At 50.3% G+C, this 57,671-nt stretch carries 49 protein-coding genes (1 of these 49 running past the window's edge); 39 read left to right on the top strand and 10 right to left on the bottom strand.

Going from position 1 to position 57,671, the window contains the following annotated elements; translation table 11 throughout:
• The first annotated feature begins 85 nt into the window (after positions 1-85).
• Genes ACETK5_RS17675 through ACETK5_RS17655 form a run of 5 tightly spaced genes read left to right on the top strand, consistent with a single transcriptional unit; the run spans position 86 to position 7,686 of the window.
• Positions 86-1,573, top strand: coding sequence for a polysaccharide deacetylase family protein (locus ACETK5_RS17675; RefSeq protein ID WP_100536183.1), 1,488 nt, complete (start codon positions 86-88; stop codon positions 1,571-1,573).
• The gene (locus ACETK5_RS17670) at positions 1,574-2,887 is read left to right on the top strand and encodes a nucleotide sugar dehydrogenase (protein ID WP_100536184.1); all 1,314 of its coding nucleotides are present in this window, start codon (positions 1,574-1,576) and stop codon (positions 2,885-2,887) included.
• Positions 2,888-2,906: 19 nt separating this feature from the next.
• The gene (locus ACETK5_RS17665; protein ID WP_100536185.1) at positions 2,907-4,778 is read left to right on the top strand and encodes a glycosyltransferase family 2 protein; all 1,872 of its coding nucleotides are present in this window, start codon (positions 2,907-2,909) and stop codon (positions 4,776-4,778) included.
• A 32-nt stretch (positions 4,779-4,810) separates the two neighbouring features.
• On the top strand, positions 4,811-6,568 hold the full coding sequence (locus ACETK5_RS17660; RefSeq protein ID WP_326112257.1) for a polysaccharide deacetylase family protein: 1,758 nt from the start codon (positions 4,811-4,813) through the stop codon (positions 6,566-6,568).
• A gap of 29 nt (positions 6,569-6,597) precedes the next feature.
• A complete protein-coding gene (locus ACETK5_RS17655; RefSeq protein ID WP_394056962.1) occupies positions 6,598-7,686 on the top strand; it encodes a glycosyl hydrolase family 18 protein in 1,089 nt (362 codons plus the stop codon).
• A gap of 130 nt (positions 7,687-7,816) precedes the next feature.
• Here the strand turns inward: ACETK5_RS17655 and ACETK5_RS17650 are convergent, their stop codons facing one another.
• Positions 7,817-9,964 (bottom strand): YhgE/Pip domain-containing protein, encoded by a 2,148-nt coding sequence (locus tag ACETK5_RS17650; protein ID WP_100536188.1) that lies wholly within the window; start codon positions 9,962-9,964, stop codon positions 7,817-7,819.
• Between the two features lie 29 nt (positions 9,965-9,993).
• Entirely contained in the window at positions 9,994-10,380 is a 387-nt protein-coding gene (locus tag ACETK5_RS17645; RefSeq protein WP_100536189.1) for a hypothetical protein, read from the bottom strand.
• A 179-nt stretch (positions 10,381-10,559) separates the two neighbouring features.
• On the opposite strand from ACETK5_RS17645, the gene ACETK5_RS17640 reads away from it, so the two are divergent.
• The gene (locus tag ACETK5_RS17640) at positions 10,560-11,069 is read left to right on the top strand and encodes a Crp/Fnr family transcriptional regulator (protein ID WP_100536190.1); all 510 of its coding nucleotides are present in this window, start codon (positions 10,560-10,562) and stop codon (positions 11,067-11,069) included.
• 178 nt (positions 11,070-11,247) lie between these two features.
• Here ACETK5_RS17640 and hmpA read toward each other — a convergent pair whose 3' ends face one another.
• The gene (gene hmpA, locus ACETK5_RS17635; RefSeq protein ID WP_100536191.1) at positions 11,248-12,453 is read right to left on the bottom strand and encodes an NO-inducible flavohemoprotein; all 1,206 of its coding nucleotides are present in this window, start codon (positions 12,451-12,453) and stop codon (positions 11,248-11,250) included.
• Between the two features lie 494 nt (positions 12,454-12,947).
• Here hmpA and ACETK5_RS17630 point away from each other — a divergent pair, with 494 nt between their 5' ends.
• Positions 12,948-13,640, top strand: coding sequence for a YitT family protein (locus ACETK5_RS17630; protein WP_100536192.1), 693 nt, complete (start codon positions 12,948-12,950; stop codon positions 13,638-13,640).
• Positions 13,641-13,706: 66 nt separating this feature from the next.
• On the opposite strand, the gene ACETK5_RS17625 is transcribed toward ACETK5_RS17630, so the two are convergent.
• From ACETK5_RS17625 to ACETK5_RS17615, 3 genes are all read right to left on the bottom strand, one after another.
• Entirely contained in the window at positions 13,707-13,889 is a 183-nt protein-coding gene (locus ACETK5_RS17625) for a DUF2188 domain-containing protein (RefSeq protein WP_071223800.1), read from the bottom strand.
• 135 nt (positions 13,890-14,024) lie between these two features.
• Positions 14,025-14,990 (bottom strand): peptide-methionine (S)-S-oxide reductase MsrA, encoded by a 966-nt coding sequence (gene msrA, locus ACETK5_RS17620; protein WP_100536193.1) that lies wholly within the window; start codon positions 14,988-14,990, stop codon positions 14,025-14,027.
• Between the two features lie 90 nt (positions 14,991-15,080).
• Positions 15,081-15,692 (bottom strand): TVP38/TMEM64 family protein, encoded by a 612-nt coding sequence (locus ACETK5_RS17615; protein WP_100536194.1) that lies wholly within the window; start codon positions 15,690-15,692, stop codon positions 15,081-15,083.
• A gap of 518 nt (positions 15,693-16,210) precedes the next feature.
• Between ACETK5_RS17615 and ACETK5_RS17610 the strand changes: the two genes are divergently transcribed.
• Together ACETK5_RS17610 and ACETK5_RS17605 are read left to right on the top strand one after the other, a co-directional pair.
• A complete protein-coding gene (locus tag ACETK5_RS17610) occupies positions 16,211-16,912 on the top strand; it encodes a TerC family protein (RefSeq protein ID WP_100536195.1) in 702 nt (233 codons plus the stop codon).
• Between the two features lie 91 nt (positions 16,913-17,003).
• A complete protein-coding gene (locus tag ACETK5_RS17605; protein WP_100536196.1) occupies positions 17,004-17,318 on the top strand; it encodes a hypothetical protein in 315 nt (104 codons plus the stop codon).
• Positions 17,319-17,418: 100 nt separating this feature from the next.
• On the opposite strand, the gene ACETK5_RS17600 is transcribed toward ACETK5_RS17605, so the two are convergent.
• The gene (locus ACETK5_RS17600; protein WP_100536197.1) at positions 17,419-18,237 is read right to left on the bottom strand and encodes an AraC family transcriptional regulator; all 819 of its coding nucleotides are present in this window, start codon (positions 18,235-18,237) and stop codon (positions 17,419-17,421) included.
• A 140-nt stretch (positions 18,238-18,377) separates the two neighbouring features.
• Here ACETK5_RS17600 and ACETK5_RS17595 point away from each other — a divergent pair, with 140 nt between their 5' ends.
• The 10 genes from ACETK5_RS17595 (at position 18,378) to ACETK5_RS17550 (ending at position 28,561) form a co-directional block, all read left to right on the top strand.
• A complete protein-coding gene (locus tag ACETK5_RS17595; protein WP_100536198.1) occupies positions 18,378-19,478 on the top strand; it encodes a Gfo/Idh/MocA family protein in 1,101 nt (366 codons plus the stop codon).
• A gap of 172 nt (positions 19,479-19,650) precedes the next feature.
• Positions 19,651-20,736, top strand: coding sequence for a Gfo/Idh/MocA family protein (locus tag ACETK5_RS17590; protein ID WP_100536199.1), 1,086 nt, complete (start codon positions 19,651-19,653; stop codon positions 20,734-20,736).
• Between the two features lie 45 nt (positions 20,737-20,781).
• On the top strand, positions 20,782-21,750 hold the full coding sequence (locus ACETK5_RS17585) for a sugar phosphate isomerase/epimerase family protein (RefSeq protein WP_100536200.1): 969 nt from the start codon (positions 20,782-20,784) through the stop codon (positions 21,748-21,750).
• A 46-nt stretch (positions 21,751-21,796) separates the two neighbouring features.
• Positions 21,797-22,519 carry a ThuA domain-containing protein gene (locus ACETK5_RS17580; protein WP_100536201.1) on the top strand — a complete coding sequence of 241 codons (723 nt, stop codon included), beginning with the start codon at positions 21,797-21,799 and terminating at the stop codon, positions 22,517-22,519.
• Positions 22,520-22,695: 176 nt separating this feature from the next.
• Positions 22,696-23,364 (top strand): uracil-DNA glycosylase, encoded by a 669-nt coding sequence (locus ACETK5_RS17575; protein WP_100536202.1) that lies wholly within the window; start codon positions 22,696-22,698, stop codon positions 23,362-23,364.
• 146 nt (positions 23,365-23,510) lie between these two features.
• On the top strand, positions 23,511-23,831 hold the full coding sequence (locus tag ACETK5_RS17570) for a winged helix-turn-helix transcriptional regulator (protein WP_071223811.1): 321 nt from the start codon (positions 23,511-23,513) through the stop codon (positions 23,829-23,831).
• Between the two features lie 182 nt (positions 23,832-24,013).
• Entirely contained in the window at positions 24,014-24,691 is a 678-nt protein-coding gene (locus tag ACETK5_RS17565; RefSeq protein WP_100536203.1) for a hypothetical protein, read from the top strand.
• A 181-nt stretch (positions 24,692-24,872) separates the two neighbouring features.
• Entirely contained in the window at positions 24,873-27,311 is a 2,439-nt protein-coding gene (gene nirB / locus ACETK5_RS17560) for a nitrite reductase large subunit NirB (protein ID WP_394056955.1), read from the top strand.
• Between the two features lie 96 nt (positions 27,312-27,407).
• Complete coding sequence (gene nirD, locus ACETK5_RS17555) at positions 27,408-27,725, top strand: nitrite reductase small subunit NirD (RefSeq protein WP_394056953.1); 318 nt, start codon at positions 27,408-27,410, stop codon at positions 27,723-27,725.
• 47 nt (positions 27,726-27,772) lie between these two features.
• Complete coding sequence (locus tag ACETK5_RS17550; protein ID WP_394056951.1) at positions 27,773-28,561, top strand: formate/nitrite transporter family protein; 789 nt, start codon at positions 27,773-27,775, stop codon at positions 28,559-28,561.
• A 401-nt stretch (positions 28,562-28,962) separates the two neighbouring features.
• On the opposite strand, the gene ACETK5_RS17545 is transcribed toward ACETK5_RS17550, so the two are convergent.
• Both ACETK5_RS17545 and ACETK5_RS17540 read right to left on the bottom strand, forming a co-directional pair.
• On the bottom strand, positions 28,963-29,121 hold the full coding sequence (locus ACETK5_RS17545; RefSeq protein ID WP_100536207.1) for an asparagine synthase: 159 nt from the start codon (positions 29,119-29,121) through the stop codon (positions 28,963-28,965).
• 87 nt (positions 29,122-29,208) lie between these two features.
• Positions 29,209-29,934, bottom strand: coding sequence for a Crp/Fnr family transcriptional regulator (locus ACETK5_RS17540; protein WP_100536208.1), 726 nt, complete (start codon positions 29,932-29,934; stop codon positions 29,209-29,211).
• A 276-nt stretch (positions 29,935-30,210) separates the two neighbouring features.
• Here ACETK5_RS17540 and adhE point away from each other — a divergent pair, with 276 nt between their 5' ends.
• From adhE to ACETK5_RS17440, 20 genes are all read left to right on the top strand, one after another.
• Positions 30,211-32,820: a bifunctional acetaldehyde-CoA/alcohol dehydrogenase gene (adhE, locus tag ACETK5_RS17535; protein WP_100536209.1), complete on the top strand. Its 2,610-nt coding sequence runs from the start codon at positions 30,211-30,213 to the stop codon at positions 32,818-32,820.
• Positions 32,821-33,140: 320 nt separating this feature from the next.
• A complete protein-coding gene (gene pflB, locus ACETK5_RS17530) occupies positions 33,141-35,387 on the top strand; it encodes a formate C-acetyltransferase (RefSeq protein ID WP_100536210.1) in 2,247 nt (748 codons plus the stop codon).
• Positions 35,388-35,430: 43 nt separating this feature from the next.
• On the top strand, positions 35,431-36,174 hold the full coding sequence (pflA, locus tag ACETK5_RS17525; RefSeq protein WP_100536211.1) for a pyruvate formate-lyase-activating protein: 744 nt from the start codon (positions 35,431-35,433) through the stop codon (positions 36,172-36,174).
• Positions 36,175-36,380: 206 nt separating this feature from the next.
• Positions 36,381-37,739: an ABC transporter substrate-binding protein gene (locus tag ACETK5_RS17520; RefSeq protein WP_100536212.1), complete on the top strand. Its 1,359-nt coding sequence runs from the start codon at positions 36,381-36,383 to the stop codon at positions 37,737-37,739.
• A 91-nt stretch (positions 37,740-37,830) separates the two neighbouring features.
• The gene (locus ACETK5_RS17515) at positions 37,831-38,715 is read left to right on the top strand and encodes a carbohydrate ABC transporter permease (protein ID WP_100536213.1); all 885 of its coding nucleotides are present in this window, start codon (positions 37,831-37,833) and stop codon (positions 38,713-38,715) included.
• Positions 38,715-39,542, top strand: a complete 828-nt coding sequence (locus ACETK5_RS17510; RefSeq protein WP_100536214.1) for a carbohydrate ABC transporter permease — start codon at positions 38,715-38,717, stop codon at positions 39,540-39,542. The genes ACETK5_RS17515 and ACETK5_RS17510 overlap by 1 nt, the downstream gene beginning before the upstream one ends.
• Before the next feature lie 22 nt (positions 39,543-39,564).
• A complete protein-coding gene (locus ACETK5_RS17505; protein WP_394057459.1) occupies positions 39,565-41,421 on the top strand; it encodes a cache domain-containing sensor histidine kinase in 1,857 nt (618 codons plus the stop codon).
• Positions 41,399-42,184: a response regulator transcription factor gene (locus ACETK5_RS17500; RefSeq protein WP_100536215.1), complete on the top strand. Its 786-nt coding sequence runs from the start codon at positions 41,399-41,401 to the stop codon at positions 42,182-42,184. Before ACETK5_RS17505 ends, ACETK5_RS17500 begins: the two co-directional genes overlap by 23 nt.
• 99 nt (positions 42,185-42,283) lie before the next feature.
• Positions 42,284-43,924 (top strand): beta-N-acetylhexosaminidase, encoded by a 1,641-nt coding sequence (gene nagZ, locus ACETK5_RS17495; RefSeq protein WP_394057457.1) that lies wholly within the window; start codon positions 42,284-42,286, stop codon positions 43,922-43,924.
• Positions 43,925-44,079: 155 nt separating this feature from the next.
• Positions 44,080-46,812, top strand: coding sequence for a copper amine oxidase N-terminal domain-containing protein (locus ACETK5_RS17490; RefSeq protein ID WP_394056946.1), 2,733 nt, complete (start codon positions 44,080-44,082; stop codon positions 46,810-46,812).
• A gap of 229 nt (positions 46,813-47,041) precedes the next feature.
• On the top strand, positions 47,042-47,512 hold the full coding sequence (locus ACETK5_RS17485) for a Fur family transcriptional regulator (RefSeq protein WP_100536217.1): 471 nt from the start codon (positions 47,042-47,044) through the stop codon (positions 47,510-47,512).
• Positions 47,509-47,766, top strand: coding sequence for a membrane protein insertion efficiency factor YidD (gene yidD / locus ACETK5_RS17480; protein WP_076320856.1), 258 nt, complete (start codon positions 47,509-47,511; stop codon positions 47,764-47,766). The genes ACETK5_RS17485 and yidD overlap by 4 nt, the downstream gene beginning before the upstream one ends.
• A 474-nt stretch (positions 47,767-48,240) precedes the next feature.
• Positions 48,241-50,229, top strand: coding sequence for a methionine--tRNA ligase (gene metG / locus ACETK5_RS17475; protein WP_394056944.1), 1,989 nt, complete (start codon positions 48,241-48,243; stop codon positions 50,227-50,229).
• A gap of 545 nt (positions 50,230-50,774) precedes the next feature.
• Entirely contained in the window at positions 50,775-51,905 is a 1,131-nt protein-coding gene (locus ACETK5_RS17470) for a metal ABC transporter solute-binding protein, Zn/Mn family (RefSeq protein ID WP_394056942.1), read from the top strand.
• 101 nt (positions 51,906-52,006) lie between these two features.
• Positions 52,007-52,756 carry a metal ABC transporter ATP-binding protein gene (locus ACETK5_RS17465; RefSeq protein ID WP_100536221.1) on the top strand — a complete coding sequence of 250 codons (750 nt, stop codon included), beginning with the start codon at positions 52,007-52,009 and terminating at the stop codon, positions 52,754-52,756.
• Between the two features lie 45 nt (positions 52,757-52,801).
• Positions 52,802-53,608, top strand: a complete 807-nt coding sequence (locus tag ACETK5_RS17460; protein ID WP_100536222.1) for a metal ABC transporter permease — start codon at positions 52,802-52,804, stop codon at positions 53,606-53,608.
• Between the two features lie 17 nt (positions 53,609-53,625).
• Positions 53,626-54,339 carry a cytochrome c biogenesis CcdA family protein gene (locus ACETK5_RS17455; protein WP_100536223.1) on the top strand — a complete coding sequence of 238 codons (714 nt, stop codon included), beginning with the start codon at positions 53,626-53,628 and terminating at the stop codon, positions 54,337-54,339.
• 151 nt (positions 54,340-54,490) lie between these two features.
• The gene (gene mntR, locus ACETK5_RS17450; protein WP_009591262.1) at positions 54,491-54,916 is read left to right on the top strand and encodes a transcriptional regulator MntR; all 426 of its coding nucleotides are present in this window, start codon (positions 54,491-54,493) and stop codon (positions 54,914-54,916) included.
• A 116-nt stretch (positions 54,917-55,032) separates the two neighbouring features.
• Complete coding sequence (locus ACETK5_RS17445; RefSeq protein WP_326112229.1) at positions 55,033-56,589, top strand: family 10 glycosylhydrolase; 1,557 nt, start codon at positions 55,033-55,035, stop codon at positions 56,587-56,589.
• A 78-nt stretch (positions 56,590-56,667) separates the two neighbouring features.
• Positions 56,668-57,591 carry a patatin-like phospholipase family protein gene (locus ACETK5_RS17440; RefSeq protein ID WP_100536225.1) on the top strand — a complete coding sequence of 308 codons (924 nt, stop codon included), beginning with the start codon at positions 56,668-56,670 and terminating at the stop codon, positions 57,589-57,591.
• Positions 57,592-57,638: 47 nt separating this feature from the next.
• Here the strand turns inward: ACETK5_RS17440 and ACETK5_RS17435 are convergent, their stop codons facing one another.
• Positions 57,639-57,671, bottom strand: the 3' end of a protein-coding gene (locus ACETK5_RS17435) for a hypothetical protein (protein WP_100536226.1). Its footprint extends 300 nt past the window's final position; the window shows 33 of its 333 coding nt (coding positions 301-333); the start codon falls outside the window, past its right edge; it ends in the stop codon at positions 57,639-57,641.

The following is a 57,671-nucleotide window of genomic DNA, read 5'->3' as shown; positions in this document are numbered from 1 at the left end:
AGGATAGGTTGGTGTTATATTCTATTGGTTTGTTCAGTAAGGGCTTTAATAAATACCCTGTTTGAAATTTAAAAGGAGTATCCAGATGAATAAAGATTCTAGTAAAACCCGAATGTTACACCTGCTTACGAGGATGACCGGACTGTTGTTAACCCTGGCGTTATTGGGCGGTTGCGGTCTTTTTGGAGGTAAGCAAGCTCCCGGCGATGAAGCGGGAGGCTCGACGGCTGCTGTTCCAAAAGTTGAACGGTATACGGGAGAGAAGAGCAGGGAAATCCCGTTTGTTTATACGGCCAGGAAGGAATTGGCGCTTACCTTTAACGGCATGGGCGATAAAGCGACCATGATGGCACTGATCGATGAGCTGGATGCGCACGGAATCAAGGCGACGTTCTTTCTTCCGGGCATCAGAGTGGCGGAGGAACCGGACATTGCGGAAGCCATTTTGTCCAGAGGTCATGAAATTGAGAACAACACGCTCAATCAGCTCGATATGAATCAGCTTGATTACGATCAGATCTATAAGGAAATCAAACTCGCGAACGATGTCATCAAACGGGAAACGGGCGCCCAGCCCCGCTATGTTCGGACACGCTCGGGCGATTATCCGGACGAAGTGCCACTGGCAGCTGCACATCTTGGAATGAAGGCCGTTGTAAGTTATAACATTAATCCCAAGGACCGCAATATGCAGAGTGCTGAAGAGATTGGAGAGTATGTGACCAGGTTCATCTCCAGAGGCGGGATTATTTCCATGAATACCGACGTTAATCCGGAAGTCATTTCTTCTATTAAATACATAGCCCAGGCCGTGGACGATATCGGATATCAATTGGTTACGCTGGATGAGCTGGTGCAGCATGGCGGCGTGCGAAAACCGCTCGAGTTAATTCCGGGATACGACGCTGCAAGAATGAACCCGGATTATCAACAGGCGAAATATGAACTGGTTTATAAAGTCAATACGAACAAAAAAGAAGTTGCCCTGACGTTTGATGATTTCGGAAGCGACAAAACGGTAACCCGCATCCTTGATATTTTGGAGGAGCATGATGTGAAAGCTACCTTCTTCCTCCGGGCCAAAGGAGTGGAAAGCAACCCGAATTTGGCGCGGGCGATGGTGGAAGGCGGACATGATGTGGCTAACCATTCCTACAGTCATCCCGTCGTTACTTCGCTAACGCCGGAAGAGCTGCAGAAGGATGTCGTCAAGGCCCACCAGGTCATTACGGAGGCCATACAGCAGCAGCCTGTCATGCTGTTTCGTCCGCCGACCGGCGTGGTAGATGACGAACGGGCCAAAGCGCTGGCGGCTACCGGTTACCCGGCCATTGCGATGTACGATGTGACTACGCTGGATTGGGATGTTTCCAATAGTGCCGACGATATTGTAAACGGGGTTATGACCAAGACCCAAAGGGGAAGCGTCATTTTGCTGCATATGCTGGATGACATTCATACCATTGAGGCTCTGCCCAGAGTGCTGGAAGGGCTGAAGAATAAAGGATATACGTTTGTAAAAATGGCGGACATGATGCAGCTGCAGGACAAAGCCGCAATGGAGATGGAATAGATGGAATTATTTGAAAATATGCTGGACCGCGTGGACAAATTGGCGATCGTCGGTCTTGGATATGTGGGCCTGCCGCTGGCGGTCGCATTCTCAAGAAGATTGGATGTCATCGGCTTTGATTTGAGCGAGGCCAAGGTGCAGCAGTATCGAAGCGGTTTCGATGCTACCGGTGAGATCGGGGATACCTCGCTTACGAACTGTACGGCCGCCTTCACCTCGGATCCGGACAAGCTCAAGGAAGCTCGCTGCTTTATTGTGGCCGTTCCGACACCCGTAAAAAGCGGGAATGTGCCGGACCTGAAATTCGTGCGCAATGCCAGCCGTTTGGTTGGCCGGGCATTGACCCGGGGCGCGGTTGTTGTGTATGAGTCAACGGTTTATCCGGGCGTTACGGAGGAAGTGTGCATTCCGATTCTCGAAGAGGAGTCCGGCCTGCGCCTGGGCGTGGACTTCAAGGTGGGGTATTCCCCGGAACGGATTAATCCCGGAGACCAGGTTCACCGGCTCGAGACCATCGTGAAAATTGTGTCCGGCAATGACCCGGAAGCGCTGGAAACGGTTGCCAATCTATATGAACTGATCATCGATGCAGGCGTCCACCGGGCGGAAAGCATCCGGGTGGCGGAAGCAGCCAAAGTCATCGAGAATGCCCAGCGCGATATCAATATCGCTTTCATGAACGAGCTTTCCATGCTGTTCAATCAGATGGATATCGATACGAATGCCGTGCTGCGGGCGGCGGAAACGAAGTGGAATTTCCTCCCGTTCCGGCCGGGGCTCGTCGGCGGACATTGCATCGGAATTGATCCTTATTATCTCACGTATAAGGCCGAGGATACGGGATATCATTCCAAGATTATTTTGGCCGGGCGGCATATCAATGACGGAATGGGGAAATACATCGCCCAGCATGTCATTAAACTCGCGGTTCGCCAAGGTATTGATCTGATGAGGGCAAAGGTGGCGGTAATGGGCCTGGCCTTTAAGGAAGACTGCCGGGATATCCGCAACTCCAAGGTCATCGATATTATCCGGGAGCTGCAGGACTACGGGATTCAGCCGATGGTCGCCGACCCGCACGTGGACCGTCATCAGGCTTACGTGGAATATGGAATCGAGCTGTCGGACATGAGCGAATTGAGAGACATCCAGATTGCGGTTGTAGCCGTCGCTCACCGGGAGTTCAAGCAGCTTGGGATTGCCGAATTCAAGGACATGTTTAACGCTGAAGAGGCGAAGCTTCTAATTGACGTGAAGGGAGCTTATCCAAAAACCGAATATGAAGCGAACGGCTTTCATTATTGGAGTTTGTAGATAACGATGGGAGAAAGCAATGAGGATTATAAAAAGAAAGCAACCGAAGAGCACCAAGGAAGTTCTTACGGTTCCGCGTACGGACAGACGTACGCTTTCCTACGTACCCGATCCGGAGCAGATCCGTTTGAACGCGGACCGGAGAGGCAACCGAGCACAGCAGCCCGGGGATGATGTGTCCAGTTCTGAGTATTTAAATAAGCTGCGTATGCTCAGCTTGCGTTATGAAGCGGAATTTGAAGTATGGATCGTTCCCAAGGGGAAAAAGAAAAAGGCCGGGATCAAGGGGCAGGCTGCCGATATTTCGGCCACCGGCCTGCTGCTCAGGCTGCCGGACGCCTCTTCAGGTCTTGAAGTGGGCGACACCGTGAAGGCCCGATTCCGCATCCCGCCGGGCGCCATGCCCGAGGGTTTTGAATCGGCCGTAAGGATGGATGCAAGCGTCGTTCGCCGGACCACAAGTTCGACGGAATCCGGTGAAGAACATATGCTTGCCTTAGAATTTGAGAAGCCGCTGACGGAATATTTTCAGCGCAAACGGTGGGGCTATTCCGTGTATTCTGCCAGCGCCTTGATGTTCATGGCTGTGCTCTTCATCATGCTGATGCGGGCCGAGAGCATTATTTATTTCAAATACAACATGGTGCTGTATTTGTACAGCTTAATCGCAGCTCTGTTTCTGCTGACACGCTACCTGTTCGGGGCGTTATATCGCGATGTGCCGATCAATCCGGATTACACGCCGGGGGTTTCGATTATCATCCCCTGCTTCAATGAAGCGGATTGGATCAAACGTACGATTCTGAGCTGTATTAATCAGGACTATCCGGTAGATAAGCTGGAAGTCATTGTCGTGGATGACCGTTCGACAGACCAGTCGGTACAGCAGATCAAGGATATGATCGAAGTGATTCATTCCGAGGCGGAGCGTTACGCTACCCGCGAACGCCTGTCCTATACGGTGCTGCCGGAGAATGCGGGCAAGCGGGTCGCCCTGGTCAAAGGTGTGGAGATGGCGAAGCATGATCTGGTGGTGTTCGTGGACTCCGACAGCTTTTTGGACCCGACGGCGATTCGCCACCTCGTTCAGCCTTTTCAGGACCCTAAGATGGGCGGCGTCGCCGGACGGACGGACGTCGAGAACAAATATACCAATAACATGACGAAGCTGCAGACTGTGCGTTATTATATTGCGTTTCGGATCATGAAAGCGGCGGAGTCATGGTTTGACAGCGTGACCTGCCTGTCGGGCCCGTTATCCTGCTATCGAAAAGAGCTGATCATACAGCATGCGGATGCCTGGCTGAACCAGAAGTTTCTGGGCAGACCCGCCACTTTCGGGGATGACCGAAGCATGACGAACTTTATTTTGAAAACACATCGTACCGGTTACCAGGATTCCGCCATATGCTCGACGATTGTCCCTTCGCAGATGAAGGTGTTCCTGAAGCAGCAGATGCGCTGGAAGCGCTCATGGCTGCGCGAGTCGCTGCGGGCTGGAGGCTTTATTTGGCGCAAAGAGCCGTTTATGGCCTTGTTTTTCTACATCGGCCTGATCGTGCCGATTGCCGCGCCTGTCGTGGTTGCCTATAACTTGATGTACGTGCCGATCGTTCACGGCATTTTTCCGGGGACCTTCTTGATGGGCTTGCTGCTGATGGCGCTGCTGATGAGTCTTGCCCACCTGCTGTTTCGCAAGAGTAGGCTCTGGGTGTTCGGCTTCGTGTTCTGTCTGTTCTATGAATTTGTCCTGTTATGGCAGATGCCGGTGGCCTGGTTTACCTTCTGGAAGTCGACATGGGGGACCCGGGAAACGCCGCAGGATATTGAAGCGAGAGAGAAGAAGGAAGCCCGCAAGCGCAAAGGCAAAAAATTCGGATTACCGTTCTGATCGTGTCAAAGCGGTTGAAGTGAGGATGACCAATGGGTAAAAAACAAAAAACAGCCCTCAATGTTCAGCGGAAAAATCGCCGCAAGATCATCAAAGTTACGGCACAGGTCGTTGTATTGGCTGTAGCAGCCGTCCTGCTGGCGAATGCGATTTTCGATTTTCGCACATTTAAAGAGCCGGACAAATCGGCCTGGCGTCAGGATCAGGGCTTTATTGCGCTATCCTATTTCGGAGTCGGCCGCACCGGGACATCCAAGCTCGTATCCAAGAGCCAGCTGGATGCCCAACTGAAGGCCTTATATGAACAGGGCTACACCACGATTTCGCAGCAAGATATTATCGATTATTATCGTCATGGCAAGAAGCTGCCGGATAAAGCGTTGTACCTGTCCTTTGAAGACGGACGGAATGACTCCGCATTATTCGCGCAGCCCCTGCTGGAGAAATACAATTATAAGGCCACTTTCCTGTCCTATGCAGGCAAAATGGGCAATAGTGAACGGAAATTTCTGCAGCCGAAGGATATGCTGAAGATGACCCGCACCGGTTATTGGGAGCTGGGGACCAACGGCAACCGGCTGACTTATATTAATATTTTTGATCGTGAAGGCCGTTACATCGGCGTTAAGGACGAAGGTGAACTGACCGCCAAATCCCATGTGGAATATTACAACCACTATTTGATGGATTTCATACGCGACGAGAATATGATTCCGCTCGAGAACCGCGCGGAGATGGAAGAACGGATCCAAGCTGACTATGAGGCGATGAATAAAGTCTATACGGAAGCGCTTGGTTACGTTCCAGGCACGTATATGATCATGCACGCCAATGCGCTTGGCGGAGGCATGAATCAGCTTGTTGCCAATGCCAATACGGAGCAGATTAGGCAGCTGTTTGAAATGAATTTCAACCGGGAAGGAATGGCCTTCAACTCGAAGGACAGCGATCTTTATAATCTGACTCGGGTCCAGCCTGCTCCTTACTGGTCTACCAATCATCTGTTGATGAAGCTGCACAAGGACCAAGGACAACCTATGCAATTTGTGCGGGGGGACGAGCAGCAGGCTGAGAAGTGGGAGGTGCTTGGCGGAGCCGCTGAATTTGCGGATAACCGTTTCGTGGTCACATCGCCTCCGTCTCAGGCAGGGACCGTTTATTTGAAGGGCAGCGAAGAGTCTGACGTGACCGTCTCGGTTAAGGCACTCGGTAATGTGGTAGGACGGCAGTCCATTTATGTCCGTTACGACCGGACGAAGGGCTCTTACTTAAGGCTTCTTCTGGAGAACAATAACGTGGTGGTGGAACAGAAGAGAGCGGGTCAAGCGCCCGAAGAGCTGTTCACTTATTCCTTGCCGAAGGTCGAGTGGGGGGAAGAGGATCTGCAATTCGACAAGGCATCGGTATATACCAAGGAGCAGACGCAGTCCGGAGACCGGGATGATGAGAATGAGTATCCCGTCAACATACTTGGAAACCGTAGGTTGGAGATTTCGGTGAAAGGCCATTCTCTGTCCGTGAGTGTCGATCAACAGTTGATTCTGAATCAGCAGCCTGTGGATGTTTCGATTGGCGCAGGGGGCGTGGCGTTTGAATCGCAATATCACGAGCAGAATGAGAAAGATGATATTTACGACGCTATTTTTGAAGATGTTACGATTGCATCCGAGCCTGCGGGCGGTGATCGGAAGCTGCTGTTTACGAACAAGCCGTCCGGACTGACCGGTGTCCTGACAGGCGTGCAGAGAAGTTTGAGCCGGGCGGTTGACTGGGCTGTGGAAACTTTTTAATATTCGGATGGCGTAGGACGTGAACAACAATGAAGAATCGCAGAAGGAAATGGGCAGGAGCTGTGGTATTGATGGCTTTGTGTGCTGCTGTCTCTTTCTGGTGGCTGCATACCGGAGAGCAGGAGAAAGCACTGCAGGCTCAGTTAACGCAAACGGAAGTGAAGCTGTCTGCCTGGATTACGGACTGGCAGTGGAAAACGGGCATAACGGATCTGAAGAAGCTCGGTAGTGAGCTTGAAGAAATCCATTTTTTTGCAGCTTACTTCAATCCTAAAGACGAACTCCATTTTACCTCGGATTTTCGGGAGGGACTGCCTGAGTTTCTGGAGAATTCCCGGAAGGGGGAACAGCTTCGCCGTGTCCTGACCATCGTAAACGATCGTTTCGATACCGATGGGACGGCGGACCAGAAGGATCCTGCGCTCATCTCCCGGATCGTGGCAACTCCGGAAAGCCGCAGTCTGCATATCGGGCACATTCTGGCTGTGGTATCCCAGCATGGCTTTAGCGGTGTGGAACTGGATTACGAGAAGGTACGCAAGGAAGATTGGGCGAATCTTTCGGCTCTGTACGAGGAGCTGTATGAACGTTTACAAGCGGAGGGTTTCTCTCTTCGAATCGTGCTGGAGCCGGGGATCAGCCAATCATCCTTTGACCTGCTGCCGAAAGGTCCGGATTATGTCCTGATGGCATATAACTTGTACGGAGGGCATAGCGGACCGGGTCCAAAGGCGGATCACGCCATGATAAGGAAGCTGGCGGACAAACTGCACGGGATCCCGGGAGACCATGCCATTGCGCTGTCGGTTGGCGGGTTTGACTGGGCCAAGAACGGCAAGGTGGTCTCTTTAACGGAAAAGCGTGCGGTGGAGCTGGCCCATGCCATCTCGGACGATCCGAGTCGGGATCCGTCAAGCGGTGCCCTGTATTTTGAATATACGGACGACCAAGGCATCGGCCATACCGTGTGGTATGCGGATGGAATGACCATTGCAGGCTGGGTGGATGCGGCGAGAGACTCGGGGATTTCGAAGATTGCGATCTGGCGGCTTGGGGATATGGAAGAGGATACGTTGAAACAGTTGAAGGAATATCATCAGCAATCCCAACATAAGTGAATCTTTTACGAAAAAAGGGACATCCCACGGCTCTAAGAAACCGGTTGGGGTGTCCTTTTGCGTAAGGTATGACTCATGTTATCAGCCAAGCCGTCTTTCTGTGCGAATATAAGTACAGGAAGGGGCTGGATTAATGGATGAGCTTCGAGGCTTTCGCTTTGCGGACAAGTCCGCCGCTGGCCCGGTTGATCGGCTTCTTGAGCGCAATCCCGATCATTAGCGCAATTGCCGCGAAGATCAGCATGAACAGGACATCCCGGATGACAATATCCCATAGAATGCCGCCAACGGCTTCCCGCATCATGCTAATGGCGTAGGTGAATGGCAGATACGGATGCAATGCCTGGAAGAACGGCGGCGTCATCTGGATCGGGAACGTTCCGCCCGCGCCTGCAAGCTGCAGCACAAGAAGTACGATGGCCATCGCTTTTCCGACATTGCCGAACACGGACACCAGCGTATATACAATCAGCATGAAGATGGAGCTGATCAGCAGCGCAAACAGGATGAACCAGCCCGGATTCACAACATAGGTCCGCAGCAAATAAATATCACCCAGGGTGACGAATAGCGCTTGGAACAGCGCAATGGTCAGAAATGTTAAATAGCGTCCGAAGTAAATCTCGATGCTGCGGAAGCTTCTCTCTTCATCATGAACCTCGACGGAGAGCAGGGAAACGAGCAGCAGGGCGCCTACCCACAAGGATAAGGTCGTGAAGAAAGGAGACATGGCGGAGCCATAGTTTGGGATTGGATACAGGCGATTCTCTTCCAGCGTAACAGGCTCGGCAAAAAACTGGCTTTCGAGCTCAAAATTGTTTTGAAGCAAATCGATAACCTCTTGGATATCCCCTTCAGCTTCCATCTCGCGCAGCCGATTAGCCAGCTGCGTAATTCGTAGCTCGGCTTCCGGGAGACGGCTTTGGGCAAGCCGCACTTCTTCGCCCCCTACCTTGAGCCCCTTCCGGGCATCTTGAAGCAAACGCTGAATGTCGGGGACTGCGGCAAGCGCCTGGGTCAGCTCCTGCTGAACACGCTTGGCCGTGCCTGCGCCCTTGGTGAAGGCTTTGCTGATCGCTGGACCAATCTCCGTATCGTAGCGGCTTAACAGCGTGTTGGTCAGTCCCGTAATGTCATCGTTCAGCTTTTTCAGCTTATCGATGGAATCCGCAGGTGCTTCTTCTCCCCGTTCCACGGCTTGAGCTATGGTTTGGAGCACGGCCTGAGCTGAGGTCCAGCGTGCTGCAATGTCCTCGAGCTTGGCCGCCCCGGAAGCTGCCGCCGGGGAGATCGAGCCCAGCCGCTTGAACAATTGACCCAGCCGGGCCGCGGCTTGCGCTGCTGTCTCTGCGCGTTCCTGGGCAGCGTTCAGGCGGCTGGCAAGCTCCTTCGGGTCGATGTCGGCTTGCCCCAGAGTGTCCAGCACTTGCGAGAGCGCTCCGGTGGTTGCAGCCAGTACCTCCAAGTCCTGACGCAGGGCAGGCTCCAGCGATTTCGAGGCACCCGCAGCCTGATTCGCGAACTCCGCCAGCGCACCGGCCATGGTTTTGCCGTCCGTGGCAATCCCTTCAAGGCGAGGCAGGGCGGTGTCGGCCTGCTGAATCAATCGGTTGGCCAGCTGAATATCCTTAGCGGCTGTGCCCACCGCTTCATTGAGCTCCGGAAAGCTTTTTTCGAGCCGGAACAGAAGACTTCGTACTTTATTAATTGCCGGGAGCTGATTCTCGATCTCAATCCCGAGCGTGTTGAAGATCTCAAAGATGGTGCCATTGGCGGTTTTGATGAAATTTTTGCTGATTTCCTCCACGACACCGGATGCGCCCTGGGCCGTCACTTTGGGAGAAATGGCGTTGATTTTCTCGTTGGTATAATAGAGGATCTGAGCTTTGACAGGCTCATTGGTCAGCACGGTGCCGATCCGGGCAGAGAAGTTCTCCGGAATAATGATGGCGGCATAATCATCGCCGCGCCGTACACCTTGAATAGCGTTCTCGCTATCCTCCGTAAACCGCCATCCCAGCTTCTCATTGTGATGGAGGGACTCCACGATTTCTTTTCCCAGATTAATCGGCTGGTCGCGAAGAGTGGTCCCTTTATCCAGGTTGGCAACGGCAATGGATACACCGGAGGTCTGGCCGTAGGGATCCCAAGAAGCCTCAATGTTAAACCAGGCATACAGAGAAGGAAGAACGGCAAGCCCGGCTATGATGACGCCTGCAGCCCAATTACGAATGATTCTATGGATATCGGCAGAATATATGTGGAAGATATTCTTCATGAGCGCTCCTGTCTTGTACGTAGTCGGTGCTAGTATGCCGCTAAATCCGTGCCAAGATACGAAACGAGCCGATCCTTTATCTCTTCCTTGAGGGAGTGCCATTCGCAGAGCAGGCTGCCTTCATATCCGCGGCACAAATACTGAACCTGCAGCCCTTCCTTGGCTGTGCGGTTCTGGCTATGAATCCGGATGCCGCGCCTTCTCATCTGTTGTTGTATGAACCAGGCATGATCCGAATTCCCTTTTTTAATAAGCTGCAGATTTAAGATATAGAGGTCAGCCGTTTTGAGTTTAAGGGTCTTGAGAATTCGAATATCCCGCTCGAGTGCAGACTGGATGATGTGATGCAGCAGATAATCATGGATTAGGGCTTCGTCTTCTGGTGAAGGCGGAGGAGGAGTGGAAGGCTTCATCATAAGAGACACATCCTCAGACATAAATATATAGAACATATGTTCTATCTTACACATAGTATGCCAACAATATACGGCCTGCAACCATTAATTTCTGGCAATGGTTTATGGATCCCAGTGGATTCATGGCGGCATATCGTTTACACTCCTGATAACTGCATTCATCAGGAGGCGATTCATTCATGATTCTACATAAAGGCGAAATATTGTTCAGGCAAGGGGATAGCGGGGACCATCTATATCACATCCGGAGCGGATTGTTCAAGGTGACCCGTCTCCATCCGAACGGCAACATGGTGCTTTTCAATATTTTATATCCCGGTGAAACGGTGCCGCACCATTCGCTGATCAGCCCGAAGGAGACACATGGAACGGCGATCGCTCTGATCCAGAGCGAAGTGGAGGTCATATCGGCTGAAGCGTGGTACCGCCAGCTCGCGGAGGATCCGCAGAAACCGCTCGAGGTTGCCAGATTGCTGCAGGAAAAAGTGCGGTTCATGCAGATGAGGCTGGATCACTTGACGGTGGGAGGACCTGCGGAGCGGCTTGAACTGCTGATCCGGTGGCTGGATGAGTATTCACAGGGAATACACTTGACCGAGTATCTGACTCAGGAAGAGATCGGACAGCTGATCGGCGTGAGGAGAGAAACGGTAAACCGGCTGCTGCGGGAACAGGGCAAGCACGTCTAGCCCTGAATTTGCGGACGATATGAACGCCGGGATACATATGTTAATAACATGCTCACGACAGAATTAGCAGAAGGTTCACTTTTTCGCTGAATCATAGTCACCAGCAAGCATAATCAATCCAAAAAGGGTGCCTGTCTTTATACAAGACAGGCACCCTTTGATTTTGTAATACGGTTCATTAATCTTCCAATGTACCCGCCGGGCCGAAGAATTCATAATGAATCCGGTCTGAAGGTACCTCCATCGATTTCAATTGACTGTTCATGGCACGCATGAACGGAACAGGGCCGCAGAAGTAGAAGTCGGCTTTCGCATCGACGGTTTTACGAAGGAATTCAAGATCAATATAGCCAGCTTGGTGGCACTGATCCTCCGATTCCGGTTGTTCATAAATGACATAAGAGGTTAGCTGCGGATGCTTGGAGGCGAGCGCATCGATATGAGCCTTCATCGCATGCTGGCTGCCGCACTTGGCCGCATGAATAAACGTTACTTTCCGGTCGGGCTGACTCAGCAGCACGGTTTCGAGCATGGCCACCATCGGGGTCAAACCCACGCCGCCGCTGATCAAGACAAGCGGAAGATCGGTGTCCGTATCCAGCGTAAAGGAACCGGCCGGAGGAGTGACCTCGAGAACGGTCCCGACCTCGGCATGACGGTGCAGCCAAGTGGAGACGATGCCGGCAGGCTTTCCTTCCAGTTCATCCTCACGCTTGACCGTGATTCTGTAGTAAGGTTGGCCCGGTGCGGACGAGAGACTATAATGACGATTATGATAATAGGTTTCACCTTCAGGTTTTACCCGGAGCGTGATGTATTGACCGGGTTGATAATCGGCAATCTCGCCGCCGTCCTGCGGGACCAAATAAAAGGAAGTGATGACGGAGCTTTCTTCCACCTTCCGGTCAATTACGAAATTGCGGTATCCGCTCCAGCCGCCGGCTTCGTTCGCGGCTTTATGGTACATATCAGCTTCAATGCCAATGAAGACATCGGCAATGGCGCCGTAAGCTTCGCCCCAGGCCTCGATAATTTCGGGCGATGCGGCGTCACCTAGCACCTCCTTCATGGCGGCGAGCAGCGTTTCGCCAACGATCGGATAGTGCTCGGGCAAAATGTTTAACGCCCGGTGCTTGTGTCCGATCTGCTTAACAACCGGGACGATCGCTTCAAGACGATCGATATGGGCTGCTGCGGCGTACACGGCATTGGCAAGAGCAAAGGGCTGTTTTCCTTCTCGTTGATTCGCATGGTTGAATATGTTAAGAAGCTCCGGATGATGATGAAACAATTTTTGGTAAAATGCAGTCGTGATTGCCGTTCCATGCGTTTCAAGAACAGGAACGGTGGATTTAACGACTTCAATCGTATGCTGGCTTAACATGCAGACTCCCCCTGATTCATAAGTCGAATTCGTGTTCGATTTAAGTATAGACAAGGGAAGAAAGGGCAATTGTGATTTTGGTCACATCGGATTTAGCGAATATGTGAACAACGTATTAATGGTGGAAAGTTTATGGAGGGGAGTTCTTAAAGCGAGTTTTTTTACATATTCCATATATAGATTCCAGTTCATTCTAGCCAGCTGTTTAGCTCGCGTGCCAACTGTGTTATAATAAGGTAAGCAGTCTAACTAAAACGAGAAAGGATCAGGATACCATGTGTCCCCGAAGGACGAATCCCCAAAGGACGATTTGGAAACGTTATGATCTCTCATACACATAGCTTCCTTCGTAGAGCGAAGTCGGACGTCTGAAGACAAGGACGGTCTCTGCGAAAGGATGGGAACTATGGTTCGAAGGATGAACTCCTCCAGGTTGCCTCTAGGTAGAGATTGGCCTATGTCTGACCAATCTACTACGACAAGAGGGATCCTGTATGAGGAAAAGACAAAACACAATTATCACCATGTCGGCGATGTTGTTCGGAACGTTTTTAATGGCTTTTACGTATTATCACATTAATTTTCACAATCATTTAACCGAAGGCGGCTTTGTCGGCCTTGCGCTGCTTGGCAAATATGCGCTTGATATTCCGCCTGCATTAAGTATGATCCTCATGGACATTCCGGTTCTGCTGATTGCCTTGTTTATCAAAGGTCGGAAGTTTATTATCAATACCGTTGTTGCGGCGAGCATGTTCACCTTGTTCTACGCATTGATCGAGCGGTATTCCACGCTTGTTATCGATCTGAATCATAACTTGCTGGCAGCCGCGCTGCTGTCCGGTTTATTGACGGGCTTTGGTGCAGGCATCGTGCTCCGTTTCGGCGGGGCGACAGGCGGTGACGACGTGATCTCCGTGCTGTTCAGCGAGTGGAGCGGGCTTAAGGTAGGGACGGTATTTTTCCTGATGGATGCCGTAGTACTGCTATTATCGCTATTCTACATGCCATTGGTTGAAACCTTATATACTATATTAGCCGTATCGATTGCCGGGCAAGTGATCACCATCACAGTGACGTACGGTACCGAGAAAACGGAAAAGAAACCGATTCGGAAAGCGGTCCGTGCCCCAAGCACTCCGGTTACTCCGAAGACAGCGCAGCATACCGTTAGCGGCCGATCATAATCCGGTCCAACTAAGAGAAGCTCACCCGCATGCAGGGTGAGCTTCTTTCGTATGCTTATGTTGGATTCACTTCTCGTCCTTGGGATGATTTTCATCCCATTCCTGAGCCTTGGCGGTGGCAATGGCGATGGCGCGTCCTTCATCGTAATCTTCCTCAAGCAGGGCATTGGCAATTTCCACGGCTTTATTCCTCACCCGCGGCTCCAGATTTTTCATGGATGGCGGATAATCATGTTTACTCCAAGGCATGTAACGATCCCTCCACTTCATCTGTTATTCGTATGTAATGTATATTACCCCGTGCAACCAAATTGAATAAACGGTTTCAATGGCACAAAAAAAGTACATTGTCCCCCGGAGGACAATGTACTTGGAAACTTCGATTTATTCAAACAGCTGCAAATACTCGCCGTAGCCTTCCTTTTGCATCTCTTCTTTCGGTACAAACCGCAGTGCGGCGGAATTGATGCAGTATCGAAGGCCGTTCGGCCCAGGACCGTCGTCAAATACATGGCCGAGGTGCGAGTCGCCTTTTTTGCTCCTTACCTCGGTGCGGACCATCATATGGGTGAGATCCATTTTTTCCTTGATGTTGTATTCGCGTATCGGACGGGTGAAGCTCGGCCATCCGCAGCCGGCATCATATTTGTCCGTTGAGCTGAAAAGCGGCTCGCCGGATACGATGTCCACGTAAATGCCTTCCCCGTGATGATCCCAGAACTGATTGTGGAACGGAGGCTCGGTTGCGTTATTCTGGGTCACTTCATATTGGATCGGAGTCAGGCGCTGTTTAAGCTCGGCTGGATCCATCGGCTCCGACCAATGCTGCTCAATGAAATCCTCGCGTCCTGAACCTTTGCGGTAGCGTTTGTAATGGCTCGGATTTTTCTTGTGATAATCCTGATGATATTCTTCAGCTTCATAGAAAGTGCTGGCCGGAATGATGGGCGTTACGATCGGTCCGTCGAATCGTCCGCTGGCAGCTACTGCTTGCTTGGATTGTTCAGCAAGCTCGCGCTGCTCGTCCGTATGGTAAAAAATAGCGGTTCGGTAAGATGTACCCCGGTCATGGAATTGTCCGCCCTCATCCGTTGGATCGATTTGCTGCCAGAAGAGCTCAAGCAGCTTTTCGTAAGGGAACACTTCCGGGTTATACGTGATTTGAACGGCCTCGTAATGACCCGTTGTATCAGAGCATACCTCTTCATAGGTGGGATTTTCCTTATGACCGCCCGTATAGCCGGAAACGACCTTCAGAATACCCGGCAGCTCATCAAAAGGAGAGACCATACACCAGAAGCAGCCTCCCGCAAAGGTAGCCAATTCACTTGGGGTTGAACGATTATTCATCTATTATCCCTCCATCGTTATAACAATTTAAATGTAAGTCTTACTCTATATTATAATCATTTTGGTCAAAGAAACCAAAATGATGCTCATTTAAGCTGGTCTCCCTTTATACCACCGGATAGCGGCCAGGCACAGAGCGGTAACCAGCATGAGTCCGCCAGCGATTCCTGCAAAGAGAAGCGGATGATCGGCAAATCCGCTGCCCAGCCAGGCATACAGGAGAATTGCGGGGATTTTACCGATGGCTGAAGCGGTTGTGTACGTCCAGAATGGAATGGAGGCGACGCCTGCATAAATATTGACGGCCATTTGCGGTATGATGGGCAGTAAGCGCGCAAGCAGGATCGACTGAAAGGGGCGCCGTTCCACCACGGCTGTGAACCTATGGATAGCCGCGTATTTGCCGAGCAGTCGCCTGCCGGGCTCCTGGTATAAGGCGCGTACAGCCGCATACAGGATGACGGCGGCTATCGTTGTTCCAAACCACGAAATGGCTGCAGCCCAAACGGTGCCATATGCATAGCCGAGAATAGCGATGATGACTTTGTAGGGGGCAATGGGAAATAAGGCAAGCAGGGTTGCCAGCACGATCATCAGGTAGAGTGGGGGATTTCCTCCAAGCCAGTCCATGATTTCTTGTCTGTATGCAAAAGCCAGCGTCAATGCTGTTGTATAAATTGCGGGTATGATCCATCTCTTCATAAAGAATCCTCACTTTGCGAAAGTCAACCAGAATAGCACCATAATAGCAAAAAAACAGCAATGCTGCCCATCTTTCGGACAGCTGAGCATTCGATTTCGGGTGGGAAAAATTGAATATACAAGCGATTTTTCATATGTTATAATATGTCCAACCGAATAGTTCCCAAAGGGGAGTAGCTTCATAAGAAAACCTATATCGTGGCCTTTTCATGGATGAGTGACCGCGATTCAAGGTAGGTTTTCTTGCGATATAGAATTTCATGGGTTCCGCTGATCACTTATAAATTCTATATCGTAAGTAAAGTCGTCATTACGGGATTAACCATCCCCGGCTTTATTGGCAACGAGTATGTTGTTTAGCGAGACCTTTGCCTGATTTATTTATGAATGAGGTGGAGGTCTATTTTTGCGCCCAAAAAACGCTGTAGACCTTATAAACTAAGGGAACAGCGTTTTTTTTGGATGGAGGACATCGGTAGGTAGAAACCTAAAGAAAATGAAGAAAGGATGGGAGATGCATGGATTTGATGTCGATGGATTTTTGGATGGCACTGCTATCGATTGTCCTTATTGACCTTGTGTTGGCAGGCGATAACGCGATTGTTATCGGGCTTGCCGCTCGTAATGTCCAGAAGGAGGACCAGAAGAAGGTCATCCTGTGGGGGACCGTCGGTGCGATTGTCATTCGTATCGTGGCCACCCTCCTCGTTGTACAGCTCTTAATGATCCCTGGCTTGCGCTTGATCGGTGGCTTTGCACTGTTGTGGATTGCCTACAAGCTGATGGTGGATGAGAAGCAGCATGAAATTTCCGCTGGCAACCAAATGTGGGCGGCAATCCGTACGATTATTATCGCGGATGCGATGATGGGACTGGATAACGTGCTTGCTGTAGCTGGCGCTGCTGGTGAAAGCTTCATGCTGGTTATTATCGGACTTGCGATTTCGGTACCAATTATGGTGTGGGGCAGTACCATTATCCTGAAGTTGACGGATCGCTTTCCAATTATCATCACCATCGGTGCTGCGGTATTAGCCTGGACCGCATCGAAGATGATTGTGGAAGAGCCGATGATTCACAGCTGGTTCGCCAATGGCGTTCTGAAGTACGGTTTTGAAATTCTCGTTATTGCCATTATCATCAGTCTTGGAACTTGGATGAAGAAAAAGAATGACCAAAAAGCGAAGAGCAATCCGGTACAGGTCAAGATGGTCGACTAGGTTAGACTTTGTCTGAGCGCAAGTAAACGGTATAATGTCTTCATGAACGAAGAGAGCTCCGAAGCCCTTTTCGCATGAGGAGGGGTAACACATGGAATTTACGGAAAAATCCGTAGAAGAACGGATTGCGGAGTCGTACCGCCAGGACGAGGATATGATGATCCTCGTGTTTGCCCAGTGGTGTGTGAATCACGGACTGGACCCAGTGGAACTGTACCGTAAGGCATATCCGAATCAGCCGGACAATGAGCGGCTGGCGCGGGTGCTGGAACTAACGGTGCCCAAGGAAGAAGCTGGTGAAATACCGGATCAGACCCTGCTTGGTGTCCTGTCGTTATTCGGAAATGAAGACTTGGCTATCGTTGTAGCCGAGGCAGCGGCCACGCTAGGCTCGGATAAGAAGTAATATGGAATCATGGAATATCTTACATGTGATTCAAGAGAGAAGCGGGTCGATCAAGGAAAAACCTTGGTCGACCCGCTTTTTTACTGCGCAAATGGTCCGATCAATTTGACGTTCGGCTGGCCATGCGGAATTGTTTAGGCGAAACGCCGAATCGGGAGCGGAAAACGCGGTGAAAATAAGTATAGTTGGCAAAGCCGGAAGTTTCGGCGACATCCTCCAGCGAGAGAGGGCTGAACACAATCCGTTCCTTGGCCATGCTCAGGCGAACGTCCATGGTGTATTGCATGATGGTGGTGCCAAAAGCTTCTTTGAACAGATGGACTGCCCGGGAAACACTGATGCCGACATGGGCGGCGACATCCTCCAGCTTGAACATCGAGGAGGCATTCTCTTCAATGTAATTTTTCATGCGGTAGGCTAGATACGTCTTGGGCGTGGTCGATGGCTGCTCCGATAACAGGCGATCCACTTCGAGGCATAGAATCCGTACCGTGTAATCCGAAATCTCCGGATAAGGATCCGATACGCGGCGCTGCTCCAGCAGAATTTGCCGAAACAGACTCAGGTAACGCTCTTCCAGTGGGACCCGAATTTTGGTTGGGCGTTTCTTGGAATTCCACCACGCGTCAGCCCAGGGACCCTTGAAAAAAATATGGTAATCTCCGCTTTCGATGGTTAATTCACCCAAAGCGTTATATTCGTCATCTATTCGGAGTTCATAGGGTTGTCCTGGCGTGAAGATCAACAGATCCCCTGCCTCCACGAGTGACAGCTCGTCATCAATTTTCGCGCGGCACTTGCCATCGGTCTGCCATCGCATCAAGTAGGTGTCGAAACCGTCAGCCAGGGACATCTTGAAAGGTTTACGATGAAATGAGAAATCCGCTGCTACGACTTGGTTGGAAAGATTTGAATCCATTGCTAAAGTCCCCTTTGAAGAATAAGAAAATAATGACCAGATTGTTCATGTTTTAATCATATTCTTCATTTTAAACGAAAGCATAAAAGAATACCATGGTACTAGTCCGAGCACATTTTAAGGCTCAAGGAGTGACAGCGATGAAAAAAATGAAAGCAGGTATAATTGGCTGCGGAACGATCAGCGGCGTATACTTCACGAACTTAAAGAACAGCCCTTGGGTTGAAGTCGTGGCATGTGCTGACCTTATTCCGGACAACGCGAAGAAGAAGGCTGAAGAGTTCAACATCCCGAACGTGTACACGGTTGAAGAGATGCTTGCACAGACTGACATTGAGTTTATTATTAATCTGACCATTCCGGCCAGCCACGCCAATGTGGATATCGCCTCCCTGGAGGCAGGGAAGCATGTTTACAGTGAAAAGCCGCTGGCTATTACCCTTGATGAAGCTCGCCGCGTGCTAAATATGGCAGATCAAAAAGGACTTCGCGTCGGCTGCGCACCCGATACGTTTTTGGGCTCCGGCGTACAGACGGCCAAAGCCGCGATTGAATCCGGTCTTATTGGCAGACCTGTTGCCGCAACGGCGTTCATGATGGGTTCTGGACCGGAAGCATGGCACCCTAATCCTGAATTTTTTTACGCGTCGGGCGGAGGTCCAATGATGGATATGGGTCCTTATTATGTATCGGCCCTGGTAGAGCTGCTTGGTCCTGCAAGCCGGATCAGCGCATCCACAGGCATCCAGATTCCGGACCGCGTAATCGGCTCCGGCCCGCTCCAAGGAAAACCGATCACGGTGCAGACCCCAACGCATTTAGCAGGGACGCTGGATTTTGAGAACGGTGCCATTGCAACCATGATCACAAGTTTTGATATCTTTGGCGGATCGAACCTGCCTTGGATCGAGATCTATGGCACGCAAGGGAGCTTAAGCCTCGGGGATCCGAACTACTTTAACGGCGAAGTGAAGCTCCGGAAGCACGGCTCCGAGGAATGGGAGCTGCTTGACCCTGCGTTTGAATGCGGGACGAACGAGCGGGGCTTGGGCATCAACGATATGATTCAATCGATTCATGAGCAGAAGGACCATCGCGTGAGTGCCCGTCTGGCTTACCACGTGCTGGAGATTATGCAGTCGTTCCAGCAGTCTTCGCTGGAGGGCCGACATATCGTTCTGCAAAGCACATACCGCTATGGCAAACTTCCGGCGCCGCAGCAGGCAGACATGCCGGAATAGCGAACTGGCAGCCCGGTTCATATTCTTGTACACTGGTTATGAACGACATGCAAACCAGCTTCTGACGGATCTGACAGGATTGTGAGTTCTTGGAAATGGTCCGCATGAAAGCGTTGCACTAATATTTGGAGAGCATCCAAAATGATCAAATGCCTATGGGGAGGAAATGGACATGTCGAAATCGTTGAAGATCGGAATTATCGGTTGCGGGGGAATCGCCAACGGCAAGCATATGCCGAGCTTGAAGAAGCAGGCACAGGCCGAATTGGTCGCTTTTTGCGACATCGTAGAAGAGCGTGCGCAGAAGGCGGCTGCCGAATACGGGGTTGAAGGCGCAAAAGTTTACACGGATTTCAGAGAATTGCTGCAAGACGGCAGCATCGATGTTATCCATGTATGTACGCCGAACGATTCGCACTCCGAGATTACGGTTGCATCCTTGGAAGCCGGCAAGCACGTGATGTGCGAAAAGCCTATGGCGAAGACCGTTTCCGAAGCCAAAGCCATGCTGGACGCCGCAAAGCGTACAGGGAAAAAACTTACCATCGGTTACAACAACCGTTTCCGGGATGATAGCATGTATCTGAAAGGCGTCTGTGAGGAAGGCGATCTGGGCGAGATCTACTACGGTAAAGCGCTGGCTGTTCGCCGCCGTGCCGTTCCGACCTGGGGCGTATTCCTTGACGAAGAGAAGCAAGGCGGAGGTCCGTTGATCGATATCGGTACCCATGCACTGGATTTGACCTTGTGGCTGATGGACAACTACAAGCCGAAGAGCGTGCTTGGATCCACGTTCCATAAACTTGGTCAACGCGAGAATGCGGCGAATGCGTTCGGTCCTTGGGATCCGAAGGAGTTCAAGGTAGAGGATTCGGCATTCGGGTTCATCACGATGGAGAACGGCGCAACGATTATTCTGGAATCCAGCTGGGCCCTTAACGTCGTTGAGACGGGCGAAGCCAAAGCCGTGCTGGCGGGTACCGAAGGCGGAGCTGACATGAAGGACGGTTTGCGTATTAACGGCGAGAAAATGAGCAGATTGTATGAAACCAAAGTGGATTTGAATGCCGGCGGCGTAGCGTTCTATTCCGGTTCCAAGGAAAATGATGCGGACCGTGAAGCCAGAATGTGGCTGGAGGCTATAATTGAGGATAAGGACCCTGTGGTTAAGCCGGAGCAAGCGTTTGTGGTAACGCAAATTCTGGAAGCGATCTATGAATCGGCGAAGACCGGAAAAGCGGTTTACTTCGATAACTAAATCTTACAATCACAACTAATACTTAGATAAACCAGGAGGTATACAATGAAATTAGGCGTATTTATGGTATTGCTGAGCGGACGTAAATTGGAGGATGCATTGGACTACGTGGCATCCAAGGGACTTAAAGCGGTTGAGATCGGAACAGGCGGTTATCCGGGAAACGCGCATTGCAACCCGGCCGAGCTGCTGGAGAATGAAACCGCGCTGAAAAACTTCAAAAATGCGGTAGAATCCCGTGGGTTGATCATTAGCGCACTGAGCTGCCACGGCAACCCGCTTCATCCGCAAAAGGCAATCGCGAAAGAGTTCCATGACACGTACGTAAAAACGGTAGAACTTGCCGAGAAGCTTGAAGTACCTGTTGTTAATACATTCTCCGGCTGCCCGGGCGACCATGAGGATGCTAAATACCCGAACTGGCCGGTTGCACCTTGGCCTAACGACTACCAAGAGATTCTGACTTGGCAGTGGGATAACAAGGTCATTCCTTACTGGACCGAATGGGGTAAATTTGCCGCAGATCGCAATGTGAAGATTGGTTTGGAATTGCACGGCGGCTTCTCCGTTCATACGCCAGGCACGCTGCTCCGTTTGCGTGAAGCCGCAGGCGAAGTGATTGGTGCCAACCTGGATCCGAGCCATATGTGGTGGCAAGGGATCGATCCTGTTCAAGCGATTCAAATTTTGGGTCGCGAAGGGGCAATCCACCACTTCCATGCGAAGGATACAAGCATTGACCCGATCAACGTGAACAAACACGGTCTGACCGATATGCAGTCTTATGCCAACATGCTGGATCGCGCTTGGCAATTCCGCAGCGTAGGCTACGGACATGATGTGAAGGAATGGGCGGATATGATGAGTGCCCTTCGTCTGGTTGGATATGATTATGTCGTAAGCATTGAACATGAAGATGGATTGATGTCCATAGAAGAAGGCTTCTCCAAAGCGGTGCAAAACCTTCAGCAAGTGCTGATCGAAGAGCCGCTCGGAGAAATGTGGTGGGTCTAACAGCGTAGAGGAATAGCCGAAATAAGCAATTAGGGGGAACAGCAACATGCTTAACGTAACCATTTGGAATGAATTCGTACACGAGAAAATCCATGATGAGGTTCGCAGCGTTTATCCGGCGGGGATTCACACTGCTTTGGCGGAGGGTCTGCAAAATCCGGATTTCGTTATCAGAACGGCAACGCTTGATCAGCCGGAGCATGGATTGACGGATGATGTACTGGATTCAACCGATGTGCTGTTGTGGTGGGGGCATATGGCTCATGACCAGGTAAGTGACGAAATCGTAAGCAAGGTCGTTAAGCGCGTGCAGGATGGGATGGGTCTGATTGTTCTTCATTCCGGACATTTTTCCAAGCCGTTCAAAGCATTGATGGGCACAAGCTGCGATTTGAAGTGGCGCGAAGCAGGAGAACAGGAAATTATTTGGAGCGTGAATCCGACGCATCCGATTGCGGCCGGAATTACGGGGCCGATCATCATTGAGCACGAGGAAATGTACGGGGAGTTCTTTGATATTCCAGCCCCAGATGAGCTGGTATTTGTCAGCAATTTTGAAGGCGGCGAAGTATTCCGCAGCGGTTGCACGTTCAAGCGCGGTCATGGGAACATTTTCTACTTCCGTCCGGGGCATGAGACCTATCCAACCTACTACAACCCCGAAGTGCTGAAAGTGATCACGAATGCGATTAACTGGGCTTATTCCACGGCAGGTAAGCAAACCTTCGGCAACAGTCAGCCGGTTCGTGCGCTTCCCGTTTTAGTCTAAGCTACGAGCAGCGTTTTTTAAGAAGCAATGAGTTAACGAGTCGTTCAGGGGGCAATCCTTGAGCGGCTCGTTTTATCGTTGGCGGTGAATGTTCACCGAAATGTTTTTGCCGGCTAGGGATAGAATATACCTAAGTATGGGGTATTGTATGATATACAAGAAGGGGGGCTGTACACATGAGTGAAGTACAAAGCGCACCTGTAGATCCCGCAACCATCGCCATATGCCAGGCCAAGCTTGTCCATCAACCCGTTGAGGGCTTCCTGCTGGGGAGAGGAGTCCGCTTCGCCAAGATTATGTTTATTGGGGAAGCCCCCGGCGCCCATGAAGTTCTGGAAGGCTTACCTTTTGTAGGGCAGGCCGGACAAGAGATGAATGCCTACCTGGAACGCCTGAACCTGACCCGGGAGCAAGTCTATATTACCAGTGCCATGAGAAGCAGGCCCTATAAGGAAAAGCTAATCGTGAGGTCCACGGGCGAGCGTGTCATCAGCCGCTCCAATCGGACACCGACGAAGGCGGAAATATTGGCCCATGCACCTTTGCTTGATGAAGAGATTCGATGGGTTCGCCCGCACATTATCGCACCCATGGGAAATACGGCGCTGCACCGGTTAATCGGAAGCCATGAAACGGTGACATCGCTGCACGGCAAACTGATGGAGGGCCCGGTCCAGCAAGCAGCAGATCCGGAGAATCCCGGTGGGGGCTATATGTTTTCAGTGGAAACCTATAAGATATTCCCTCTGTTCCATCCAGCGGCCGTACTGTATAATAGGAAATTATCCACTTTGATCGAGGAAGATTTGGATATTTTGGCTCGTATATTATGGGACAAACGCTGATTTTATGGGAAAAAGGGGCTAGGTGGTTTTCAGTTTCTCGGAAATGTGCTAAAATGAAACATACTTACAATTCGTAAGTTTTCTAGATTTTGATTAAGCTTATGAGTTTCTATAAACAAGGTGACTTCGTAAAGAGGTGAAGGGATATGGAAGTTACAAATGTTACGATGTGTCCCCGTTTTGAATCTGCATTTTCTTTTCTGGGCAAACGGTGGAACGGTTTGATTATTCAAACGTTGATGAGCGGGCCTAAGCGCTTTAAGGATATTTCGAATTTGATTCCGTCCATGAGCGATAAAATGCTCTCTGAGCGGATGAAGGATTTGGAATGTGAAGGCATTTTGATTCGTCATGTCTATCCGGAAACACCGGTACGTATTGAATATGAACTGACTGAAAAAGGCAAAGCACTGCGTCCGGTGATGGAGCAAATTGCATCCTGGGCAGAACAATGGGTCGAAAGATGAGTCATCTTAAGACTCCCCTTGATGATTAAACCCTGGCATGAGACATCCTCATTTCAGGGTTTTTTTTCTAAATGGAAGTATGATTCCTGTTTCTTTACGGCAAGAATAGGTGGACATGCACCAAGCGGACGCAGCTGCTATATAATGTGAAAAACCCAGCAGCATATCAAGGAGGCGAGCCCATGACCAAGCGAACGTATATCTCCCGTTTCCATTATGGACAAGAGGACATCTCAGAACTTGAAAACGCTTCATTAAAAGTGCTTCAAATTTTTGAGAAAACCAAGCGGATGCTGAGCCAGTATGTGCCGGACTCCCTGTGGCTAGCTGTGTCTGGAACAAGCCCGGGATCTGCAGAATCCGTTTACCCAAGCAGTGCCGATGCTGCAGGCATGTTTCAGAAATGGGTCAAAGCCCCCGGCGGATGGAAGTTCATTGGTTATGAAACCGATAGATTGAATGCGTCCACCGGGCAGAATATAGGACGAACGGGAAGATTCCTGCAGATGATCATCTGGTCACTCTATGAGAAAATCGCGATGCTGCATCCCATCCTTGGCAGTGAGCCGTTTTTTGACGGGGAAGAGCTGGATGTGATCGCGAATTATTTTGTGCCTACGTATATCAGCGCCGTACCGTTGGTGGAACAAGGAAAGGCCTTTAAGACCATTCAGGCCGACATTGTTCTGTATCAGGAGCATATTCAGGCACCTGCCGTCATTATGCAATCGGATCGTGGCTTATTGGAGGGGAACTGGATGACCGGGGTGAACTTGGACGCGAAGGGGTTTGCCGGGATTCGTCCTTATTTGAAGGTTCCTAACGGCGAACGAGCCTATATGGAAGCCGATATTATATAGAGAGCATTTTTCATCATAACCTTGTTCCGATGCGGACAGGGTTATTTTGTATATTTGTTTAAAATTTTAACGATTTATGTGAAATATATCACAAAAATTAATGACGTCAGACGATATAATTTATGTGAAAGGAACGGAATACCACGATCACTAGATAAATGTGTTGGGGAGGAATCAAACGATGTCCAATATAAAGAGAGAAAAGTTAGTTGTCATTGGCAACGGTATTGCCGGGATTAGTACGGTCGAGCAAATCATTAAATTGGGGGGGAATTTTGACATCACCGTCATTGGACAAGAGCCTCATCCGAATTATAACCGCATCATGCTGTCGTATGTGCTGGAAGGCAGCAAAACCTTGGATGACATTGTATTGAATGATTGGAAATGGTACGAGGATAACCATATCACTTTGCACACGGGTGCCACTGTAACTGCCATTGATGGAGAGCGCAAGGTCGTGACAGCCGACAACGGATTGACGGTGCCTTATGACAAAGTCATGATAGCTACGGGCTCGAAGCCCTTTATTTTACCCGTACCGGGAAGTGACAAAGAAGGCGTTATTGGTTTTCGAAACATTGCCGATTGCACGCAGATGCTTCAAGCCGCTAACGCATACAAGAAAGCGGCTGTCATTGGCGGGGGACTTCTGGGACTGGAAGCGGCCAAGGGATTGGTCAGCCTGGGCATGGAGGTGACGGTAGTTCATCTCATGCAGGATTTAATGGAGAGCCAGTTGGACTCGATGGCATCCGGCATGCTGAAAAGGGAGCTTGAACAGCAGGGTATCAACTTCTTATTAGGCAGGCAAACAACCGAAATATTGGGAGATACCAGAGTTACGGGACTCCGGTTCAAGGATGGGGATGAGCTTGAAGCCGACCTGGTGGTGATGGCAGTGGGCATCAGAGCGAACACCGCGATCGCCCAAGCGAGCGGAATCGAAGTGAACCGGGGCATCGTAGTCAATGATTATCTTCAGACTTCCTGGCCGGATGTGTATGCGGTTGGCGAATGCTGTGAGCATCGGGGCGCATGCTACGGCCTGGTTGCACCATTGTTCGAGCAGGGACAGGTATTGGCGAAGCATCTATGCGGTGTGGAAGGCAAGCCTTACGAGGGAAGCATTGTATCGACGAAGCTGAAAATCAGCGGGGTTGATGTATTCTCTGCCGGAGAATTCATGGAGCAAGCCGAGCACTCGGTGATTACCGCAAAAGATGATTGGCGCAAGACCTATAAGAAAATATTAATTCGCGACAATATCATCGTTGGGGCGATATTGTTCGGAGATGTGAGCGATTCGGCAAGCCTTCAATCCATGATTCGGAAAAAGACAGCCATGACGGATGAGATTTACGATTCGATCATGGGTACTGACAGCGCAGGAACAGGAAATGGCAAGGCATTTTCACTGGAGAAGATGCCCGATGATGAAATCGTGTGCGGCTGCAACGGCGTAACCAAAAAAGCCATTGTGGATGCCGTTACTCTACAGGGTCTTACGACAGTGGATGAGATCAAAGCTTGTACAGGAGCTACCCGCTCGTGCGGCGGCTGTAAACCTGTCGTGGAGCAAATACTCCAGAGCGTATTGGGCGATGGCTTTAAGGCGGCAGGCAAACAAGGCATATGCCCATGCACAACCCTCGATCGGGACGAAATCGTCGCCGAAATCCGCGCCAAGGGGCTTACCACGACGAAGGAAGTCATGCATGTTCTGGAGTTCAGCAACCCGGAGGGCTGCTCGAAATGCCGTCCTGCCATTCATTATTATCTGGCGATGCTGAATCCGGTAACCCATCAGGAGGAGAGAGAATCCCGATTTGTCAACGAACGGATGAACGCCAACATTCAGAAAGACGGCACGTACACGGTAGTCCCAAGAATGTACGGCGGCGTTACCACACCGGAGGATTTGAAGAAAATCGCGGATGTATCGCTTAAATATAATGTGAAGGTTGTCAAGGTTACCGGCGGACAGCGTCTGGACCTCATCGGTGTTAAGAAGGAAGATTTACCGAGTGTTTGGGAAGAGCTCGATATGCCGTCGGGTTATGCTTATGCCAAATCGCTGCGGACCGTGAAGACCTGTGTAGGTTCCCAATTTTGTCGTTTCGGTACGCAGGATTCGATGGGCATGGGGGCATTTCTCGAGGAGAAATTCGAAAGACTGGATTTTCCGGCGAAATTTAAAATGGCGGTCAATGGATGTCCGCGAAATTGTGCCGAGTCGTGCACGAAAGACATCGGGATCGTTGGCAATGACGGTGGATGGGAAATATTCGTTGGAGGCAACGGCGGAACGAAAGCGCGTCTTGCTGATTCGTTCTGCAAAGTGAAAACGGATGAAGAGCTGATTGAAATCTGCGGAGCCTTGATGCAGTATTACCGTGAAACCGGCAAGTACCTGGAGAGAACATCGGAGTGGGTGGAGCGCTTGGGACTGGAACAAATCCAAGCGGTTATCCTGGATGATCCCAAGCAGCGTAAGGAACTGGTGGAGAGAATTGAGCTCGCCCTGCAGCAAGTCGAGGATCCTTGGAAGAAAGTGCTGAACGACGAGAAGCTGCGCAATACATTATTCGAGGATGCAAGACCGGTCAGCAGCAAATAAAAGAGGGAGGAACAGACTTCCCTCTTGCCGCCTGAACATCGAGAGCTTTTTCGCAGTAAGGATGAGGATAGAAAAGAGAAGTGGAGGTTATATGTTATGGAAACCGGAAGATTTATTACGGTAGGGAATGAAAATGATTTTCTGTCACAGCTCGGAAGGGTGGTCCAACTTGGAGACCGGGAGATTGCCGTCTTCCGGACTTCGGATCATCAATGGTTTGCGCTGGATAATCGAAGCCCACATCCCAAAGGAGGGCCGCTCTCAGAAGCCATCGTATCCGGGCACTACATCTACGATCCGTTATACGATTGGAAAATCGAGCTTTCAACCGGGCTCGTACAGGCTCCGGATCAAGGTCAGGTTCGTGTATATCCGATTCGCGCCGTGGACGGAAGGGTTGAGGTGGGTGTTTAAGGCCAGCAATCGCATAATCAACAGACGATATCAAGGGGTGGTATCCCATGTTTAAAACCGATGTGGAAGCCGTCGTCAATGCCGCCGTCGGGAAAAAAGAGCAGATGAATAACAATCTGCTGCGCTATATGGTATCGGCTATGCTGGCGGGCGCGTATGTCGGCATTGGAATTGTATTGATCTTTAAGCTGGGGGCGCCGCTGGCAGCTGCCGGTTCACCTTTCCAATCCCTCGTTATGGGAGCTGCATTCGGGATTGCGCTCACGTTGGTGGTGTTCGCCGGATCCGAGCTGTTCACCGGGAATCATATGTTTTTTACGATAAGCACCTTATCCGGACGAACGACGATGGGGGATACGCTGAAAAACTGGGTACTCGTATTTATCGGCAATTTGGCTGGAGCGATTCTGCTCAGCTATCTGGTGTACGCTTCCGGCCTGTTCAATGGCCTGCCACCGGACCACCTCATCTTCACGGCTGCCGCCAAGAAAATGAATGATCCGTTTATGGAGCTGTTCTTCAGAGGCATCTTGTGTAACTGGCTTGTCTGTCTGGCCTTGTGGATGGGAATTCGGGCCAAGGGAGAAACGACAAAGCTGATCTTAATATGGTGGTGTCTGTTTGCCTTCATTGCAACAGGGTATGAGCATAGCGTAGCCAATATGACGCTTCTGACGCTCGCGACGATTTTACCGGGGCATCCCGAAACCATTTCCATCGGCGGATGGGTCAGCAACATGGTGCCGGTCACGCTGGGGAACATCCTTGGCGGTGGATTGTTTGTAGGGATGGCTTACTGGTTTATCTCATCGGGAAAAGGGAGCAAGCAAAAGTAGGCTGTCGTAGGCGGTAGCGAACCTTGGAGCGGGATGAATGATAGCTGTTGCATCCGCTGCCTTAGGGAGGCAGCCATCAAGATTCTCGGTTGCCCAAGCTGTTGACCGCTTCATTCACCGTGCGAACGAGATGTTGTGGAGGAATTCCATCCTCCAAGTTCATTGTCAGATGAAGTTTAACCTGACGAATAAACAAAGAAACCGTTCTTGGTTAATGGTCCGTCATTCTTCCAATTACCAAGAAACGGTTTCTTTTTTTGTATATTAATAGAGTGGGGGGATCTCCGCTTTTTAGATACGTCATCGCTGGAGCGAACAGGAGGGCGCTAGCATAAATAAGCTGTCCTCCTCAGTCATTGAACTGAAAGGACAGCTATGCGAATCTTGTCTTCCCAATCGTTTTACCGATGTTCCACGAGGTCAATCGCACCGAGCACGATATGAGCCAGTCCGAAGCCGAGAATACCGGTGGCGGCAAGTTTATACCTGCTGCCAAGCAGAGCGGCACCCGAAGCAGAAACCACAGTTCCAAGAACAGCAGGAATCAAACCTTCACGCATGCTGAGCACTCCCTTTAATTGGTTTGGAAAGACAAGGTTTATTGTAAGCAGATGACTGTAAATTATGCACAGAAGGGAGCCGGCCGGTTAAATCCGGCAGATTTCGTTCGGACACAGCTCACAATGGCAGATTTCCTGCAGCATCGGAAGATCTTTAATGACAATCATCCCGCCGGCATATTCGATGGCATCTTTTTTGCGTAAGTCACTCAGCATCCGGTTCACGCTTTCTCGGGTTGCCCCAATCATGTTCGATAGATCGGTGTGGGTAATCTTCTTGTTGATGAGAATGGTATCATCCGCTTGATGCTGCCCGTAGGTATTGCTCAGACGGATGAGCGTCGACGTTAAAGCACCGGGCTTTCCGTACATCATGAGATCACGGAATTTGGTCTGGGTGATGCGGTGGTGAATGCCCATCCACTTCATAAAATCAATGGCAAAGTCGCAATGCTGACAGATCAGCAGCTCCAGATCCTTGTGCTCGATGACTCCGACAACACTATCCTCAAGCACCTCTGCCGAGAAACTGTGGTTGTTGCTGAAGAATGGATCGGCTTGACCGACCATGTCTCCTGGATGGTACATATATAGAATAAGCTCTTTGCCTTCATCCGTCGATTTGGTTAATTTAATTCTTCCTTGTTTAACGAAGTACAGCTTGTCGGCGAAGTCACCTTCCCAGAACAAATGGGATCCTTCAGGGAGTACCCTTTCCTTCATGGTGACCAGCAGACGGTTGCGGTTTTGTTCCGAGAAGCACTGCGTGTTCCCTAAGTTTTCGATTTCCATTACATGGTCTACAGTATTCATGTTGGTATCCCCTAACATCCTAAAATTTGATCTGTTTAATCTTTAAATACATTATAACGTGAAAACATTCACTTTTGGGGGAGAATAAGAGGGAAATCGTGGCGAATTTTCAAACTTTGTGATCTCTTTCACTTGAAAGGAGGGAAAGACAGGTATAAATCACACAGAAAAGATAAATTTTAATATTGTGAAATATTTCACATGATTTTAGAAACAGCTGTGTTACGATCGAGGCGTAGAGAAGAAAGAAACACGAACCATGGGAGGATGAGAGATATGGCTGTGAGCAAAGGAACGGTTGAAGTTAAAGGACAAACGGCAGCAGAGTACATTCAGGGTCTGATTGACAAGGCAAATCGGGCCAAAGAAAAGTTTATGGAATTGAATCAGGAGCAAGTCGACGGGATTGTACAGTCGATGGCCATGGCAGGCCTTGAGAAGCACATGCAGCTGGCGAAGATGGCGGTTGAGGAAACGGGACGCGGCGTGTACGAAGACAAAATCATCAAGAACCTGTTTGCCACAGAGTATATCCACAACAGCATCAAATATGACAAGACGGTGGGTATCATTGAAGACAACGCTTATGACAGCTTTCAAAAAATAGCGGAACCGATCGGGATTATCATGGGGATAACCCCGGTAACCAATCCGACGTCCACGACGATATTCAAAGCGCTGATCTCCATTAAAACAAGAAACCCGATCATTTTCGGATTCCATCCATCCGCTCAGGCCTGCAGCCGGGAAGCTGCGCTGATATTGCGGGATGCCGCCGTGAAGCAAGGTGCTCCTGCCGATTGCATCCAGTGGATCGAAGCTCCTTCCATGGATAAAACCAATGCGCTCATGAATCATCCTGACGTCGCCTGCATTCTGGCTACGGGCGGTTCGGCGATGGTTAAAGCGGCATACAGCTGCGGCAAGCCGGCCCTCGGCGTAGGACCAGGTAACGTGCCCTGCTTTATAGAGAAGAGCGCCGACCTGGATCAGGCGGTGAACGACTTGATTTTGTCCAAAACCTTTGATAACGGCATGATCTGCGCTTCGGAGCAGGCTGTCATTATCGAGGAGCCTATATATCATACAGCGAAGAAAAAAATGATCGCCAGCGGCTGTTATTTCGTCAACAAGGAAGAACTGGCGAAGCTGACTGCGCATGCGATGGTATCGGAGAAATGTGCAGTCAATCCATCCATCGTCGGAAAGCCGGCCGCTAAAATTGCCGAGGCATGCGGTTTCGAGGTGCCGGAAAGCACCAAGATCCTGGTCGCCGAGCTGGAAGGGGTCGGTCCGGCTTATCCGTTGTCCGCCGAGAAGCTGAGTCCGGTTCTGGCCTGCTATAAAGTAAAGGACGCCGAGGAAGGCATAAGACGCGCAGAAGAGATGGTTGCTTTTGGCGGCATGGGTCACTCGTCGGTGATACACTCGCACAATGAGGACATCATCATGAAATTCTCGGATCGGATGAAAACCTGCCGCATCCTGGTGAACCAGCCTTCTTCGCAAGGCGGCATCGGCGATATCTACAACACGAACCTGCCATCGCTGACGCTGGGCTGCGGTTCGTATGGACGTAATTCCACTTCGTCGAACGTGACGGCTGTCAATCTAATCAACGTGAAAAGGGTGAACCGCAGAACCGTGAATATGCAGTGGTTTAAAGTGCCGGACAAAATTTACTTTGAAAAAGGTTCCACGCAGTATCTTGCGAAAATGCCGGAAATCACCCGTGTCGCTATCGTTACCGACCCCATGATGGTGAAGCTGGGCTATGTGGAGCGGGTAGAGCACTATCTGCGTCAACGCAGAGTGCCGGTAGCCATCGAAGTCTTCTCGGAGGTCGAGCCGGATCCTTCGACAACGACCGTAGAACGCGGAACGGAGATGCTTGCCAGGTTCCAGCCGGACTGTATCATCGCCCTCGGCGGCGGATCGCCAATGGATGCAGCCAAAGCCATGTGGCTGTTCTATGAATATCCGGATACGGACTTTAACAATCTGAAGCAAAAATTCATGGATATCCGCAAACGGGTCTATAAATATCCGAAGCTTGGACGGAAGGCGAAGTTCGTTGCCATTCCAACAACGTCGGGAACGGGCTCGGAAGTGACTTCGTTTGCCGTCATCACGGACAAAGGGCTGGGAAATACCAAATACCCGCTGGCTGACTATGAGCTGACACCGGATGTGGCGATAATCGATCCGGAATTTGTGTACACCTTGCCTAAAACGGCGGTAGCCGATACCGGAATGGACGTTCTGACACATGCCATTGAAGCCTACGTATCGGTGATGGCCAGCGATTATACGGATGGGCTTGCCATCAAGGCCATACAGCTGGTGTTCCAGTATCTTGAGCAGTCGGCGCTTACCGGTGACAAGCTCGCCCGCGAGAAAATGCATAATGCTTCGACGCTTGCCGGCATGGCTTTTGCGAATGCGTTCCTGGGCATCAACCACAGTCTTGCACATAAGTGGGGCGGCCAGTATCACACGGCACACGGACGCACTAATGCTATCCTGATGCCTCACGTCATCCGTTACAACGCCAAGAAGCCAACGAAATTCGCGGCATGGCCTAAATACACCCATTTTGTAGCTGATGAGAGATATGCTGAAATCGCACGGATTCTGGGGCTGCCTGCAAGAACGACGGAAGAGGGCGTAAACAGTTTGATTGCCGCGATCCGGGAGCTGAACAGCAAGCTCGGTATCGAGGAGTCGTTCCAGCAGCTTGGCATCGATCCTAAAGATTTCGAGAAAAATGTTGAGCATTTGGCGGATCGGGCTTTTGAAGACCAGTGCACAACGAGCAATCCGAAGCTGCCGCTGGTGACAGAGCTCGCAGAAGTTTACCGCAATGCATTCTACGGCCGGTTCTGAATAGGATAGGTATTGAAACGCCGATCATGAAGATCTGTGAAGGTTTTGAGGTAAGGTATGCGAGACCAGGACCAGAGTGATAAAAATCACGGGAAAAGTTAAGTTTGTGATTATTATCACAGATACAAGAGATCAACAGGACTACAATAAAGGTGTAGAAGGAAGCTGAATCTCAGATCTTTGATATAGAAGCTTGAAGGCACAAGGCGGGGTAGTTGCATCATTGGTCGTGAAAATAATCACATTTAAAGATCTGAGATAGATCAAGGTGTGGCCCCGCCTGTCCTTGCAAGCCCCAGCAAATCTAGGAGGGATTCGATATGTCGGTGATTGAAAAAGAAGCAGGCTGGAAAGGTTTTAAATCAGGTAAATGGACCAAGCGAATTGACGTTAATGATTTTATTGCAGAGAACATTACTCCCTATTATGGCTCTGATGAATTTTTGGCAGGACCCACGGATAACACCAAAGCACTGTGGGATATCGTATCGGATTTAACCATAAGGGAACGGGACAACGGCGGGGTTCTGGACGTGGATGTCCATACACCTTCAACCATCACCTCCCATCAACCTGGCTATTTGGATAAGGATAAAGAACAGATTGTCGGCGTTCAGACCGATGAGCCGTTCAAGCGCTCGATTCAACCTTTTGGCGGGATCCGGATGATGATTGATGCGTGCAACGCATACGGCTTTGAAATGCCGCAGGCCGTTGTGGACATCTTTAACGGCATCCGCAAAACGCATAATCAAGGCGTGTTTGACGCCTATACTCCTGAGATGAGAGCAGCGCGCAAGGCCGGGATTATTACGGGACTTCCTGATGCGTACGGTCGCGGACGTATCATCGGTGACTATCGCAGAATATCGTTATACGGTGTAGATGCACTGATTCAGGACAAATTGAGAGAACTCGCCGAGCTTGAAGTGGATGCCATGGATGAGCCGGTTATCCGTTTGCGCGAAGAATTGTCTGAACAAATGCGGGCACTCAAGGAACTGAAGGAAATGGCGGGTATGCACGGTTTTGACATTTCCAAGCCTGCGAATACGGCGAAGGAAGCATTCCAGTGGTTGTATTTCGGTTATTTGGCTGCGATCAAGGAACAGAATGGCGCTGCGATGTCGCTTGGCCGGGTATCTTCTTTCCTTGATATTTATATTCAGCGGGATCTGGCTGAAGGCAAGCTGACGGAAGAGACAGCCCAGGAATTGGTCGACCATTTCGTTATGAAACTTCGGATCGTGAAATTCCTGCGTACGCCGGATTATAACGAGCTGTTCAGCGGGGATCCGACGTGGGTGACGGAATCCATCGGCGGGATGTCGGTAAACGGTGAGACGAGGGTGACCAAGAACAGCTTCCGTTTCCTGCACACCCTGTACAATTTGGGACCTGCTCCGGAACCGAACTTGACGGTGCTGTGGTCGGAGAAGCTGCCGGAAGCCTTCAAAAAATACTGTTCGAAGGTTTCGATCGAAACCAGTTCGATTCAATACGAGAATGATGATCTCATGCGTCCGATCTACGGAGACGATTACGGCATCGCCTGCTGTGTATCCGCCATGCGCATCGGGAAGCAGATGCAGTTCTTCGGAGCCAGAGCGAACCTTGCCAAAGCGCTGCTGTATGCGATCAACGGCGGTAAGGATGAGAAATCCGGCGCCCAGGTTGGACCGGAATATCCGGCCATCACCGCCGAGGTTCTGAGTTATGATGAAGTCATGAAGCGATTCAAGCCGATGATGGAATGGCTCGCGAAGCTCTATATGAATACACTCAACGTTATCCATTACATGCATGACAAATACAGCTATGAACGGATTGAGATGGCGCTTCACGACCGGGATATCCTGCGCACGATGGCATGCGGCATCGCAGGCCTGTCCGTAGCAGCGGATTCACTGAGCGCGATTAAATATGCGAAGGTGAAGCCGGTACGCAACGAGCAAGGGATTGCGGTGGATTTTGAAATCGAAGGCGAGTTCCCTTGCTACGGCAACAACGATGATCGCGTGGATAGCATCGCCGTTGAGTTGGTCGAAGCCTTCATGAGCATGATTCGCAAGCACAAGGCTTACCGTGATGCCATGCCGACCCAATCGGTGCTCACGATTACGTCGAACGTCGTATACGGCAAGAAGACAGGAACCACGCCGGATGGACGTAAGGCAGGCGAGCCGTTTGCTCCGGGCGCGAATCCGATGCACGGACGCGATAAGAAGGGAGCTCTCGCTTCGCTGACCTCCGTGGCCAAGCTGCCTTATGAGGACAGCCTCGACGGCATCTCGAATACGTTCTCGATCGTGCCCAAAGCACTTGGTAAAGAGAGTGATATCCGTGTGAACAACCTGGTTTCGATGCTGGACGGTTATTTTGGCAGCAAAGCGCACCATCTGAACGTCAACGTATTTGACCGGGAGCAGCTGATCGATGCGATGGAGCATCCGGAGAATTATCCGCAGTTAACGATCCGGGTATCCGGATATGCGGTCAACTTCGTCAAACTGACGCGCGAACAGCAGCTCGATGTCATCAACCGTACGTTCCACGGATCGATGTAAGAATGGAAGACAACCATAGCGGATACAGAAAGGATGACGCACCATGCTAAAAGGTCATGTACACTCCATAGAAACGTTCGGAACGGTGGACGGTCCGGGTATCCGCTTTGTGCTCTTCATGCAGGGCTGCCTCTTGAAGTGTCAATACTGCCATAATCCGGATACCTGGGGACTGCATGAAGGACGCGAGATGACGGTGGAGGACGTGCTGGCTGAGATTGAACCTTATCTGAGCTACTACCGTTCATCGGGCGGCGGATTAACCGTCTCCGGCGGTGAGCCGACATTGCAGTATCCTTTTGTCACAGAGCTGTTCAAGGAAGTAAAGCGCCGCTGGAATTTGCATACAACGCTGGACAGCAACGGCTATAATGAACCGGAGAAAATATCGGAATTGTTGGAGTTTACCGACTTGGTGCTGCTTGATCTGAAGCATATCAACGACGAGAAGCATATTAAGCTTACCGGGAAGTCCAATGAAAGGACGTTAAAGACCGCCCGCTGGCTGTCTGACCATGATCGGAACATGTGGGTCCGGCACGTCTATGTGCCGGGCATCCATGATAGCGAGGACGACTTGATTGCACTCGGTCAATTCATCCGGACGCTGCACGGCGTGGAGAAATTCGAAATCTTGCCTTACCATCAGATGGGTGTGTACAAATGGAAGGAGCTCGGCATGGCTTATCCATTGGAGGGCGTGCCTTCTCCGTCCGAGGAAGAAGTGGCACGCGCTTACCGGTTGATTGGCGAGATACCCGAGAAAATACAGACTGTCCAGAATTAATGCCACCCGTATAATACTAAACATAATATGTTATGATTAATAACAATAACCTTTCCTAGATATGGAAGGGTTATTGTTTTTTGTAGAGGATTTTATCCCTTGGATAGAAAAATATCGACCTATCGAAAAGTGGAATCGCTTTCTATAATGAAGATGTAAGGAAAGCGCCTATCAAGTATACAAACACTTCGGGAGGGTCAAAGACAATGAAGAAAAAGGGTCTGGCATTATTCATGTCGCTTCTGTTCGTCTCATCCACGCTTTTGTCTGCATGCGGCGGCGGTGACAAGGCAGCAGAAAAACCGTCAGGTGGTTCGGAAGGAACGGTGAGCAATGAGCCGTTTGAAATCACCATTCGCCATACGCAAGTAGGTGAATCCAAGAAGTTCCGTCTCGCATTGCTGAACGATGTGGTCAGTAAAACCGAAGAGGCGGTGCCCGGACTGAAAATCAAGCTGGACGCTGTAGACTCTGAAGTGAACCGTAAAGAGAAGTTGAGAGGCGAGATGGCAGCCGGTAAGCCGCCGGAAGTATTCGACGTGTTCGGCAGCCCGGATGCAGGCGTATATTCCAAAGAAGGCTTGATGCTCGATTTGACTCCGATTTTGGATGAACTGGGCATTAAAGACAAATTTACGACACTGGACCCGTTCACACATGACGGCAAGATCTACGGATTGCCAATTGGCGGTTCCATTGAAGGTATTTTCTATAACAAGGATTACTTCACACAAAAAGGCCTGAGTGTTCCAAAAACATTGGCCGAACTGGAGCAAATTGCCGAAACGATCAAAGCCGACGGCAAGATTCCTTTTGCGCAATCCTCCAAGGATGCTTGGATTCCACTCATGACCACGAATAACCTGTGGAGCTACTATGCAGGTGCGGAGGTTACTTATGGCTTCAAGACCGGAGAAACCAAATGGACGGATCCGAAAGTCGTGGAAGGTGTGAAGAAGCATCAGGAATGGGTGGAAAAAGGGTACTTCAAAAAAGGCGAGCTCGGCTTCGAATACGCGGATATGAGAAACCAAATGATCACCGGCGAAGCCGTCATGATGATGGACGGATCGTGGGCAAACTCCGTATTTAGAGATCCGGCTCAAGCAGGTGATATGGTAGGTAAGGTCGGCTACTTCAACTTGCCTCCGGTTAATGAAGGCGACCCTGTCATCGTCATGCAGGACGCAAACAACGGATATGGATTCTCCGCAGCGGTAGCAGAAGATCCTCGTAAACTTCAAGCGGTTAAAGAATTCATTAAAAATATGTGGACAGATGAGATGCAGCTTCGCGGACTGAAAGAAGACGGTGTACTGCCGGCCATGAAGATGGATCTGGCAACAATGAACTCCACTTCGGATGATCCGCTTATGCAGGACATTTTCAAAGGCGTCAGTGAGATCAACAAATCCTTCCCTGCCTTTGATGCACTTGTTCAAGCAGACGTGAACACCGCACTGAGCATGGGAATTCAGCAGGTCATCGGCGGCGAGCTTGATGCCGAGAAGATGCTGGAGAATGTGCAAGCAGCGCAAGAAGCGGCTAATGCTTCAGAGGAATAACTAAAATTCTAGACGAAAGGGCACCACCCGCTGCGGTACATGGGGGTGCCCTTTCGCCTAAACAACATCAGACATAAATACGGAGGTTACCATGAACAAAGCGCTGAGAAATCCTCTGATTTACATCGTTTTTGTGCTGCCGGCATTCTTGCTGTTTCTGGCTTTTTTCATATACCCGATCTTTACTGCGTTTGACAACAGTTTTACGAGCTGGAACGGCATTTCCAAAGATGTGAAGTACATTGGGTTCGATAACTATGTGACCGCCTTGAATGACGATGCTTTTTGGAAGGCTGTCAGGAACAACGTTTATTTCATTCTCTTTTCCTGTTTAATCCAGGTTCCGACAATCGTATTCTTCTCCCTGTTAATCGCAAACGTGAAGCGGTTGAAGGGGCTTTATAAAACGGCGGTTTTCGCACCATCCATCATGTCGACGGCTGTGATCGGCATTTTATGGGGATTCATTTACAACCCGGACTTTGGTCTGATGAATGAGATTTTAGGGCTGGTTGGAATTGAACCCATCTACTGGTTATCGGATAGCAAATGGGCCATGATTGCCATCCTGATCACGAATGCGTGGCAATGGACCGGCTTTTACATCGTGATGGTGCTTGCCGCAATTTTATCCATACCCAAAGAGCTTGATGAGGCTGCGGCAATGGATGGAGCGACAGGCGTCCAAAGAGCAACCAAAATCACGCTTCCCTTAATTATGCCAATTATCTCTGTTGTAATCATGCTGTCGATCGCGGGAGCCATGAAAGCGGCGGACATTATTCTGGTTATGACCAAGGGCGGGCCGGCCGGCTCAACCGACGTTATGGCGACATATATGATTCGATATGCGATTACGAGCTTCAAGCATGGCTTTGGCAATTCGATCGCCGTGCTGATCTTCCTCTTCACAATTATCGTAACGGTGCTCTACCAGGTGCTGATCGCAAGACGCAACGAAAGGATTGAATACTGATGAGAGCAATAAAGAAACTGATCCCGCACATTTTTCTGATGGCATACTTGCTCGTCATACTGTATCCATTCCTGTTCGTCCTGTTCTCTTCCGTGAAGGTAGATAACCAGTCCATTGCAACGAACCCTTTTGGTTTGCCTAGCACGCTGGTATTTGATAACTATGTGAACGCATGGGTGAGCGCCAAGATTAGCACGTATTTCTGGAACAGCTTATACATCGGCGTGCTGTCAGCTTGCTTGTCGATTCTGTTTGCAGCGATGCTGGCCTTTGCCGTGACGCGGATGAGATACAACCGGATCAGCGCCATCGTCTTTCAATGTATTTTGATAGGCATGCTGATTCCGAATAACTCTCTCATGCTGCCGATATATGGCATGATGAGGCAGTTGGATATTTTGAATACGCATATGGCTCTGATTCTGCCGTATGTTGCCAATGCCATCCCGTTCTCGGTTATTATACTGGCTGCCTTTATGCGCTCGCTGCCCGGTGAAATCGAGGAGGCTGCGGTTATTGATGGATTGAGGTCCGGAGGGTTGTTTGCTAGAATTATCTTACCTCTGACCGTTCCGGCCATCGTTACCGTATTTATCATCAATTTCCTGGGTAACTGGAACGAATTCTTGCTTGCTAACTACTTCCTATCGAATGATGAGCTGAGAACGCTGCCTGTCGGAATGGTCGGTTTCAGAGACGCCTACAATATGAACTACGCACAAATGTCTGCGGGTATCATATTCAGCGTGCTGCCGGTCCTTATCATTTATGCCGTTCTGCAAGAGAAGATCATTGAAGGCGTCACCGCAGGAAGCGTCAAGGGGTAATCCTAGGAGCAGGAGCATGCGTATGAATTTGCGGAACAAACTATTCACGGCCTTTTTGGGGCTCATTATTATTCCGTTATTTGTGCTGGGCCTATTTACATTCTTTATTACCTACAATTCAATAGAGGAAAAGTACAGCCAGCAGGCCGAATATTCGCTCAAAGCGATCAGCTACAGCATTCTGAGCGTGTTTAAGGAGATGGAGTACGTCACGGATAACGGGATTGCCACCTCCGTCTTCGCGATGGCCCTGAATGCCAAGGATCCCGATGCGCAGAACCTGATTAAGGAATCCAATGCGGACCAGCTGAAATTGAACGACAGACAGCGGAGCTTTCGGAATCTTTTATATAATCATCCAGCGATCAGTTATGCGTTTTTATATCATTTTAATAAAGAGTCATCACCGATTCCTATATTCAGTAAAGAAGATTTCAGGACGCTGCCTTATGAAGAGTTTAAGAATAGTCCCTTATATGAAGAGGTGGTTCAGCTAAACGGGATTCCCAAATGGCTGGCTCCTCACGAATTTCCGGAATTAACGGGGGCGGAGCCGGTATTTACGCAGATCAGGCTGATTAAGGATGTCACGACACTCCGCAAACTGGGGATTCTTGTGGTCCAGATCAAGAGGTGGGAGTTTGAAGAGATTTTCCGTAATCTGACACTGCCTAACAATCTGCAGAACACATCTTTTATGTTGGTCAACAATGAAGGCTTCATTTTATTTGACCCAAAAAACGATATGGATGGTCAAAATATCAGCCAATATATGAAGCGTGACGTTGAGTTTAAGCAAGGCTACCAAAGCTTTAAAGCCAAGTTTAATGGGAAAGAGAATATTGTTTCCATCTATCATCTGAATGATTATGGCTGGAATCTCGTCTCGGTGACCGACTGGAACTCGCTCTCACAGGAGGTTACTTCCTTTGCCAAGTGGTTCTTCGTCATTATGGGCCTCTGTCTGGTTACCGCGATTGTGTTCAACCGTCTATTCATGAATCGGATTACCGGGACGATCGCTGTTATCGTACGGTTTATGCGCCGCGTGGAGGATGGGGATTTGAACGCGAGAGTTGAAGAGAAGGGAGAAGATGAGCTGCTGCTGCTGTCGAAAGGGTTCAACAACTTGATGAACCGGATCAACAATCTGTTTGCGCAGATCAAAAAGGAGCAGAGGCAGAAAACCGACGCGGAGATGCGTGTGCTGCAGGCGCAGATTAAGCCGCACTTCCTTTTTAACACCTTGGAATCGATCAATGTTCTCGCTGTCCAGAATGAAGGACGGAAGGTCAGTGAGATGGTTTACCGGCTTGCCAGCATCTTGCGGATCAGTATACAGGAGAAGGAAGAAATTACGCTGGATGAAGAAATCAGGCACTTGCAGAGTTATCTTGAAATCCAGAAGTTTCGGTTCGAGGACCTGTTCGAATACGAGATTGACGTGCCGAAAGAGCTTATGCACAGCCGCATCTTGAAGCTGACGCTGCAGCCGCTGGTTGAGAACAGCATACAGCATGGCTTTGAAGGCATTTCTTATACGGGATGGATACGGATCTCTGCATGGAAGGAGCTCGGTAATGTCATCATTCGGGTAGAGGATAACGGACTCGGCATGACCTCTGAGCAGTTGTCCATGTTTGAATATATGGTGTCCGAGGATAACGGATCCGAACAGACGACGATGCAGAATCTCAAAGTGAACCAGGAACGACGGGGACTTGGACTGCGGAGCGTGGCTGACCGGCTTAGAATTCAGTACGGGGATTATTACGGTCTGTTCATATGCTCAAGCCGCCCCGGCGGCACCGTTATACAATGCGTCATACCCAATTATGATAGGGGGGAAGGGCAGCATGTTGAAGGCATTATTAGTTGATGATGAGGCTCCCATCCTGAACAATCTCAGCAAGGTTCTGCCTTGGGAAGAGATGGGCATGAAGGTTGTCGGACTTGCCCGAAGCGGGATGGAAGCACTTGAAGTAGCGGATCAGTATAATCCCGATCTGATCCTGTGTGATATCCGGATGCCCGTCATGGATGGACTGTCCTTTATTACGAAGATCCGGGAGAAAGGAAGCCGGGCGGAAATCTTTTTGCTGACGGGGTATCAGGAGTTTGAATATGCACGGGAAGCGATTAAGCTGGGCGTCAAGGACTACATCAGCAAGCCGATTCATTACGGGGAACTCGAGATGAAGATTCGGGAGATCGGGGAGGAGATCCGCAAGAAAAGGGCGAAAGAGAAGTATTACAGCACCGTTTCGCTTATTGATGAGGCTCCGAATCCCGAAGCTGTAAAGAAAACGCCGGAACAATTGGTAACGTCGGCTTTGGAGTATATCAATACCCATATGGGACAGGATTTGGGGATTGAGGAGCTTTCGGAGCATCTGGGCATCAGCTCCAGCTACTTCTGTTTATTGTTCAAGAACCATGTCGGACTTACCTTTGTGGAGTACCTGACGAGACAGCGGATGGAGGCTGCCAAGTTCCTGCTGGTGAACAGCGATAAGAATATCGCTCAGATCGGCTCCTTTGTCGGTTATCATGAGCGGCGGTATTTTACCAAGGTATTTCAAAAGGCTACCGGCATGACGCCATCCGAATTTCGGGAAATGTCCGGGGAGGCAACGGTATAGGTTTTGATAGGACCCATGCAGGCTGCTAAAGTCATCACTAGGTCAATCCCGCCTGGCTTGCAAAGTCCTCTAAATTGATGGAAGGTAGGTATGGAATCAATGAAATGGACGGCAGCAGATTTATCGTTAGAACAAAAGGTAGGACAAATGTTTATATGCGGCTTCAACGCACTGACGCCGAATGAGCATGCCAAAATCCTGATCGAACAATATCAGGTCGGGGGCATCTGCTATTTTCGCCGGAACGTGAAAACGCTGCCTCAGCTTGCCGAGCTGTCGGAGTCCTTGCAGCAGCTCGCATCGGACAGCCAAAAGTTCCCGCTTCTGATCTCGATTGATCAAGAGGGTGGTATGGTCGCACGAATTGATCATGAAGGCATCAGCCGCATTCCGGGGAATATGGCGCTTGGAGCAGCGGGCAGCGCGGAGGATTCGTACAGGGTAGCGCAAATCGGGGCGCGCGAATTGCGTTCACTCGGTGTAAACATGAATTTCGCTCCTTGCCTCGATGTGAACAACAATCCTCGTAATCCGGTCATCGGCGTGCGTTCCTTCGGCGAAGATCCCCAAGCTGTTGCCGCTCTTGGGACTGCGGCGATTAAGGGATACCAGGAAGAAGGCGTATCCGCTACGGCTAAGCACTTTCCGGGGCATGGCGACACTAGCGTCGATTCTCATCTCGGTCGGGCTTCTGTACCGCATGATTTGGAACGGCTCCGCAGCGTGGAATTGTATCCGTTCGCTCAAGCGATCCAGGGCGGCGTGGATGCCATCATGACGGCTCACGTCAGTTTCCCGGCGATAGAGCCGAGTGATCTGCCTGCTACGCTCTCTCATGCCGTGTTAACGGGCTTGCTGAGGGAAGAGATGGGGTTTGAAGGACTGATCGTAACGGACTGCCTTGAGATGCATGCAATCTCCAAAGAGTACGGAATTCCGGAGGGCGCGATACGCGCGATCGAAGCGGGTGCGGACTGCGTACTGGTCAGCCATAATCTATCCGAGCAGACGGCGGCGATTACGGCCGTCATTGAGGCTGTCCGCAGCGGAAGACTTTCAGAGGATCTGATCGATACAGCTGTAAAGCGGATATTGGCGCTTAAGCAGCGTAATGCGAAGCTCGCAGAGGAGCTTCCGGTCTACCCGATTGGCGAGGTTTCGGAAGAGACCAAACAATGGCTGGCTCAAATCGCAGGCAGAGGCATCACGCTGGTGAAAGACGAAGGGCAGCTGCCTCTTAAGCCGGAGCAGGCCGTCGCGGTGATCTGGCCTGAACTGCTTCAGGCAACCCAGGTGGATGAAGCATGGAGCAAGAGCTACACCTTAGGGGATGCCTTGAGAAGTTACGGGGTTCAGGCAGACGATCTGCGTGTCGTAACGGATATGTCCGATGAAGAGGTAGAGCAAGCCGTTAAGGCAGCTGAAGGATATAAACAGATTGTAGTCGCTACGTACACCTCGGAGAGCCGTCTTCCTGCTGGCCAGCAGAAGCTGGTGAACAAGCTGGCTGAACTTGAGGATGTGGCACTTGTTATCGTCGCTACCCGTAATCCCTATGATATCAATGATCTTCCGCCGGTTCCGACGTATGTTTGCAGCTACGAGAACACACCTTATTATATGAATGCAGCCGCGGGCGTCTTGATCGGACAGGTTAAGCCTGAGGGTAAGCTCCCGGTAGGGATCAGCGAGACTTATCCGCTAGGCTGGAGATGTAATGAGGACTATGTCAATAATTAAATAAAGGTTGCTGGAACCGGAGTCTTCCTACCTAGGAATGCTCCGGTTTTCCTATTTTCCAGCCATTTCTGAGCAACTTTTCGGGAAAGTCCGCGTCTAATAGTATGTCCAATAGAGGCAGACAGACTATACTGAGAGTTTTAAAGGAGTAGAGAATGAATTTCAAGAGAATCTCGATGATTACAGTCCTTGCCGCGGCCCAGGTATCCATGGCATTTCCCGCGGCAGCTGAATCACCGGATATTACAGCTCCGGCGCTAAATAGCCAGTCAGCGCTGCAGTCCCCGGTGGAAGGACAAAGCCAGCAGAGTGGAGAACAACAGACGGACTTGCAGCAAGCGGAGGAAACATCGGCAACGCCAAAGGAAACACCTTCTGATTCAGTCGAAGGCACGATTAGCGATCCGAATGCCGAACCTTCTGCACCAAATGAACAGCAGGAGGACACGCAAAACGATCCTTCCGATAATGAAGTATCTGAGAACGAAGAAGGAAGTCCGGCCGAAGGCAAGCCCGAAGTCGGCATTACCAATGCAGCCGCTAATGAACTGGTGCTGTTGATGAACAGCAATGTGATGTACCATAACGGCAAGCAGTACAAAGCGGGACAGCCGATGGCCGTGAAGCAAGGGGTATCCTATGTCGCCATTCGCGCCATGGTTGAGCGCGCAGGACTTAAGCTGTCTTACGATAATAAGACGAAGGAAACCATTATCATTAAGGATGGCAATGAGCTACGATTCACTACAGGAAGCAGCCATTATAAAGTCAACGGACAGGTGCGTCCGATGAAAGGCCCTGCCTACCAAAGCAACAACGTGTTTATGGTTCCGCTGACCGCGATCACTCAAGCGCTTGATATTCCATACACGGTGAACCAACCGGAGAAGAAAGTGATTCTCGATCTGTCCGGAATGGGCAGCGGCAGCAATAGCGGCGAACAGCCGGGGGGCAGCAGCGGCGGCGGATCCGGCAGCGAGGTTCCGAACATACCGAACCTCGGTCCGAATGACCTGATCCTGATGATGAACAGCAACAAGATGTATCAGAACGGAAAAGCGTATACCGCCGGACAGCCTATGGCAGTCAAGAATGGCGTATCCTATGTCGCGATTCGATCCCTCGTCGACCGTGTTGGACTGAAGCTGACCTATGACGGCAAGACAAAGGAAACGATTATTATCCGAGGTAACGATGAGCTGCGCTTTAAGACGAACAGCAGCGTGTACACCGTAAACGGGGTCAGAAAATCGATGAAGGGACCGGCATACCAGTCCAACAATACGTTCATGGTGCCGCTGACCAGCATCACGCAGGCGCTGGACATCACCTATCGGGTGGACCAGCCGAACAAACGGGTTATTCTTACCCTAAGCGCAAAGCCGGTAGCTTCCTTCACGGTGCAGCCTAGTGAGATCCTTGCCGGACAAACAAGGGTTACGTATAAGACGAATGCCTATTCGCCGACGGGCCTGGCTATCGTTGACGAGCATTGGGAAGGCCGGGAAGAGATTTTTGACGAACCCGGCGTGCATACGGTTTCCTACTCGGTACAGGATTCCAGCGGGGAGTGGAGCGACCCGTATATATTGAGCATCCAAGTATCCGCACCGAATACGCCGCCTGTGGCCATGTTTGAAACGGATAAACAGGAATATAAGATCGGTGAGAAAATAACGTACATGAATATGAGTTATGACAACGATCCTGGCGATGAGCTTACGTATAAGTGGGAAAACAATGATCAGGCCTTTTTTACGGCAGGACCGCATAAAGTGCTGTTGATTGTTACCGATAAACATGGAGCGACCAGCTCATACGAGAAGATTATTAACGTAACGAGCGAAGTATTGTATACGCGTGATCAATTCAATCAATTGTTTACGGGCATCGGCGACAAATACACCTTTAACGGATCCGCAGTGCCGACATGGAATCTGATGCCGATTACAAGAAGCTCCGAACCTTATCTGTTGATCCGCAGCAACTCTCCGGAAACCGTCTATCAAGAGGGTATCGTCTACCGCGAGGTCGGCAATGCCAGCACGCGGTTTATGATTCACCACTTGAACGCAACCGGGAAGAACATGAAGATGTACGTCGTCGCCACCAATATCAACACCATGACGGCGCGTCTGACAACCGAGTATACGGGAATAGGCGGTCCGATTAATATTCCGACTGCCACGGGAAAAGCGGCTGTTCAGCGCTACCTCGAGTCCATGCAATCAGCTGATTCATTCAAGACGATCTCGCTCGCCCCTGGGGAAAGCCGGGTCATTCTGCAAGACTTGAGCGCGCAAACGATGAAGAATCAGCAGGTCCTCTCCATGTTTGCTGATCTCTATTCGGATTCGCCGATCCGGTATGATGTCATCATGATTGATGAAGCCAAGGATCCGATTCAAAAGCTTCCTTACCTGAAGCTTCATCCGAGCGATGGCGTTCATAACCGGGGAACGTACCCGGACTCGACACGGATCATTGAATCCTATGATCTGGTTGGCAACACGCCTACCCGTCTCGCGCTCGGTGACAAGACAAACGATCCGAATCTGGAAGGATATGATGGCATTAACGGTTCATATCAATCCAATGCCGGGAACTTCGGCGTCCTGTACAAAATCAAGCTGCACCGCGTAGCGCCCAATACGCTGATCACGCTAAATCCGCGCGGAGGCAAATACATGGGGGCAATGATGGTGAACGGAAATATCATTCAGACGCCGAATACAAGCGGAGGCGCTGTATCTGCACCGAATGAAGCTGCCGTTCTCTATCGGACGGGGAATTACGAGCAGACCGTGGAAATTCTGTTTACGGCGGCACCGGGAAGCAGTTTGCCTATCAACATTCTGTTCCAGCCGCTTCCGCAAGTGAAGAACTAATCCATTATTTATTCATAATAAAGGGACAGCCTACAGCCAGCACATGGTTAGGGCTGTCCTTTTTGTTGGCTCTCTCCAAGGGATCACGTCAAATGCCGATCGTTTCGCGTTCCAGCGGCGCAGTATCTTGGAGGCGTTTAGCCTATACACAACCGCTTTCATTGACGCTGTCTTATTTTTCAGGCATTATAAGAAGAGAGTATCTTCAAGTAGAGGAGGTTACCTCCGTATGCTTACGACGGAACAGATCATCGACGCCATGTCGGAACATGGGCTGCGCATTACCGATCAGCGCAAGACGCTTGCCAAATTGTTTGGGGAACATCCTGGATATTTGACGGCCAAGGATGTGTACGAATATATGGGCCAGAAGTACAGCGGTTTAAGCTTTGATACGGTGTACCGGAATCTTCGGGTATTGTACGAGTTAGGCGTATTGGAGCAGGTTGTGTTCGAGGAAGGCATCAAGTTTCGAGGACGCTGCAGCGAAGAACATCACCATCATCACATGATCTGCCTGCAGTGCCAGAAGACGTACCCGATTACGTTCTGCCCGATGCAGCTGACCGATGCACCGGATGATTTCCAGGTGGTTCAGCATAAATTCGAAGTGTTCGGTTACTGCAGGGACTGCGGCAAGGACAATACCGATAAGGAAACGTCTCCAGCCAGTGGTGGTAAGAGGGATAGCCGGGCATGAGCACGGCGCGCAGAGTGGTGAAGGTGCCGATCCACTTCTATCGGAAATTCATTTCTCCGTTGAAACCGGCGACCTGCCGATTCTATCCAACCTGCTCGGCCTATGCTCTCGAAGCGATTGAGGTGCACGGCGCGCTCAAGGGCTCCTGGCTGGCAGCCAAGCGAATAGCGAGATGCCATCCGTTTCATCCTGGCGGCATTGACATGGTTCCGCCGCGCAAGGATAAGGTGTCGTCTTCATTGACAGAGAAATAGCGTTTTTGGGGCATCCTACTCGATATGGGACGGAATGCAGCTGTCTTTAGACATATCAGTCCTTCGGATCGCGCTTAACCTTGACACGCCGCAGCCGGTTTGATTAAAATGTAAGAAATTATAGGTATATCCGAGGAAGAGATAAGTACGAAAAGCTTGCCTTGAACAGAGAGCCGGAGCAGCTGGAAACCGGTCTTGGCGAATTTCGGAAAATGGTCTTGGAGGATCCGCTTTTGAGCGCTGCAGTCCGGGTAATCAGGCTGCCGTAAAGAAGCGGCGTGAGCCAGCGTTAATGGACTGCCGGATGACGGCAGACGAGCCTGTTACCCGTAAGGGGACAGGGAATTTGGGTGGTAACACGTGAGAACAACTCTCGTCCCATAGGGACGGGGGTTTTTTTGCTGTCTACTGCTGTTTTTCATCAAAAGAGATAGCCTGACACGACAATTCATTTCACGGTAAAGGAAGGTTACTATGGCAGACAAAAAGACGTTTTATATTACAACGCCAATCTATTATCCAAGCGACAAGCTGCATATCGGCCATGCTTATACTACGGTGGCCGGCGACGCCATGGCCCGCTACAAGCGGCTTCGTGGATACGATGTCCGTTATTTGACGGGGACCGACGAGCACGGACAGAAGATTGAACGCAAAGCGGCGGAGGCTGGAAAAACCCCGCAGCAGTTCGTTGACGACATCGTGGCAGGCATCAAGGACCTGTGGAAAAAGCTGGACATATCCAACGAGGATTTCATTCGCACTACGGAGCAGCGGCACACCACCGTGGTGCAGGAGGTATTTGAACGTCTGCTGAAGCAGGATGACATCTACAAGGGTGAATACGAAGGCTGGTACTGCACGCCTTGTGAGTCATTCTTCCTGGAGCGTCAGCTTGTCAACGGCAACTGTCCGGACTGTGGAAGACCCGTAGAGCTGGTGAAGGAAGAGAGCTACTTCTTCCGCATGAGCAAATATGTGGACCGCCTGCTTCAGTATTACGAGGAGAATCCGGATTTCATTCAGCCGGTATCCCGCAAGAATGAGATGATCAACAACTTCATTAAACCGGGTCTTGAGGATCTGGCTGTGTCCCGTACGACCTATGAGTGGGGCGTGAAGGTAAAGAGCGATCCGAAGCACGTGATTTATGTGTGGATTGACGCACTACTGAACTATATAACGGCACTCGGATACGGTACAGAGGACACCAGCCTGTATGACAAATACTGGCCGGCCGACGTACACCTGATGAGTAAGGAGATCGTGCGTTTCCATACGATCTATTGGCCGATCATTCTGATGGCGCTCGATGTTCCGCTTCCGAAAAAGGTGTTTGCTCACGGCTGGCTGCTGATGAAGGACGGGAAAATGTCCAAGTCCAAGGGGAATGTAGTCGATCCGGTTACGATGATAGACCGGTATGGTCTTGATGCGCTTCGTTATTACCTGCTGCGCGAAGTTCCATTCGGGGCGGACGGTACTTTTACGCCAGAAAGCTTCGTGGAGCGGGTGAACTCCGACCTGGCCAATGATTTGGGCAACCTGTTGAACCGTACCGTGGCCATGGTCGATAAATATTTTGACGGTGAAGTTCCGGCTTTCTCCGCAGGCGTAACGCCGTTTGATGCAGCAATCGAGGAAGCGGCAAAGTCGGTTTATGAGAAAGTCGAAACCGCTATGGAGAATATGGAATTTTCGGTTGCGCTGACGGCCATCAGCCAGTTTGTCAGCCGCAGCAACAAATATATCGATGAGACCCAGCCATGGACGCTGGCCAAAGACGAGGGCAAACGAAATGAACTGGCATCCGTCATGAGTCATTTAGTGGAGACGCTCCGCGTGGCATCGATCCTGCTGCAGCCGTTCCTGACCCGTACGCCGAAAAAAATGTGGGATCAGCTGGGCTTGGCGGAAGGCGAATGGACAACTTGGGAAAGCGGGCGCCAGTTCGGAGCCATACCGGCTGGGACGAAGCTTCAAAAAGGCGAGCCGATATTCCCTCGCCTGGATACAGAGCTGGAAGTGGCATACATCGCAGAGGCGATGACAGGCGGTACGAAGGCCGCCCAGGAAGAGCCTTCGACCTCGGCAGCAGCTTCGCCCACCGATAGCTCGGAGGAGCCTGTGGAGCTTAAAGAGGAAATCGGGATTGAAGATTTTGCCAAGGTAGAACTGCGCGTAGCGCAGGTGATTGCTGCCGAGCCGGTCAAGAAAGCGGACAAACTCCTCAAGCTGAAGCTCGATCTCGGATTTGAGCAGCGGCAAGTGGTATCCGGCATTGCGAAGTTCTACACGCCGGAGGAATTGGTCGGACGCAAAGTGATTTGCGTAACGAACCTGAAACCGGTGAAGCTTAGAGGCGAAATGTCGCAAGGCATGATTCTGGCCGCCTCCCACGGTGACCAGCTGACGCTTGCAACGGTACCGGAGGGCATGCCTAACGGCGCAGTTGTCAAATAAAACGCTCTCGCATTGAATGAAGTCACGATAGACGGTGTACCCTGTTAAAGGGTACGCCGTTATTTTTTCCTTTAAGAGGTTGTTCAAAAAGTCCGCTTTTGATAAGGAAAACCTCTATCGAGGCCACTTCAAGGATGAGCGACCGCGATGGATAGGTAGGTTTTCTTGCGATATCGTATTTCATCAGTTCCACTGATAACTCATAAATTCTATATCTAACACGAAGCGAATCAGGAAGTAGTTCGGCATCGAATCTTGAATTCAGCCGGGCCTTCCGGTGCTCACGTACCCAAACGTACGCTCCGCTCCTGACGTCCCTAGCTTCATCCAACTGAGCGTTTTGAAAAAACGCACATCGGAAGCATAAGCTTCGGTGCTGAAAATCGACCTTTTTGAACACGCACTTTAATACGGGGTATATAACATCTCTATTGAAAATTAATAGTAATTTTTACGATTTGGTTGACAATTGGGTTTACCTGCTCTTATAATCTTGTTAGTAAAGATTACGATTAATTGAACGGAGCGGATATGGGGAGATGAACATGAACAAGAGAAAGAGAGAGAACAAACTTAACGGTTGGACCTGGAGTGTAACCTCTATATTGTTGGCGGTACTCATCCTGTCGGGGTGCGGAAGTAAATCCGGCGGCAGCATTGTAGAAGGCAAGGTAAACGTCATTACGACCTTTTATCCAATATATGAATTTACGAAGGAAATTGGCGGGGATGACGCCAATGTCGTAAATCTTCTGCCAACGGGCGTGGAGCCGCATGATTGGACACCGCGCAGTCAGGATATCGTGAATACTTCCAAGGCCCAGCTGTTTCTTTATAACGGTGCCGGGCTGGAAGGCTGGGTACCCGGATTTTTGAAGGGACTTGATAAAGACACGCAAGTCAAGCCGATTGAAGTCAGTCACGGCATCCAGCTGATTGATGCCGTGGGAGACGATGGTCATGGACACGGGGCAGCAGCTCATGAAGAAGAGCACGATCACAGCCATGAGGAAGGCACCGAAGCAGAGCACGATCACAGCCACGAGGATGGCACCGAAGCAGAGCACGACCATAGCCACGAGGAAGGCATGGAAGAAGACCATGCGGGCCATGAACACGAAGAAGAGTCCGCTGGGACTAGCACCGACACACATCATACGGATCCGCATACATGGGTAAGCCCGAAATCGGCACTGGTCATGGCAGAGAATATCAAGAACAGCCTGGTAGAGGTGGATCCCGAGCATAAGGACGGCTACGAACAGCGCTTTGAAGCCCTGAAAGAGAAGCTGGTTAAACTGGATAACGATTTCACAAGCGAGTTGTCCAAAATGCCGAAAAAAGACATTGTCGTTTCCCACCAGGCGTTTGGCTATCTTTGCCGGGATTATGGCTTGACGCAGCATGCGATTATGGGACTTTCGCCGGACGCGGAGCCCAGAGCGCAGGATATGGTGAACCTCACGAAGACGGTGAAAGAGAAGGAAGTCCAGTATATTTTCTTTGAAGAGCTCGTATCGGATAAACTTGCCAAAACGCTGGCGAATGAAGCGGGCGTAGAAACCTTGGTGTTGAATCCGGTGGAGGGACTGACTAAAGAGCAGGCGAGCGCCGGTGAGAATTATTTCACGCTGATGGAGAAAAATTTGCAAAATCTAACGAAGGCTTTACAATAAGGAAGATGGGGGAGCATATCCCCCTCTTCTTTCGTGTTATGGATGTTTATTTATTTTCATATTATAGATAGAAAGACTACAGAGAGAAAGGCGGCCTGATTATGGAGCCGGCAGCACAGGATTGCCACCAACCTATTGTACAAATCAAGGATGTATCCTTTCATTACCGCGAGCAACAGGTGATCAAGGATCTCAATTTCACCATAAAAGAGCGGGACTTTGTAGGTATTGTCGGGTCTAATGGGGCTGGCAAAACCACTTTGCTCCGCATGATCGTTGGATTGCTGCCTGCCGCGGAAGGGTCTATCGAACTCTTCGGTCAGCCGATCCGCAAGTTTCAGGACTGGGAACGCATCGGATACGTTCCGCAGAAAAATTCATTTAATCCGCTGTTCCCGGCCACTGTGCGTGAAGTCGTCATGTCCGGACTATATAATCGTAAGAAAATGTTTCGCCGTTTGAACCGCCTGGACCACCAGAAATGTGAGGACGCTTTGGAAGTGATGCGCATTCAGGATATTGCTGATAAGCGGATCGGTGCTCTGTCCGGGGGACAGCAGCAGCGCGTTTTTCTAGCTCGGGCGCTCATCAATCGTCCGGATCTGCTTATCCTGGACGAGCCTACGATCGGCATTGATGCCGAGACCCAGGCCGGATTCTTTGAATTGATTACCCATATGCATGCCCATCATCACATGACGTTTCTGATGGTCACCCATGATTTGGACATGGTCAAAGACTACCTGGGAGAATCGCCGGTATCGCAGAACGGAAAAATTCAGTTTTTTGTAAGACATTCTCATGACATCGAAAACTGCGCGGAAGTGGATCTGCAGCATTCGCTCGTATAATTTATAGAAACAAGCTTTTTGAAGCAGGAGAAGGGGACGTTATCATTGCTTGATATTTTGTTTAGCGATTTTTTTCAGCGGGCGCTGATCGGAGGGGTTCTGATCGGTATCACGGCCCCGCTTATCGGGATATTCCTTGTGCTGCGCAGGCTGTCCATGATCGGAGATACGTTGTCGCACGTCACGATTGCGGGTGTGGCGCTCGGGTTTCTGATCGAAGTCTATCCGCTTGCCGCAGGACTTGTGTTTGCGGTGCTGGCCTCGTTTGCGATTGAGAAGCTGCGAAAGGCATATAAAAGTTATGCCGAGCTGTCCATCGCCATTATTATGTCTGGCGGCGTTGCGCTTGCTTCGCTGTTTTTCACCCTGGGAATGGGCTATAATACGGATGTTATGAGTTATTTGTTCGGCAGCATCTACACGCTGGATTCCACGGATATTTATATGGTGGGCGGTGTAACCGTCGTTGTGATTGCGGTCGTGGTGATGTTCTTCAAGGAGTTCTTCCTGCTCAGCTTCGAGGAGGATGCGGCCAGCGTGAGCGGCCTGCCTGTCAAAATGATGAACATGATCATTACGGTACTGACGGCGCTTGTCGTAAGCACCGCCATCAAAATTGTGGGTGCGCTTCTGGTGTCCGCATTGCTGGTAATTCCGGTAGCGATCAGTTTATTGCTGGCGAGAAGCTTCCGAAGCTCTATCGTCTTATCGGTGATCATTTCCGAAATTGCCGTTATCGGGGGACTGATGCTTGCGGGCGTATTTAATTTGGCACCGGGCGCGACCATCGTGCTGCTGCTGATCAGCCTGCTTATCATTACGCTTGTCGGCAAAAAGGGCTTTACGACATAAGGGGGTTCTGAAATAAAATGGCTGATATTAATATCGGCATCGCGTTTGCTGCCGGTTTTGCTTCTTTTATATCTCCATGCTGTTTACCGCTGTACCCGTCCTACTTATCTATTATTACAGGCATGTCGGTCAATGACCTGAAGAACGAACAGAACCGCAAGGAGGTCCGATTCCGGACCATGACGCACACACTCGCGTTCATCCTTGGGTTTTCTGCCGTTTATTATACCCTCGGTTGGGGGGCGGGCCTATTCGGGGAGTTCTTCACGGAATATCAGGACCTGATTCGTCAGCTGTCTGCACTGCTTATCATCGTGATGGGACTTATGCTCATTGGCATTTTCCAGCCTAAGTTTCTCATGAAGGACCGGAAATTCAATTTTAAATCCAAACCGACCGGATACATAGGAACATTTCTGTTTGGCATCGGCTTCGCCGCAGGCTGGTCGCCTTGCGTAGGACCGATTTTGACGGCTATTATCGCACTGGCAGCTTCCGATCCGGGAACGTGGTTCCCGCTGATTACCTCCTATTCGCTGGGGTTTGCGGTGCCGTTCTTCATCCTGGCCTTTTTCATCGGCTCCACCCGCTGGATTCTCAAGTATTCAAGCACATTGATGAAGGTCGGCGGCGTTTTGATGATTCTGATGGGGCTTCTGCTCTTCACAGATCAAATGTACAAAATTACGATTTGGCTGCAAGGCATTACGCCGGAATGGCTTAAATTCTAATGGCAGGGGTAAGGCTGGTTCAATTCATAGGTCAATATGGCATAGGATTGGACCAGGACTTGCCAACCGGTCTCAAAAACATGTATCATTACTAGTGCAGGTAAAACAGGTTTTTGCACGGGTTATGTAATTATAGAAAAGAGGGAATAAGATGCCGACACCTAGCATGGAGGATTATTTGGAGCGCATCTACAAGTTGATCGACGAAAAAGGATATGCGCGCGTTTCGGATATTGCCGAAGGCTTGGAGGTTCACCCCTCATCCGTCACGAAGATGATTCAAAAGCTGGACAAAGACGAATATTTGATCTATGAAAAATATCGTGGTTTGGTTTTGACCAGCAAAGGCAAAAAAATGGGCAAACGGCTCATGGAACGTCATCATTTGCTTGAGGAATTCCTTGAGATGATAGGTGTACAGGATGAAAATATTTACAGGGATGTTGAAGGAATCGAGCATCATTTAAGCTGGGATTCCATTACGAGAATTGAGACGCTTGTGGAGTATTTCAAGCGCGATGAGAATCGACTTCAGGATTTGCGTGACGTTCATAATGAATTAGTCAACGAATCGTAATGTGGCATCTGTCCGCTTGTGACAGATGCTTTTTTAAACTGAACCGTCATATTTCTAGTGTTATCATAATAAGTTAGATTACCTGCAAATTTCATATTTTCGGAGGATTAATAGAAATGAAGCTTCGTAGATGGTTGTTGGTACTGATCCTGTTACTATTGTGTCTCCCGTCGGTGGTCCCAACTGCGCAAGCGAAGGCAGCTCGCATTAGTATTCAGTTGGACGGTGTAACCTTAAACAGTGACGTATCCCCTTACATATTGCCCAAGGTCCATGTAACCATGGTGCCTACGCGAATTATCAGTGAAGGCCTGGGCGCTTCGGTCGCTTGGAATCAGAAGTCAAAGACGGTAACGATCGGGATGGACGGTTCGAGTCTGCAATTGACTTCCGGCAGCAAAACCGCGCTTGTGAACGGTTCATCCGTAGCTCTGGATGCATCGGTTGAACTTAAGAACGGCCGGGTTATGGTTCCGCTGCGGTTTATCAGCGAGAATCTGGGCGTGCAAGTCGAATGGAACCAAGCGGCACAGCGTATCTCGCTGACCACAGGCACGGACGTCGTTCCACCGCCGGTATCGACGGGGGATGAGGTCAGAGGGGCCTGGATATCCACGGTGTTTAATCTGGATTGGCCGAAAACAAAGACCAGCGCAGAACAGCAAAAGGCATCTTACATCGCCTTGCTGGATTCACTCCAGGACGTTGGCATCAATACCGTGTACGTGCAGGTACGTCCGGCTGGCGATGCCTTGTATCCTTCATCTATAGTGCCATGGTCAAAGGTGCTGACAGGCATTCAAGGAGCGGATCCGGGGTATGATCCGGTAGCTTTCATGGTAGAGGAAACGCATAAACGGAATATGGAGTTTCACGCATGGTTCAATCCTTTCCGGGCAAACACCGATATTTTGACAGCATCGCTCGATCCGTCCCATGTTGCGCTCAGCCACCCCGATTGGATCGTGAACACGGGTAAGCAGCTGTACATCAATCCAGGGATCCCGGAAGCTCGGCAGCATATCATCGACACCATAATGGAGGTCGTGAACGGATACGATATTGACGGTATTCACCTGGATGATTACTTTTACCCATCCAATACGGTCTTCAACGATGATGCGGCATACCGCCAATACAATCAAGGTGCGTATTCCAACCTTGCGGACTGGCGCCGTGGAAATATCAATGCATTTGTACAATCGCTCGGAGAGAGCATACACCGTGTGAAACCTAGTGTTGAATACGGAATCAGTCCTTTCGGCGTATGGCGAAACCAATCCGTGGATAAGACGGGATCGGATACAAAAGCGGGTGTGACGGCTTATGACAGCATGTATGCCGATGTGAGGGCCTGGATTCAGAATGGCTGGATCGATTACGTAGCTCCGCAAATCTACTGGAGCATGAGTAACCCTGCCGCCGATTATGATAAGCTGGTTGACTGGTGGGTCAGTGAAGTACAAGGAACCGGCGTAGACCTTCTGATCGGTCATGCGCCCTACAAACTGGGAACCAGTGAGATCGGTTGGCAGAGCGCATCGGAAATCATCAATCAACTGAAGTACAATCAGAATTATGCCGAGGTTAAAGGCAGCATCTTCTTTAGAGCAGAGAATATTTTAAGCAATCCGTTAGGCATTAAAGATCAATTGCAATCATATTATAGATAAATCGGCACGTCCTATAGGTATGAAACATCCCCCGCGCTCATACATAGTCATTAGACCATGTGAGGCGGGGGATTTTATATGCAAATCAATGCGGTATTTGAAGGCGGGGGAGTCAAAGGAATCTCGCTTGCCGGGGCTGTCAAGGCGGCGGAGAATGCCGGCATGGAATTCAGCCGCGTTGCCGGAACGTCCTCCGGATCCATCGTGGCATCCGTGCTGGCAGCAGGCTACAGAGCAGACGAGATCAAGCGCATTATCGAGGAGACGCCTTTTCATTCGTTTCTCCAGCGAGCACCGATCTTTAATACAAAGTTTATCGGTCCTGCCTTGCGGGTGTTGATTAAGAAGGGGCTGTACTCCGGAGAAGCCCTGGAGAACTGGATTCGGGAAATCCTGCTTGCCAAAGGGATCTTTACTTTCTCGGACATCCCGGCAGGCAAGCTATATATTGTGGCATCCGACATTACGAATGGAAGGCTGCTGGTGCTTCCGGATGACCTTCGCCAATATGGCATAAACCCTGCAACATTTCCCGTGGCCAAGGCTGTACGCATGAGCTGCAGCATCCCTTATTTTTTCGATCCTGTCATTCTTCGTTTATTGGGCAGGGCCGCTAAGGGGAAATCGTTCGGGGAACAGTTTGTTTACATCGTGGATGGTGGGCTGCTGAGCAACTTTCCGTTATGGCTATTTGATCGTGAGTCGAAGGGAGGACCCAAGCCGCTGCCGGTGCTTGGCTTTCAGATGGTCGGGAAAAATACGAACTTACCCCATCTGATCGAAGGCCCGTTCGGCATGTTAACCGCCATGTTTGAGACGATGCTTTCCGCTCACGATGAACGTTATATTGAACAGCAAAATCGCAATCGAACGATCAAAATTCCGACGCTGGGCATTGGCACCACTCATTTTAATCTGACGAAGGAAGAAAGTGAGAATTTGTATAATTCGGGATTAACGGCGGGTACGATGTTTTTCGCCCGCTGGCAATCCGAACATTAAAAAACCGTCCAGCCGGCATGAGTTTGCACGGTTGGACGGTTTTCTTGTTAATGATATTTAGGAACATCATCCGATGGGTC

The organism is Paenibacillus ilasis, from assembly GCF_043195395.1.
GTDB lineage: Bacteria > Bacillota > Bacilli > Paenibacillales > Paenibacillaceae > Paenibacillus_AQ > Paenibacillus_AQ lautus.
This window is presented reverse-complemented; position numbering and strand designations above follow the sequence as displayed.

Bases quoted from the DNA above. Each gene is read 5' to 3' on its own strand.
- ACETK5_RS17675 (WP_100536183.1), top strand. From the start codon at position 86: ATGAATAAAGATTCTAGTAAAACCCGAATGTTACACCTGCTTACGAGG.
- ACETK5_RS17670 (WP_100536184.1), top strand. From the start codon at position 1,574: ATGGAATTATTTGAAAATATGCTGGACCGCGTGGACAAATTGGCGATC.
- ACETK5_RS17665 (WP_100536185.1), top strand. From the start codon at position 2,907: ATGAGGATTATAAAAAGAAAGCAACCGAAGAGCACCAAGGAAGTTCTT.
- ACETK5_RS17660 (WP_326112257.1), top strand. From the start codon at position 4,811: ATGGGTAAAAAACAAAAAACAGCCCTCAATGTTCAGCGGAAAAATCGC.
- ACETK5_RS17655 (WP_394056962.1), top strand. From the start codon at position 6,598: ATGAAGAATCGCAGAAGGAAATGGGCAGGAGCTGTGGTATTGATGGCT.
- ACETK5_RS17650 (WP_100536188.1), bottom strand. From the start codon at position 9,964: ATGAAGAATATCTTCCACATATATTCTGCCGATATCCATAGAATCATT.
- ACETK5_RS17645 (WP_100536189.1), bottom strand. From the start codon at position 10,380: ATGATGAAGCCTTCCACTCCTCCTCCGCCTTCACCAGAAGACGAAGCC.
- ACETK5_RS17640 (WP_100536190.1), top strand. From the start codon at position 10,560: ATGATTCTACATAAAGGCGAAATATTGTTCAGGCAAGGGGATAGCGGG.
- hmpA (WP_100536191.1), bottom strand. From the start codon at position 12,453: ATGTTAAGCCAGCATACGATTGAAGTCGTTAAATCCACCGTTCCTGTT.
- ACETK5_RS17630 (WP_100536192.1), top strand. From the start codon at position 12,948: ATGAGGAAAAGACAAAACACAATTATCACCATGTCGGCGATGTTGTTC.
- ACETK5_RS17625 (WP_071223800.1), bottom strand. From the start codon at position 13,889: ATGCCTTGGAGTAAACATGATTATCCGCCATCCATGAAAAATCTGGAG.
- msrA (WP_100536193.1), bottom strand. From the start codon at position 14,990: ATGAATAATCGTTCAACCCCAAGTGAATTGGCTACCTTTGCGGGAGGC.
- ACETK5_RS17615 (WP_100536194.1), bottom strand. From the start codon at position 15,692: ATGAAGAGATGGATCATACCCGCAATTTATACAACAGCATTGACGCTG.
- ACETK5_RS17610 (WP_100536195.1), top strand. From the start codon at position 16,211: ATGGATTTGATGTCGATGGATTTTTGGATGGCACTGCTATCGATTGTC.
- ACETK5_RS17605 (WP_100536196.1), top strand. From the start codon at position 17,004: ATGGAATTTACGGAAAAATCCGTAGAAGAACGGATTGCGGAGTCGTAC.
- ACETK5_RS17600 (WP_100536197.1), bottom strand. From the start codon at position 18,237: ATGGATTCAAATCTTTCCAACCAAGTCGTAGCAGCGGATTTCTCATTT.
- ACETK5_RS17595 (WP_100536198.1), top strand. From the start codon at position 18,378: ATGAAAAAAATGAAAGCAGGTATAATTGGCTGCGGAACGATCAGCGGC.
- ACETK5_RS17590 (WP_100536199.1), top strand. From the start codon at position 19,651: ATGTCGAAATCGTTGAAGATCGGAATTATCGGTTGCGGGGGAATCGCC.
- ACETK5_RS17585 (WP_100536200.1), top strand. From the start codon at position 20,782: ATGAAATTAGGCGTATTTATGGTATTGCTGAGCGGACGTAAATTGGAG.
- ACETK5_RS17580 (WP_100536201.1), top strand. From the start codon at position 21,797: ATGCTTAACGTAACCATTTGGAATGAATTCGTACACGAGAAAATCCAT.
- ACETK5_RS17575 (WP_100536202.1), top strand. From the start codon at position 22,696: ATGAGTGAAGTACAAAGCGCACCTGTAGATCCCGCAACCATCGCCATA.
- ACETK5_RS17570 (WP_071223811.1), top strand. From the start codon at position 23,511: ATGGAAGTTACAAATGTTACGATGTGTCCCCGTTTTGAATCTGCATTT.
- ACETK5_RS17565 (WP_100536203.1), top strand. From the start codon at position 24,014: ATGACCAAGCGAACGTATATCTCCCGTTTCCATTATGGACAAGAGGAC.
- nirB (WP_394056955.1), top strand. From the start codon at position 24,873: ATGTCCAATATAAAGAGAGAAAAGTTAGTTGTCATTGGCAACGGTATT.
- nirD (WP_394056953.1), top strand. From the start codon at position 27,408: ATGGAAACCGGAAGATTTATTACGGTAGGGAATGAAAATGATTTTCTG.
- ACETK5_RS17550 (WP_394056951.1), top strand. From the start codon at position 27,773: ATGTTTAAAACCGATGTGGAAGCCGTCGTCAATGCCGCCGTCGGGAAA.
- ACETK5_RS17545 (WP_100536207.1), bottom strand. From the start codon at position 29,121: ATGCGTGAAGGTTTGATTCCTGCTGTTCTTGGAACTGTGGTTTCTGCT.
- ACETK5_RS17540 (WP_100536208.1), bottom strand. From the start codon at position 29,934: ATGAATACTGTAGACCATGTAATGGAAATCGAAAACTTAGGGAACACG.
- adhE (WP_100536209.1), top strand. From the start codon at position 30,211: ATGGCTGTGAGCAAAGGAACGGTTGAAGTTAAAGGACAAACGGCAGCA.
- pflB (WP_100536210.1), top strand. From the start codon at position 33,141: ATGTCGGTGATTGAAAAAGAAGCAGGCTGGAAAGGTTTTAAATCAGGT.
- pflA (WP_100536211.1), top strand. From the start codon at position 35,431: ATGCTAAAAGGTCATGTACACTCCATAGAAACGTTCGGAACGGTGGAC.
- ACETK5_RS17520 (WP_100536212.1), top strand. From the start codon at position 36,381: ATGAAGAAAAAGGGTCTGGCATTATTCATGTCGCTTCTGTTCGTCTCA.
- ACETK5_RS17515 (WP_100536213.1), top strand. From the start codon at position 37,831: ATGAACAAAGCGCTGAGAAATCCTCTGATTTACATCGTTTTTGTGCTG.
- ACETK5_RS17510 (WP_100536214.1), top strand. From the start codon at position 38,715: ATGAGAGCAATAAAGAAACTGATCCCGCACATTTTTCTGATGGCATAC.
- ACETK5_RS17505 (WP_394057459.1), top strand. From the start codon at position 39,565: ATGAATTTGCGGAACAAACTATTCACGGCCTTTTTGGGGCTCATTATT.
- ACETK5_RS17500 (WP_100536215.1), top strand. From the start codon at position 41,399: ATGTTGAAGGCATTATTAGTTGATGATGAGGCTCCCATCCTGAACAAT.
- nagZ (WP_394057457.1), top strand. From the start codon at position 42,284: ATGAAATGGACGGCAGCAGATTTATCGTTAGAACAAAAGGTAGGACAA.
- ACETK5_RS17490 (WP_394056946.1), top strand. From the start codon at position 44,080: ATGAATTTCAAGAGAATCTCGATGATTACAGTCCTTGCCGCGGCCCAG.
- ACETK5_RS17485 (WP_100536217.1), top strand. From the start codon at position 47,042: ATGCTTACGACGGAACAGATCATCGACGCCATGTCGGAACATGGGCTG.
- yidD (WP_076320856.1), top strand. From the start codon at position 47,509: ATGAGCACGGCGCGCAGAGTGGTGAAGGTGCCGATCCACTTCTATCGG.
- metG (WP_394056944.1), top strand. From the start codon at position 48,241: ATGGCAGACAAAAAGACGTTTTATATTACAACGCCAATCTATTATCCA.
- ACETK5_RS17470 (WP_394056942.1), top strand. From the start codon at position 50,775: ATGAACAAGAGAAAGAGAGAGAACAAACTTAACGGTTGGACCTGGAGT.
- ACETK5_RS17465 (WP_100536221.1), top strand. From the start codon at position 52,007: ATGGAGCCGGCAGCACAGGATTGCCACCAACCTATTGTACAAATCAAG.
- ACETK5_RS17455 (WP_100536223.1), top strand. From the start codon at position 53,626: ATGGCTGATATTAATATCGGCATCGCGTTTGCTGCCGGTTTTGCTTCT.
- mntR (WP_009591262.1), top strand. From the start codon at position 54,491: ATGCCGACACCTAGCATGGAGGATTATTTGGAGCGCATCTACAAGTTG.
- ACETK5_RS17445 (WP_326112229.1), top strand. From the start codon at position 55,033: ATGAAGCTTCGTAGATGGTTGTTGGTACTGATCCTGTTACTATTGTGT.
- ACETK5_RS17440 (WP_100536225.1), top strand. From the start codon at position 56,668: ATGCAAATCAATGCGGTATTTGAAGGCGGGGGAGTCAAAGGAATCTCG.